This window comes from Rhizobium aethiopicum, assembly GCF_014197535.1.
Classification (GTDB): domain Bacteria; phylum Pseudomonadota; class Alphaproteobacteria; order Rhizobiales; family Rhizobiaceae; genus Rhizobium; species Rhizobium aethiopicum_A.
Genome location: NZ_JACIFV010000021.1, coordinates 1 through 57333, shown reverse-complemented (window position 1 = coordinate 57333; position 57333 = coordinate 1). Strand labels below are relative to the sequence as shown.

51 protein-coding genes and 1 pseudogene (1 of these 52 only partly in view) are annotated in these 57333 nt (G+C 61.2%); 25 read left to right on the top strand and 27 right to left on the bottom strand.

Annotated features, from left to right (window positions below; all coding sequences use genetic code 11):
* The 3 genes in view from fhuB to GGD53_RS23505 are tightly spaced (at most 32 nt apart) and all read right to left on the bottom strand, a layout consistent with a single transcriptional unit that may run on beyond the window.
* Positions 1–1219, bottom strand: the 5' portion of a protein-coding gene (fhuB, locus tag GGD53_RS23515; RefSeq protein ID WP_184459181.1) for a Fe(3+)-hydroxamate ABC transporter permease FhuB. Its footprint begins 746 nt before the window's first position; the window shows 1219 of its 1965 coding nt (coding positions 1–1219); the start codon lies at positions 1217–1219; the stop codon falls past the left edge of the window.
* The gene (locus GGD53_RS23510) at positions 1219–2049 is read right to left on the bottom strand and encodes an iron-siderophore ABC transporter substrate-binding protein (RefSeq protein WP_184459220.1); all 831 of its coding nucleotides are present in this window, start codon (positions 2047–2049) and stop codon (positions 1219–1221) included. The genes fhuB and GGD53_RS23510 overlap by 1 nt, the downstream gene beginning before the upstream one ends.
* Positions 2050–2081: 32 nt before the next feature.
* Positions 2082–2573, bottom strand: a complete 492-nt coding sequence (locus GGD53_RS23505; RefSeq protein WP_184459180.1) for a GNAT family N-acetyltransferase — start codon at positions 2571–2573, stop codon at positions 2082–2084.
* Positions 2574–2737: 164 nt separating this feature from the next.
* On the opposite strand from GGD53_RS23505, the gene GGD53_RS23500 reads away from it, so the two are divergent.
* Positions 2738–3394, top strand: coding sequence for a sigma-70 family RNA polymerase sigma factor (locus GGD53_RS23500; protein ID WP_184459179.1), 657 nt, complete (start codon positions 2738–2740; stop codon positions 3392–3394).
* Here GGD53_RS23500 and GGD53_RS23495 read toward each other — a convergent pair.
* From GGD53_RS23495 to GGD53_RS23485, 3 genes are read right to left on the bottom strand one after another with little or no spacing between them, the layout of a single operon-like run.
* On the bottom strand, positions 3285–4469 hold the full coding sequence (locus tag GGD53_RS23495) for a PLP-dependent transferase (RefSeq protein WP_184459178.1): 1185 nt from the start codon (positions 4467–4469) through the stop codon (positions 3285–3287). The two genes, GGD53_RS23500 and GGD53_RS23495, sit on opposite strands and share 110 nt — an antisense overlap.
* A gap of 10 nt (positions 4470–4479) precedes the next feature.
* Entirely contained in the window at positions 4480–5898 is a 1419-nt protein-coding gene (locus tag GGD53_RS23490) for an MATE family efflux transporter (RefSeq protein WP_184459177.1), read from the bottom strand.
* Positions 5895–6881: a GNAT family N-acetyltransferase gene (locus GGD53_RS23485; protein ID WP_184459176.1), complete on the bottom strand. Its 987-nt coding sequence runs from the start codon at positions 6879–6881 to the stop codon at positions 5895–5897. Before GGD53_RS23485 ends, GGD53_RS23490 begins: the two co-directional genes overlap by 4 nt.
* A gap of 192 nt (positions 6882–7073) precedes the next feature.
* Here GGD53_RS23485 and GGD53_RS23480 point away from each other — a divergent pair, with 192 nt between their 5' ends.
* From GGD53_RS23480 to GGD53_RS23470, 3 genes are read left to right on the top strand one after another with little or no spacing between them, the layout of a single operon-like run.
* Positions 7074–7292 carry an MbtH family protein gene (locus GGD53_RS23480; protein ID WP_085740585.1) on the top strand — a complete coding sequence of 73 codons (219 nt, stop codon included), beginning with the start codon at positions 7074–7076 and terminating at the stop codon, positions 7290–7292.
* Positions 7293–7310: 18 nt separating this feature from the next.
* Positions 7311–11300 carry a non-ribosomal peptide synthetase gene (locus GGD53_RS23475; protein ID WP_184459175.1) on the top strand — a complete coding sequence of 1330 codons (3990 nt, stop codon included), beginning with the start codon at positions 7311–7313 and terminating at the stop codon, positions 11298–11300.
* Positions 11297–12655: a lysine N(6)-hydroxylase/L-ornithine N(5)-oxygenase family protein gene (locus tag GGD53_RS23470; RefSeq protein ID WP_184459174.1), complete on the top strand. Its 1359-nt coding sequence runs from the start codon at positions 11297–11299 to the stop codon at positions 12653–12655. The genes GGD53_RS23475 and GGD53_RS23470 overlap by 4 nt, the downstream gene beginning before the upstream one ends.
* Here the strand turns inward: GGD53_RS23470 and GGD53_RS23465 are convergent.
* The 4 genes from GGD53_RS23465 to GGD53_RS23450 all read right to left on the bottom strand — a co-directional run bounded on the left by GGD53_RS23465 (position 12628) and on the right by GGD53_RS23450 (position 16490).
* Positions 12628–13347 carry a 4'-phosphopantetheinyl transferase family protein gene (locus GGD53_RS23465; protein ID WP_184459173.1) on the bottom strand — a complete coding sequence of 240 codons (720 nt, stop codon included), beginning with the start codon at positions 13345–13347 and terminating at the stop codon, positions 12628–12630. The two genes, GGD53_RS23470 and GGD53_RS23465, sit on opposite strands and share 28 nt — an antisense overlap.
* Positions 13348–13417: 70 nt before the next feature.
* Positions 13418–14215, bottom strand: coding sequence for an ABC transporter ATP-binding protein (locus tag GGD53_RS23460; RefSeq protein ID WP_184459172.1), 798 nt, complete (start codon positions 14213–14215; stop codon positions 13418–13420).
* Positions 14216–14225: 10 nt separating this feature from the next.
* Complete coding sequence (ntrB, locus tag GGD53_RS23455; protein ID WP_184459171.1) at positions 14226–15119, bottom strand: nitrate ABC transporter permease; 894 nt, start codon at positions 15117–15119, stop codon at positions 14226–14228.
* 57 nt (positions 15120–15176) lie between these two features.
* Positions 15177–16490 (bottom strand): CmpA/NrtA family ABC transporter substrate-binding protein, encoded by a 1314-nt coding sequence (locus tag GGD53_RS23450; protein ID WP_184459170.1) that lies wholly within the window; start codon positions 16488–16490, stop codon positions 15177–15179.
* Positions 16491–17193: 703 nt separating this feature from the next.
* Between GGD53_RS23450 and GGD53_RS23445 the strand changes: the two genes are divergently transcribed.
* Positions 17194–19071, top strand: a complete 1878-nt coding sequence (locus GGD53_RS23445) for a HAMP domain-containing methyl-accepting chemotaxis protein (protein ID WP_184459169.1) — start codon at positions 17194–17196, stop codon at positions 19069–19071.
* A 106-nt stretch (positions 19072–19177) separates the two neighbouring features.
* Positions 19178–20941 (top strand): EAL domain-containing protein, encoded by a 1764-nt coding sequence (locus GGD53_RS23440; protein WP_184459168.1) that lies wholly within the window; start codon positions 19178–19180, stop codon positions 20939–20941.
* A 115-nt stretch (positions 20942–21056) separates the two neighbouring features.
* On the opposite strand, the gene GGD53_RS23435 is transcribed toward GGD53_RS23440, so the two are convergent.
* The 9 genes from GGD53_RS23435 to GGD53_RS23395 form a co-directional block, all read right to left on the bottom strand.
* Complete coding sequence (locus GGD53_RS23435) at positions 21057–22712, bottom strand: alpha-keto acid decarboxylase family protein (RefSeq protein WP_184459167.1); 1656 nt, start codon at positions 22710–22712, stop codon at positions 21057–21059.
* 38 nt (positions 22713–22750) lie between these two features.
* Positions 22751–23575, bottom strand: coding sequence for an MBL fold metallo-hydrolase (locus GGD53_RS23430; protein WP_184459166.1), 825 nt, complete (start codon positions 23573–23575; stop codon positions 22751–22753).
* Between the two features lie 115 nt (positions 23576–23690).
* Positions 23691–24719 (bottom strand): sugar phosphate isomerase/epimerase family protein, encoded by a 1029-nt coding sequence (locus GGD53_RS23425; protein ID WP_184459165.1) that lies wholly within the window; start codon positions 24717–24719, stop codon positions 23691–23693.
* Positions 24720–24842: 123 nt separating this feature from the next.
* Positions 24843–25781, bottom strand: a complete 939-nt coding sequence (gene iolE / locus GGD53_RS23420; RefSeq protein WP_184459164.1) for a myo-inosose-2 dehydratase — start codon at positions 25779–25781, stop codon at positions 24843–24845.
* Entirely contained in the window at positions 25747–26304 is a 558-nt protein-coding gene (locus GGD53_RS23415; protein ID WP_184459163.1) for a hypothetical protein, read from the bottom strand. Before GGD53_RS23415 ends, iolE begins: the two co-directional genes overlap by 35 nt.
* Positions 26301–27419: a ferritin-like domain-containing protein gene (locus tag GGD53_RS23410; RefSeq protein ID WP_184459162.1), complete on the bottom strand. Its 1119-nt coding sequence runs from the start codon at positions 27417–27419 to the stop codon at positions 26301–26303. The genes GGD53_RS23415 and GGD53_RS23410 overlap by 4 nt, the downstream gene beginning before the upstream one ends.
* A 99-nt stretch (positions 27420–27518) precedes the next feature.
* Positions 27519–29390: a GMC oxidoreductase gene (locus GGD53_RS23405; protein WP_184459161.1), complete on the bottom strand. Its 1872-nt coding sequence runs from the start codon at positions 29388–29390 to the stop codon at positions 27519–27521.
* A 95-nt stretch (positions 29391–29485) separates the two neighbouring features.
* The gene (locus GGD53_RS23400) at positions 29486–30916 is read right to left on the bottom strand and encodes a glycoside hydrolase family 15 protein (RefSeq protein ID WP_184459160.1); all 1431 of its coding nucleotides are present in this window, start codon (positions 30914–30916) and stop codon (positions 29486–29488) included.
* Between the two features lie 225 nt (positions 30917–31141).
* Positions 31142–31486, bottom strand: a complete 345-nt coding sequence (locus GGD53_RS23395; RefSeq protein ID WP_184459159.1) for a helix-turn-helix domain-containing protein — start codon at positions 31484–31486, stop codon at positions 31142–31144.
* Between the two features lie 182 nt (positions 31487–31668).
* On the opposite strand from GGD53_RS23395, the gene GGD53_RS23390 reads away from it, so the two are divergent.
* Both GGD53_RS23390 and GGD53_RS23385 read left to right on the top strand, forming a co-directional pair.
* Positions 31669–32307 carry an acyl-homoserine-lactone synthase gene (locus GGD53_RS23390; RefSeq protein ID WP_184459158.1) on the top strand — a complete coding sequence of 213 codons (639 nt, stop codon included), beginning with the start codon at positions 31669–31671 and terminating at the stop codon, positions 32305–32307.
* A 155-nt stretch (positions 32308–32462) separates the two neighbouring features.
* Positions 32463–33188, top strand: a complete 726-nt coding sequence (locus tag GGD53_RS23385; RefSeq protein WP_184459157.1) for a helix-turn-helix transcriptional regulator — start codon at positions 32463–32465, stop codon at positions 33186–33188.
* A 17-nt stretch (positions 33189–33205) separates the two neighbouring features.
* Here the strand turns inward: GGD53_RS23385 and GGD53_RS23380 are convergent, their stop codons facing one another.
* A complete protein-coding gene (locus tag GGD53_RS23380) occupies positions 33206–33670 on the bottom strand; it encodes an Lrp/AsnC family transcriptional regulator (RefSeq protein ID WP_184459156.1) in 465 nt (154 codons plus the stop codon).
* 124 nt (positions 33671–33794) lie between these two features.
* Here GGD53_RS23380 and alr point away from each other — a divergent pair, with 124 nt between their 5' ends.
* The 3 genes from alr to GGD53_RS23365 all read left to right on the top strand — a co-directional run bounded on the left by alr (position 33795) and on the right by GGD53_RS23365 (position 37326).
* Positions 33795–34928: an alanine racemase gene (gene alr, locus GGD53_RS23375; protein WP_184459155.1), complete on the top strand. Its 1134-nt coding sequence runs from the start codon at positions 33795–33797 to the stop codon at positions 34926–34928.
* Between the two features lie 30 nt (positions 34929–34958).
* Entirely contained in the window at positions 34959–36227 is a 1269-nt protein-coding gene (locus GGD53_RS23370; protein WP_184459154.1) for a D-amino acid dehydrogenase, read from the top strand.
* Positions 36228–36306: 79 nt separating this feature from the next.
* A complete protein-coding gene (locus tag GGD53_RS23365; protein WP_184459153.1) occupies positions 36307–37326 on the top strand; it encodes an AraC family transcriptional regulator in 1020 nt (339 codons plus the stop codon).
* Between the two features lie 28 nt (positions 37327–37354).
* Here GGD53_RS23365 and GGD53_RS23360 read toward each other — a convergent pair.
* The 3 genes and pseudogenes from GGD53_RS23360 to GGD53_RS23350 form a co-directional block, all read right to left on the bottom strand.
* A pseudogene (locus tag GGD53_RS23360) lies at positions 37355–38513 on the bottom strand (M20 aminoacylase family protein).
* Positions 38510–39757 (bottom strand): Zn-dependent hydrolase, encoded by a 1248-nt coding sequence (locus GGD53_RS23355; protein WP_184459152.1) that lies wholly within the window; start codon positions 39755–39757, stop codon positions 38510–38512. Before GGD53_RS23355 ends, GGD53_RS23360 begins: the two are co-directional and overlap by 4 nt.
* On the bottom strand, positions 39754–40965 hold the full coding sequence (locus tag GGD53_RS23350) for a diaminopropionate ammonia-lyase (protein ID WP_184459151.1): 1212 nt from the start codon (positions 40963–40965) through the stop codon (positions 39754–39756). The genes GGD53_RS23355 and GGD53_RS23350 overlap by 4 nt, the downstream gene beginning before the upstream one ends.
* 106 nt (positions 40966–41071) lie before the next feature.
* Between GGD53_RS23350 and GGD53_RS23345 the strand changes: the two genes are divergently transcribed.
* Positions 41072–41554 (top strand): Lrp/AsnC family transcriptional regulator, encoded by a 483-nt coding sequence (locus GGD53_RS23345; RefSeq protein ID WP_210303323.1) that lies wholly within the window; start codon positions 41072–41074, stop codon positions 41552–41554.
* A 47-nt stretch (positions 41555–41601) separates the two neighbouring features.
* Here GGD53_RS23345 and GGD53_RS23340 read toward each other — a convergent pair whose 3' ends face one another.
* On the bottom strand, positions 41602–42936 hold the full coding sequence (locus GGD53_RS23340) for an aspartate aminotransferase family protein (RefSeq protein ID WP_184459149.1): 1335 nt from the start codon (positions 42934–42936) through the stop codon (positions 41602–41604).
* 141 nt (positions 42937–43077) lie between these two features.
* Here GGD53_RS23340 and GGD53_RS23335 point away from each other — a divergent pair, with 141 nt between their 5' ends.
* Positions 43078–43626 carry a cupin domain-containing protein gene (locus GGD53_RS23335; protein ID WP_184459148.1) on the top strand — a complete coding sequence of 183 codons (549 nt, stop codon included), beginning with the start codon at positions 43078–43080 and terminating at the stop codon, positions 43624–43626.
* Here GGD53_RS23335 and GGD53_RS23330 read toward each other — a convergent pair.
* Together GGD53_RS23330 and GGD53_RS23325 are read right to left on the bottom strand one after the other, a co-directional pair.
* The gene (locus GGD53_RS23330) at positions 43623–44405 is read right to left on the bottom strand and encodes a pyrroline-5-carboxylate reductase (RefSeq protein ID WP_184459147.1); all 783 of its coding nucleotides are present in this window, start codon (positions 44403–44405) and stop codon (positions 43623–43625) included. The two genes, GGD53_RS23335 and GGD53_RS23330, sit on opposite strands and share 4 nt — an antisense overlap.
* Before the next feature lie 4 nt (positions 44406–44409).
* Positions 44410–45129 carry an FCD domain-containing protein gene (locus tag GGD53_RS23325; protein WP_184459146.1) on the bottom strand — a complete coding sequence of 240 codons (720 nt, stop codon included), beginning with the start codon at positions 45127–45129 and terminating at the stop codon, positions 44410–44412.
* Positions 45130–45329: 200 nt separating this feature from the next.
* On the opposite strand from GGD53_RS23325, the gene GGD53_RS23320 reads away from it, so the two are divergent.
* The 11 genes from GGD53_RS23320 (at position 45330) to GGD53_RS23270 (ending at position 55413) form a co-directional block, all read left to right on the top strand.
* Complete coding sequence (locus GGD53_RS23320; protein WP_184459145.1) at positions 45330–46160, top strand: substrate-binding periplasmic protein; 831 nt, start codon at positions 45330–45332, stop codon at positions 46158–46160.
* Positions 46161–46219: 59 nt separating this feature from the next.
* Entirely contained in the window at positions 46220–47002 is a 783-nt protein-coding gene (locus GGD53_RS23315; RefSeq protein ID WP_184459144.1) for an amino acid ABC transporter ATP-binding protein, read from the top strand.
* Positions 47003–47014: 12 nt separating this feature from the next.
* Complete coding sequence (locus tag GGD53_RS23310; RefSeq protein WP_184459143.1) at positions 47015–47677, top strand: amino acid ABC transporter permease; 663 nt, start codon at positions 47015–47017, stop codon at positions 47675–47677.
* Positions 47678–47689: 12 nt separating this feature from the next.
* Positions 47690–48355 carry an amino acid ABC transporter permease gene (locus GGD53_RS23305; protein WP_432443139.1) on the top strand — a complete coding sequence of 222 codons (666 nt, stop codon included), beginning with the start codon at positions 47690–47692 and terminating at the stop codon, positions 48353–48355.
* A 31-nt stretch (positions 48356–48386) separates the two neighbouring features.
* The gene (locus GGD53_RS23300) at positions 48387–49265 is read left to right on the top strand and encodes a dihydrodipicolinate synthase family protein (RefSeq protein ID WP_184459141.1); all 879 of its coding nucleotides are present in this window, start codon (positions 48387–48389) and stop codon (positions 49263–49265) included.
* 61 nt (positions 49266–49326) lie between these two features.
* Entirely contained in the window at positions 49327–50565 is a 1239-nt protein-coding gene (locus GGD53_RS23295) for an FAD-dependent oxidoreductase (protein ID WP_184459140.1), read from the top strand.
* A 31-nt stretch (positions 50566–50596) separates the two neighbouring features.
* On the top strand, positions 50597–52087 hold the full coding sequence (locus GGD53_RS23290) for an aldehyde dehydrogenase family protein (RefSeq protein WP_184459139.1): 1491 nt from the start codon (positions 50597–50599) through the stop codon (positions 52085–52087).
* Positions 52084–53118 carry a proline racemase family protein gene (locus GGD53_RS23285; RefSeq protein WP_184459138.1) on the top strand — a complete coding sequence of 345 codons (1035 nt, stop codon included), beginning with the start codon at positions 52084–52086 and terminating at the stop codon, positions 53116–53118. The genes GGD53_RS23290 and GGD53_RS23285 overlap by 4 nt, the downstream gene beginning before the upstream one ends.
* Positions 53119–53126: 8 nt before the next feature.
* Positions 53127–53891, top strand: a complete 765-nt coding sequence (locus GGD53_RS23280) for an SDR family NAD(P)-dependent oxidoreductase (RefSeq protein ID WP_184459137.1) — start codon at positions 53127–53129, stop codon at positions 53889–53891.
* Between the two features lie 10 nt (positions 53892–53901).
* Positions 53902–54657, top strand: a complete 756-nt coding sequence (locus GGD53_RS23275) for an SDR family NAD(P)-dependent oxidoreductase (RefSeq protein ID WP_184459136.1) — start codon at positions 53902–53904, stop codon at positions 54655–54657.
* 78 nt (positions 54658–54735) lie between these two features.
* Positions 54736–55413: a GntR family transcriptional regulator gene (locus GGD53_RS23270; protein ID WP_184459135.1), complete on the top strand. Its 678-nt coding sequence runs from the start codon at positions 54736–54738 to the stop codon at positions 55411–55413.
* Here the strand turns inward: GGD53_RS23270 and GGD53_RS23265 are convergent.
* A complete protein-coding gene (locus GGD53_RS23265) occupies positions 55410–56411 on the bottom strand; it encodes an Ldh family oxidoreductase (RefSeq protein ID WP_184459134.1) in 1002 nt (333 codons plus the stop codon). The genes GGD53_RS23270 and GGD53_RS23265 overlap by 4 nt on opposite strands.
* Before the next feature lie 255 nt (positions 56412–56666).
* Between GGD53_RS23265 and GGD53_RS23260 the strand changes: the two genes are divergently transcribed.
* A complete protein-coding gene (locus tag GGD53_RS23260; protein WP_246717864.1) occupies positions 56667–57269 on the top strand; it encodes a proline racemase family protein in 603 nt (200 codons plus the stop codon).
* Positions 57270–57333: the final 64 nt, after the last annotated feature.

Here is a 57333-nt window from a genome sequence, read left to right as displayed (position 1 = left end):
GCAGGATCAGCCCTGTCACGCCAAGCACGGTTCCGGCGCCGAACGCCGCGGCGACCCGCGGCAGGCGAAGGGGGAGGATGTCGTCCCATGAGGCGGCCGGCAGCCAGGCCCAGGCGCCGTCGGGTGCGCGGCCGAAGAAGATCGCGGTTATTGCCAATGCGACGACCGAGGCGAGCAGCAGGACAAGCGATGCCGTTTTGCTGCTGACCGCGAGCCCTGGCGAGGCCATGGCGGGCAACGTGCGCGAGGCTGTCGCAAGGCGTGGCAGAAGCGCAATCAGAATCGGCCCGCCGAGCAGTGCCGTCACCGCGCCCGTCGGCACGAAATCGCCGGGAGCAAGAAGCTTGATGGCCTCGTCCGTCAGGAGGAGAAGGCCGGCGCCGGCGATGGGCGACCAGATCAATTGGCTGAGGATGCGCCTGGCGCCGGCCAGCCGGACGATCTGCGGGGCGACCAGCCCGATGAAGCCGATGACGCCGACGGCGCTGGTGACGAGGGCGCTCAGCGCAATCGCAATCGCTAGGATGAAGCCCCGCGCGCATTTGATCGGCAGGCCGAGGCTGGTTGCGCCGGCATCGCCGAGCTGGCTCAGCGCCAACGGCCGCGTGGCGAGAAGGGCAAGGGCGGCGAGCAGCGCCACCTTTGGCAGCAGCGAGAGCGGGATCGCCCAGCTTTGCTGCGAGAGCGAGCCGGCGCCCCAGATAAAGATCGCGGAGAGATATTGATCGTTCATCAGAATGAGGATAGCCGCCGCCGCTCCGCACCAGAGGCCGATGATCATGCCGGACAGGATGAGGGAGAAGGGCGAGAAGCCGTGCCGGGCGCTGATCGAGAAGATGGCGAAGGCGGCAGCAGCACTTCCCGCGAGTGCCACCGCGTCGCGGCCCCATCCCGCCAGTGAGGGAAAGGCGAGCATGACGGAAACCAGCGCCAGATTGGCGCCGGCCGAGACGCCGAGCGTCGTCGGCGAGGCCAGCGGATTGCGCAGTACCTGCTGCAGGATCGTTCCCGAAAGTGCGAGGGCGGCGCCCGTGATCAGCGCCGTCGCCATGCGCGGCAGCGTGGAATAGAGAAGCAGAAGGTGCTGAGCGTCGTAACCGCCGGTCGCCTCCAGATGCGGCAGCGCCGGCAGGAGATCGAGGACGGCGAGGCTCAGGCCTGAAAACAGCAGCAGCGCCGCAAGTGCCGGCGCGCCGAAGCGGGAATATTGAGGCTTCATCAGGCGGCAGTCTCCAGAACATCGACCATCAGGGTCGAAAAGCGCAGCGCCTCCTGGACCATTCCAAACATCAGGACGCCTGGAACGACCGAGATCCGCTGCCGCCGGACGAAGGGAAGGCTGGTCCAGAGCGGGCTTTCTGAAAGCCGGGTCAGGACATCGGGCGGAAGCAGCGGCGACACGACGACGAGGTGCGCCTCTTCATCGAGTTCGGCGAGCTGTTCCAAGCCGATCGTCTGAAATCCCCAGTAGCTGGCCTCGCCGTTCCAGGCATTCTCCAAGCCGATGCATCTCATCGCGCCGCCGTAAAGTCCGGGGCCGCCATAGATGCGCGCATGCCTCTGGTCGATGAAGTTGATGACGGAGACAGGAGGCGCGGACAGGCTCTTTGTCCGCTCGCGCAACCGCTCGAACGTGGCATCGGCGCTGGCGAGAAATGCCTCCGCTTGCTGTTGTCGCCCGATCATGGCGCCGAGACGCAGCGTTTCGGCATAGGAGCGGTCGAGCGCATCGCCGTTCTCGGCATAGACGGTGAAAGTCTCCACGGGCGCGATGCGGGACAGCTTTTCATCCAGCGCGGCCAGGAAGGGTGTGCTGAGGATGAGCGATGGCCGGAGGCTGGTGAGGACTTCGAGATTGATCTCCGACGTGGTGCCGACATCGACGACGCCTTGCGGCGTGGTCGGTTCGACAACCCATTCCGGCCAGTTCCTGAGCGAGGCGATCGCACGCGGCACGCTGCCGAGCGCCAGCATCGTCGATGCCAATCCGTAATCGAGCGAAACGATGCCGCCGTCGCCCGCGCGCGCAATTGTGGGCGCGCCCGCCATCGCCAGCGCGCCCAGAAGAAAGTCCCGTCGTCTCAAAGCGCGGTCTCGCTCGGCTGTTCCCCGGCGAGCGGCTTGACCATGAAGAGGCACGGATGATCCTCGTGCCAGAGCTTGGCAAACACCTCCGCCCTGACGAAGCCGTTCCGGTCGTAGAAGCGGCGCGTCGCCTCGAATTGCGGTTCGTCGCGGCCGCGCGGCGCCAGCGTCTTGACTGTCAGCAGCCGGGCGCCTGATTCATGCGCGAAGCGTTCGGCCGCATCGACGAGATGCCGTCCGGCGCCGTGGCCGTGATATTCGGGCCGGGTGGCGATCAGCGCGATCTCGACGGCGCCGGGCAGGTGCGGCTTCAGTGCGATCATGGCGGTGACGACATCCGCTTCGACATAGCCGAACACCGGCAGATCCTCGACCGCCTCTGCGCTTGCTTCGATGACCTCGGGTTCGGAAAACCAGTCGGGCAAGGCTCCCATGATCGATCGGCAGAGCTCCGCCTTGCTTGTCAGGATCTCAACTGTCCGTCCCATTTTTTTCTCGTCTCCGGTCGGCCGATTTAAACTTGACTATTGTTATCATCTTAAATTAGACACTGCAATCACATCGTGTACCTTTGTTCAAAAAGGAGCACCGAGGCCGAACCGACCAGCAACGACAGAGCCTGATTTTCCATTTGTAAAAAGGGTACAGGGCAATGCGAGCATCGCATCGTGATGTGAACGGAAATGCGGTTGTCAACGCGATGATCGAAAACAAGGACAAACTCCTGAAAACGATCGAAAGCGTTGTCAAATCAAGGTCATATTCTGAGGATATATTTCAGGATGGTGTCATCAAGGCTTACGGGGTGAACGTCGAAGGCATTCGTTGCCCGATCGGTTACGCCTTCCGGATGGTTTATAACCTCGCGCTTGACGAGAGCCGCCGGCGGCGTCAGCAGATGAACAACTATAGGTCGATAGATCAGGTGCAGGATATCACGGCCCCGATCCCCACGGTGCTCGACCAGCTCGTTGCTGCAGAAACCCTGCGCGACGTGCTCGCCTCACTGGAAGCGCTGCCAAAGCGGACCAACGACGCCTTCATCCGCCACCGCCTCAACGGCGTGCCGCAGAAGGATATTGCGGCCGAACTCGGCGTCTCAAGGACGCTCGTCAATTTCATGATCAAGGCGGCGGAGCAGCATTGCCATTCGGCGGTCACCGAACCCGCCAGCCCCGATCATGAATCTCGTCGGGATCCTACCGTCTCGCGGCGTGCAGCGCCTGCTGCAAATCGTTCCACAGCAGTTCCGGTTCTTCCAGCCCAACGGCGAAACGTATCGTCTGTTCGCTCACGCCGAACCGGATGAAGGTGGTCATCCGGTCGGGGATCTGCAGCGCGACCTTGGCGGGAACCACAAGGGTTTCCGGGCCTCCCCAGCTGACGCCGAGGCGGATCTCGCGCAGCGCGTTGACGAACCGCGCGACATCGATGTCGGGCGTGAGGTCGAAGGCGAAGAGCCCGGCATAACCCGACAGCGTCGCCCGGCCCGGATGGTCCTGAAAGGCCGGGTGGCGAACGCGGGCGATGTCGGGATGCTGTTTCAGCCGGTCGGCGAGCAGAAGCCCGCTGCGCTCGTGCTCCTTCAGCCGGACGCGCAGCGTGCGCATGCCGCGGAGCAGGAGCCACGCCTCGAACGGCGAGAGCTTGGCGCCGACATAGGGATAGGAGGTCGCGTTGATCTTGGCGATCGCCTCCTTCGTACCGACGACGACGCCGGCGACCGTATCGCTGTGGCCGCCAAGATATTTCGAGGCGGCGTGAATGACGATATCGACGCCGTGCTGGATCGGCTTCTGGAAGAGCGGCGTCGCCCAGGAATTATCGATGACGGTCGTCACACCGGCCTCCTTCGCCATGGCCGACAGGGCCACGATGTCCTGAAGCTCGAAGACGAAGGAAGAGGGGTTTTCGAGATAGAGCAGCTTGGCGCCCGGCAGCGCCTTGCGCACCTCGTCATGATCGGAGGGATCGACGAAATCCACGGTGACGCCGAGCCTGCCGAGCAGCTTCACGAGAAGGCGGTAGACGTCATTATAGAGGTGGCGGACGGCGACGACACGGTCGCCCGCTTCCACGAGGCTGAGAATGGTCGAGGTAATGGCGGCCGTTCCGCTCGAAAAGGCGCGTCCATCTTCGGCCCCCTCAAGACGGGCGACCAGCAGCTCGAATTCGCGGACGGTGGGATTGTCGCCGCGTGAATAGATGAAGTTGCGCACCCGGCCGGCGAAGACATCCTCCATCGCCTCGTAACTGTCATAGGTGAAGAGCGACGTCTGAAAGATCGGCGGCGACACGGCGTTGAAGGCGGCCGGATTAACGGGCGTGAAGAGATCGTCGGCCGCATGGGCGCCAAGGTCGCGGGGGCTGAAGGACTGGTTCATGATGATCCTCTCATGGGCAAAAACGGGGATGGGGACGGATTGATGTCAGAGGTTCGGCCGAGCGCTGCCGGAGCGCGCCGAGCGATCGGGCGAGGCAGAAGCATGACAGCAGGCCGGTGAGCGCCGAGGCCAGGAACATGGCCCAGAGCAGGCCCGAAAAACCGAAGAAGGGCGGCAGGAGCGCAAGCAGCGGAAAGAGAAGATATCCGTTCTGCGCCAAGCCGACGGCAAGGGCGGCCTTCGGCCTGCCCTGTGCCTGGAATAGGATCAACACGGTCTGCCGGAGGCCGAACAGCAGGAAGGGGAGATGGGTTACGATGATCACCTGTCCTGCGACCGACACCACGGATGCATCGTCGGTGAAGAACGAGGCGAGATGTTCGGAAAAGATCATTGCCGTCAGTCCATAGGCGCCGCCGACCGCGCTTGTCACTGCGGTTAGCACGCGGGCTGCCGATAGCACGCGGCCGATATCGCCACGGCCCCAGGCGAAGCTCAGGATTGACTGCGCCCCGAGCGAAATGCCGATGACGGGCAGTGCGCCGACCGCAAGCAGCCGCAAGGCGATCCCCATGCCGGCAATGCCGTCCTCACCGTGATAGGTGCCGGCGACCGACAGCATCGCGGCGATTGCGCCCGCCGTCGCGAGGCTTGTCAGCGTCGTCGGCGCGCCTACGGCAAGAACCGGCCTAAGACGCCTGAGATCGTCGAACCGCCAGCCGAACGTCAGCCGGACCGTCCCGAGCCGTCTCGCATGATAGGCACCGTAGATTGAGAGCGCCACGACCTGGGAGAAGATGGTCGCAAGCGCCACTCCCTGCAGGCCGAGGCCGAAGCCGAAGATCATGATCGGATCGAGGATGATGTTCAGCGCGAAGCACGCGACCAGCGTCCACATGCTGAATCGGGCATTGCCTTCGGCGATCGCCAGGAAATCGAGAATGATCTGCGCCATGGTCAGCGGGATCGAGACCGCGATGATGAGGAGATAGTGTTGCGCAAGCGGCTCGATCGCGGGTGTGGCCCCGAACAGCAGGAAAGATGGGAATGCGACGATTGCGATGGCGCTTGCCGCGCCGAAGGTGATGCCGGCGGCAAGGCTGACCGAGGCAAGGGTGCTCGCCCGTGACCGGTTGCCGGCGCCGAGCGCCCGCCCGACCTCGGTCGCCACACCGACGCCGATGCCTTCTCCGAAAGCGGCGACGAGCATGAGGATCGGCAGCACGATCATGATCGCGGCGATCTGGTCTTCGCCGATCATGCCGACGAAGACCATGTTGATCGTGTGATGCGCGGCATTGATCGACAGGCCGAACATTGCGGGCAACCCGAGCCGCAGCAACAGCCGGAAAAGCTGCGGGCTGGCAAGATCTTCCGGTGCGAGCCGCCGTTTCCGCAGGCTGCCGCTCATCTCGCTCATATCGTTCATGATGCGGGGACCCAGAGATGATCGCCGAAAAAGCGCTCGCGGGTCAGCATCACCAGCAGCGCCCGCTTATGCGGAAAATCGAAATGCTTGATCTTGGCAAAGCCCGAGCGGTCGAGATTGCGGATCTGCTGCTCGTGGCTGGCGCGCGGTTCGCCGACGATGTGCTTGGTGCGGGGATCGTCAAGGAAGATGAAATGCATCAGCGAGGGAAGCCAGGCGCTGATCCATTTCTTGCCGCGATAATCCGGCTCGCCGATCGCCACATGCCATCCGCGATCGCAATCGTCGGCATCGTAGTAGGCACCGAGCCGGTTCTCCTTGGCCCAGTAGACTTCGAAATAGCCGAAGGGAATGTCGGCGAAACTGCCGATCAGCGGCAGGATATGCGGATCGGCGATCCTCTCTTCCAGGATCTCCCGGTGCCTGTCGATCGAGCCCGCATCCTCCCAGATCGTGTTGACCTGCTCGTCGTTCATCCAGCGGTGAAAGTCTGCAAGATCGGTCTCGGGATCGGCCACCCTGAAGCTGATGTCCCGCTCCAGCCAGGGGATGAAGCGCTGGTAGACCGTGCCCTTCGGCTTTGCCGGCCGGCGCGGATGATAACTGCCCGCAGTCATCTGCTGCACCGGCGGGAGCGGATAGGTTAGCTGCGGCAGCCACAGCGACGGCCATTGCCACAGAATTGCGGAATCGAGCTTTCCTGCGCTTAAAATATGTCTTGGAAGACTTGCCTGATGGCCTTCGAAAGCGACCGATTTGATCGACCGATCTTGCGCCGTCACCGCTTCGGCGGCCGCCATGAGAAGCTCCGCCGATTGCACGGGATTTCCCTCGTAGAAGGTCAGCGAGGCGATGCCGGCTTCGACTTCGATGGCGATTTCGTGATTCCCGTGCACGGTGTTGAGATGGACGATATTGGGAGCAAGCCTGACATAGCTGCGCGCCTGCAGAACCCGCCTTTGTTTGGCGGCGTCGAAATCCATGATGTTCTCCTTGATCGGCAGGGCTTGATGCTGCGAGCATGAAGTCTGCTCCTGCGCTGATTTGGTAGAATGACGATCCATCCCTGGGCGGATTTAGGGGTAAACGAAGAAAAAAATTCTCAGCAATTTTCTAAACTCCAGCAGGGGGGATCCGTCATTTGCGCATGACGTCAATCTCTGCAGGAGCTTCGAATGGACAATCTTGAGCCCCGCGACGATCTCTGGATCGTCGTCCACGACACCGAGCATCACTACTCGGTCTGGCCGCAGGACAAGCGGATTCCGGTGAGCTGGCAGGCGGCGGGTTTCGCCGGTTCGCGGCAGGAATGCCTCGCCCACATCCGTGACGTCTGGGCCGATCCGCGCCCGCTTTCCCTGCGCTCGGCCATGGCAGCCGATGCGCGTCTCTGAAAACGTCTGGACAGCAAGATGAACAAGCAGATCACCGATTTCGCCGATGCCCGCCCGGCCGATGCTGTGGACGCCGTCTTCAAGAGTTTTCCGCTGACGATCGCGCAGAAGCGCATCTGGTCGCTGGAGCAGATCGGCAATTACACCGTCTTTCCCGATCAGGTCATCGGGCTGCGGTTCGGTACCGCGATCGCTGTCGAGACGATTGCCGGCGCCTGCCGAACGCTCGTGGCTGAGAATTCGTCCCTTGCCACCTGCTTCCGCCGGCTGGCGGGCGGGCGCATCGAGCAATATCGCGGCGCATCGAACGCGGTGCCGATCGAAATCCTCGGCAAGGAAGGAGCTGCTCTTTCCGAGACTGACGCCTTGGCCGCACGAAAAGCCTTCCGCGACAGGCGCTTCGATCTCCTGGAAGGGCCGGGTGCGCGCATTCAAATCATCCAGCTTGCCGATGGACAATCAACGCTTACGATCGTGCTGCATCCAATCATCTCAGACGACCGCGAAAAGTCCGTGCTTGCCGCTTCGCTGGCGCGCAGTCTCGACGGCGCGCCAGCCGGCGACGTGCAGCCGGCGGAAATCTCGGCCGGAACGCGGGAGGAAGAATGGCTGGAGACGGATGCGGCGCGGGAAGCACTGGCCTATTGGCGCGAGACGATCGGTCTCGACTATGCCGCCTCGACCTTTCCCACTCGCTTCAATAGTGGTGGGCTTGCCGGCGTGGCGCGTGCTGAGCATCGGTTTGCGATCGAGCCCGATCTCTGGGGCAGGCTCGAACGGCATGCACAGGGCAAGGGATGCCAGGTCGAACGCGTGCTTCACGCCGCCTTCTGCGCGCTGCTGGCGCGCTATAGCGGCAACTATGCTCTGCTGACCGGCCTCCTCGTTGCGCGGCCCTGCAAGGAGCATTTCGCCAGCCGCGGCCGCGCCGAACAGGTTCTTTCTCTCGTTCTGCCGCTCGCCTCCCGGCACTCCCTCGACGACGTCGTCACGATGATCTCGTCGGTGACGGAGGAGGGACTTCGCCGGCTCGTGCCGCTGGAGCGCATCACGCAGGAACTGGTGGTCGACGAGGCGGCCGCCCAGGAAGCCGTGGTCAAGGCGCTGTTCGAATTCCGCGAACCCTATCCGGTCGCGAGAGATGCTGCGAATCTGGAACCGTCAGGCGCACGTGCCGACAGCGAGCTTTCCCTGGTGGTCGAGGCGCGTCTGGAAGGCGGCGCATTTGGGCTGATCGACTATGCTCAGGATCTCTACGACGGCGCCCTGATCGCCCGTGTCGCCAAGCATTTCCGCCTGGTGCTCGAACAGATCGTCGCGCAGCCGGATCTCAGGATTAGGGATATCGAACTCGTCGGCAGCGACGAGCTTGAATGGTTGTCTGCACCCTATGAGGACGACATCGTCAACGACGACAGGCCGGTTCACGAACTGATATCGGCCCATTCGCGCCGGACGCCTGACAAGACCGCGATCGTCTATGGCGACGAGGAGTGGAGCCATGGCTGGCTGGAGGCGAGCACCAACCGACTCGGGCATCGGCTGCGGCAGCTCGGCGTTCGCGCCGAGATGACGGTCGCTATCTTCATCAAGCGTTCGCCGGAAGCGATCGTCGGCATACTCGCGACGCTGAAGGCCGGCGGCGCCTATATCCCCGTCGAGCCAGATCATCCGCCGGTGCGCAACCACCACATCCTGCGCGATGGCGGCGTCAAGATCGTTCTCACGCACAGCTGGCTGCGCCATCGCCTGCCGGAGGAGCTCGACGCCACAATCCTCGAACTCGACAAGCTCGATCTCGAAGTCGAGCCGGATACGCCGCTCTATGTTCCCACGCACAAGGATCAGCTCGCCTACGTCATGTACACGTCGGGATCGACCGGACTGCCGAAGGGTGTCGCCGTCGAGCACGGGCCGCTGACGCATCATCTTCAGAATACTTCGCGCGTCTACGGCATGAGTTCGGAGTCTCGCGAACTGCCGTTCCTGCCCTTCAGCTCGGACGGAGGCCATGAGCGGTGGATGAACCCGCTGATGGAAGGCGGCAGCATCATTCTGCCCGACCAGCCGCTCTGGACACCGGAAGAGACCCTGACGGCGATGCGCAAGCACGGCGCCAACAATGCCAGCATTCCGACAACCTATCTGCAGCAGCTGGCGGAATGGGCCGACATTACGGACGGCGCGCCGCCGATGCGGCTCTATTCCTTCGGCGGCGAAGGGCTGGCGCAATCGACCTTCGACCTTCTGTCGCGGGCGCTGAAATCGGAATGGCTGATCAACGGCTACGGCCCGACAGAAACTATCATGACGCCGATGGTCTGGAAGGTGAGGGCCGGCACGAAATTCCAGGGCGTCTACGCCCCGCTCGGCCGAGCCGTCGGGCTCAGGCGCGTCTATGTGCTCGACCCGGACCTCAATCCTTGCCCGATCGGCGTGACCGGCGAGCTTTATATCGGCGGCGAGGGCATCGCCCGCGGTTATCTCGGCAAGCCCGATACGACGGCGGACCGCTTCATCCCCGATCCGTTCTCGAAAGAGGGCGGCCGGCTCTATCGCTCGGGTGATCTCACGCGCTGGCGTGAAGACGGAACCGTCGAATTCGTCGGTCGCGTCGACCATCAGGTGAAGCTGCGTGGATACCGCATCGAACTCGGCGAGATCGAAGCGGCGCTGCTTCAGCAACCCGGCGTCGGCGAAGCCCTGGTTGTGCTGCGCGACGAGGATGCCGGTGAGAAAGCGCTGGTTGCCTATGTCGTTCCTAAGAAGGACGAGAGGCTTGATGTCGAGACGGTCCGTTCCGGCCTCGAACGCAGCCTGCCGTCCTACATGGTGCCGGCGGCGGTGGTCGAACTGGAAAAAATGCCGACCAATCCGAACAGCAAGCTCGACCGCTTCGCGCTGCCCGCACCCCAGCCGGTCAAGCGCGAAATCGTCGAGCCGGCGACCGCGCTCGAAGAAGAGGTACTGGATGTCTGGCGCCAGGTTCTCAAGCTGGAGGCGATCAGCGTCGAGGACAATTTCTTCGCGATCGGCGGCAATTCGCTGGGCGCGATCCGCATCCTGTCGCAGTTCAGGCAGCGCCAGCCGAAGATCCCGCTGACTGTCGCCGATATCTTCAACAATCCGACCATCCGCGGCTTTGCCGGCGTGATGGAGCAGGGGGAGGAAAGGGATCTCTCCGAAGTGATCGTGCTGCGGGCATCAGGCGCCAAGCCGCGGCTCTATTGCTTCCCGGGACTTCTCGTCAGCACCCGCGAATATGTGAAGCTCGTCGATTATCTCGGCGCCGACCAGCCGGCGACCGGCTTCATTTGCCACTCGCTGTCCGAGAAGAAGGAGGTCGGCGCGCCGGTCGAAGAGATCATCGAGAGCTATGTCGATTATATCAGGAAACACAGCAGCGGCGCGCCCTGCACTTTCCTCGGCTGGTCCTGGGGCGGGCTTCTGGCTTACGAGGCTGCCCGCACGCTTGCCAACGAGGTCGACGTCCGGATGATGGCGATGGTCGATGTCTGCGATCTCGGATCGGAATTTGCGATCGGCGCCAAGCCGCGCTTCCGGCCGGGCGAGCGCGACGCGCTTCATCGGGACGTGCAGGCATGGCTGCAGAAAACGGCGATGCGCCCGGAATGGGACCGGCTGCTTTCGACGATGGACGCCGATACCTATGAGCAGTTCCTGCGCTTCGTCGGCGACGAGAAGGATCCGCTTCCGACCGATGGGCCCGATATTAGCAGCCGCGAACATACGTTCTGGGTGCTGATCGACAATGCCCTGATCTTCCGCAAGCATCGGCTCGTTCCTCACGACGTGCCGATCTATCCCTGGGCAGCCGATGACAGCCTCAACCGCGGCCTCAACCTGATCGATTGGCGCCGCCTGTCGCCGCGCGCGCATGCGGCCGAGATCATCACCGGCACCAACCACCTGCACATGATCGGGTCGCCTGCCTTCCACTCAAGGCTTGCCCTGCGTCTCAAGGAAACAGAGAAGGATAACGCATGACCGTCGCTTTTACCCGCAGGGACGCCCTCAACGAGCCGCTCGATCTTGCCGGCATCGGCATCGGTCCCTCCAATCTGAGCCTTGCCTGCCTGCTGGAATCCGTGCCCGAGGTCCGCAGCCGCTTCTTCGAGCGGCGCGGCGCCTTCGACTGGCATCCCGGCATGATGATGCCCGGGGTCGAGCTGCAATCGTCCTTCCTGAAGGATCTCGTCACCCCTGTGCTGCCGACCAGCCGCTGGTCCTTCATTTCCTATTTGGTGGCGCACAAGCGGCTCTACGCCTTCCTCAACGCCAATTATGACGCCGTGCCCCGGCAGGAGTTCGCACGTTATCTCGCCTGGGTCGCCAAGGGCGTGGAGGGCTTGCGTTTTTCGACTGACATCCGTGACGTCGAACACCGCGACGACCGCTTCATCCTGCGCTTCGACAACGGCCAGGAGGAAGCGCGCAATCTGGTGATCGGCACGGGGTCCTCGCCCTTCGTGCCTGACTGGGCAAAAGCCTTCCTGGGTGCGGATTGCTTCCACAACAGCAAGGCCAAGTCGCGCCTCAACGGTCTCCGCGCCGCCCGCATCGTCGTGGTTGGCGGCGGCCAGAGCGGCGGCGAGGTGGTGGAAGCGCTGCTTGGCGATCCCGGTTCGATGAAGGAACTGACCTGGATCAGCCGGCGCCATAATTTCGAGCCGATCAACGACACGCCGTTTTCGAACCAGGTCTTTTCGCCCGAATATGTGCAGGCCTATCTGAAGCTCAGCGGCGAGCAGAAGCAGGCGGCGCTGAAGAACTCGATCCTGACGAGCGACGGCCTGTCGATTTCGACGATCCATTCGATCTACCGCCGCCTCTATGCGCTGCGTTATCTCGAACCGGGCACGCTCACCGCATCTCTCTCGCCAAGCCGCGACGTGATCCAGATAGAGCGAAACGGCAATGCCTATCGGCTGATCGTCCGGAACCATTTCGACGGGGGCATAGAAGTGCTGCATGCCGACGCCGTGATTCTGGCGACCGGCTACAGGTTCCGACTGCCGGATGCGCTCGGCTCGCTCGGCGAAAGGATAAGCCTTGACAGGAACGGTTATCCCACCCTGAACGACGATTACACCATGCAGTGGACGGGCCCGAGGGCCAACCGGCTGTTTGCGCAGAATGCCGGCCGATACTCGCACGGCATCGCCGACTCTCAGCTCAGCCTCATGGCCTGGCGCAGTGCCGCCATCGTCAATACGCTTCTCGGCCGGCAGCATTTCGATGCCGAACCCGACAATGCGCAGCTGGTCTGGGCAACGGAAGCAGCTTCGGCGATGCCGCATCAGCTGCGCGCCGGCTATTCGGACGGCATGCTGTCGTCCTGAAACATGCGTGTATGAATGTCCGGGAGACCTGATCGGGAGCGGGCGGCCAGCGCGACGACGTGCCGGCTGCCGCTCTCGGTCAGGCGGTGAAACCATTGCCCGTCGCGCTCGCCGCCATAGGCTGCAACGGGCAAGCCGTCCTCCCAGGAAAAGGCAACGTTGCGGGGATCTTCACGCAGGCCCACGCCGAGCGCCTTCAGATGGCTCTCCTTGAGCGCCCAAAGTTGAACGGCTGCGCGCGGCCGTTCCTGCGCGGGCAATTCACCGAGCCAGCGTCGTTCGTCTGGGCTGCAATAGCTCTCCAAAGCCGCCTCTTCGATCCCGGTATCGGCGCGTTCACAATCTATTCCGATGCGTTCGCAGCCCGACGCAACCGCGACGGCCACCAGCCCATCGGCATTGGAGAGGCTGAATTGCAGCTCATGACGACCCTCGGCCTTCAGCTTGCCGTAGGCATCCGCCACCAACACGACCTTGTCATGCGGAGTTTCTGTATGCGCGCTCAGCAGTTGTCGCAGCAGATACCGGCCGGCAATGAACGAGGTCCGATCTCGTTCGAACCGGTAGGCCTCGGCGCGCTCCAGCTCATTCGATGAAAGCGACTGCCTCCAGCGCTTCCCGTCGTCTTCGTTCTGCGGATATTGCCAAAGCACGACATCGATGGCGGCCGGTTGATTGTCTGATTGCTGCATGAGGCCAGTATGCGTACCGCTGCCCGATTGGCAATCGGGCAGCGGTTTAGGTCGGCGATCGCCGCGGGGTCTATTCCGCAGCCTCGATGAAGCGATGGCGCTCGTAGAGGAACTTCAGCACGGCTTCGCGGCATTTCAGATATGTTCGGTCCGACGCGAGTTCGATGCGATTGCGAGGACGTGGCATGGTCACGTCGAGCACTTCGCCGATGCGGGCCGCCGGACCGTTAGTCATCATCACGATGCGGTCGGACAGCAGCACCGCTTCATCGACATCATGGGTGATCATCACCATCGTGTTGCCGAGCCGGCTATGGATCTCCATCACTGCATCTTGAAGATGAGCACGGGTCAAGGCGTCGAGGGCGCCGAACGGCTCGTCGAGCAGCAGGATCTTCGGCTCCATTGAAAGCGCACGCGCAATGCCGACTCGCTGCTTCATGCCCCCTGATATTTCCGAAGGCCGCTTATCCCTCGCATGCGCCATCTGCACGAGGTCGAGATTGGCCATGACCCAGTCATGACGCTCCGTTTTGGTCTTCGTTCTGTTGAAGACCTTGGAGACAGCGAGATTGACGTTCTCGTAGACCGTCAGCCACGGCAGCAGCGAGTGGTTCTGGAAGACGACGGCGCGTTCCGGACCCGGTTCGTTGACCTCGCGATTTTCAAGGAGCACGGCGCCTGCGGAAACCGGTGTCAGGCCGGCAATGAGATTGAGCAGGGTGGACTTGCCGCAGCCCGAATGGCCGATGATCGAGACGAATTCGCCCTCTGACATCGTCAGGTTGATGTCCTTCAAGACCTCGGCGCGTACGCCGCCACGGTCGAAATGCTTGTCGATACGATCGAGCTTCAAATAGGCGTCCATAACGTGCTCCTCAATTGGCCATAGCGCCACGGGTGATGAGTTTGCCGAGCGCGGCCACCAGCTTGTCGAGGGCAAATCCGACGATGCCGATATAGGCCAGCGCGACGATGATGTCTGGAAGGCGCGAGGAGTTCCAGGCATCCCAGATGAAGAAGCCGATACCGACCCCACCCGTCAGCATCTCGGCCGCGACGATGGCGAGCCAGGACAGGCCGACGCCGATCCTGAGGCCGGTGAAGATGTAAGGGGCTGCCGACGGCAACATGATCTTCCAGAAAAACTCGAGCTGGTTGAGCCGCAGCACTTCCGCCACGTTGCGGTAATCCTGTGGGATGTTGCGGACGCCGACGGCGGTGTTGATGATGATCGGCCAGATCGAGGTGATGAAGATGACGAAGATCGCCGACGGATTGGAATCCTGGAAGGCGGCAAGCGACAGCGGCAGCCAGGCGAGCGGCGGGACTGTCCGCAGCACCTGAAAGATCGGATCGAGGCCGCGCATCGCCCAGACCGACTGTCCGATGATTGCACCGACAATGATGCCGGCCACCGCGGCAAGCCCGAAGCCGTAAGCGACCCGCTGCAGCGAGACAAGCACGCGCCAGCCGAGCCCGATATCCTGGGAGCCGTAGTTGAAGAAGGGATAGGCGATCAGATCATAGCTCTCCTGCCAGACCTGATGCGGCGAGGGTAGAGACGCGTCGCTCGAGGAGCACAGTACCTGCCAGACGAGCAGGATGAGCGCCAGCACGACGGTTGGCGGAACGACGTTGCGCAGCGCGGTCAGGCCCACATGACGAAAGTCGATCCGCGGTGCATGTTTTCTGGAAAACGGCAGGACCCTTGCCGCCGATTTGATGGGGGCGGTGGTGGAGGGATTGTGTTGATTTGCCAGGGCGGACATCGGCGCGTTCCTCACGGGAAAAAGGGGCCGGCGCGCTCGCGGCGCGCCGGGGCGGGGTCAGGAAACGGCTTTGATCGACAGGCTGTCGAGATAAGCGGCGGGATTTTCGGGATCGAAGATCTTGCCGTCGAAGAAGGTCTCCTTGCCGCGGGAGGACGAGGCGGGAATGTCGGTGGCAGCGACGCCCAGATCCTTGGCGGCTTCCCGCCAGATGTCCTCGCGGTTCACCTGGTTGACCAGCGCCTTGATGTCGGTTGTACCAGGCAGATTTCCCCAACGGATGTTTTCGGTCATGAACCAGGTGTCGTGGCTCTTGAACGGATAGGAGGCGCCGTCTTTCCAGAATTTCATGTAGAGGTCGGTGGCCTTGGCCTCGCGGCCGTTGCCATAATTGATATCGCCCTTGAGGCGGCCGAGCACATCCTTCGTCGGAACATTGAACCATTGGCGCTTGCCGAGGATGTCGGCCATCTCTGCCTTGTTGTCCATGCTGTCGCACCATTGCTGGGCTTCCATGACGGCCATCAGCAGGGCCTTTGCGGCATTGGGATTCTTTTCGATCCAGTCGGCGCGCAAACCGAGCGCTTTCTCAGGATGGCCTTTCCAGAGCTCGCCGGTGGTGGCTGCGGTGAAGCCGATGCCCTGGTTGACGAGCTGCTCGTTCCACGGTTCGCCCACACAGAAGACGTCCATATTGCCGACCTTCATATTGGCCACCATCTGCGGCGGTGGAACGACGATGGTCGAAACGTCCTTGTTCGGGTCGATGCCGCCGGCGGCAAGCCAGTAGCGGATCCAGAGGTCGTGGGTTCCGCCCGGGAAGGTCATCGCGGCCTTGATCTCCTTGCCTTCGGCCTTCTTTTTCTCGAAGGCGGCTTTCAGCTTCGAGGCATCGATCTGCACGCCGGTCTCGGCATATTCCTTGGCAACCGAAATGCCCTGGCTGTCGAGATTGAGCCGCGCAAGGACCGCCATCGGCACTGGCTTGTTGTTCTGCGTAACCTTGCCGGTATGCATGAGGTAGGGGAGCGGCGAGAGGATATGAGCGCCGTCGATGCCGTTGGCCGCGCCACCCAGCACCAGATTGTCTCTGGTCGCACCCCAGGACGCCTGTTTAGCGACATCGGTTTCCGGAAGCCCATGCTTTTCGAACAGGCCTTTTTCCTTGGCGATAATCAACGGCGCTGAATCCGTGAGCGCGATAAAGCCCAGCTTGATTCCCTTCACTTCAGGGCCGGCCCCGGCTGCAAAAGCGCCGGATGGAAAGGCAGTCTTGACAGCGCCGATGAGGGCGGCCGCCGCAGTCGTCTTGAGCATGCTCCGGCGGGTGATGCCGGTCGTCGAAATCCCAGCCGTCGAAATCTTTTTCATTTGCAGGTTCCCCTCTGCTTGTTGAATTCGGACGCAAAAAAACGCCGCCGGCACTTGCGTTCGCAGGATGGGAGATCCCGGACAGCAAAGACCTTGCGACGTCGGTGTCGAAATTAAGCGCCTATGTCGCGCCTATGTGCCTCAATCGCCGTTGATCGGGCGGTTAGGAACGTGCAACCGGCGTGCCAACTCCGGGGAGAGCTGCTAACGGCATCATATAAAACAAGAAATCGAAAATAACGGCGGTGATTAATTATTGTGCACCTATGGAATGTGGTTACGATTTGTGCGATTGCGAATGCCGGCGCATTCCCGGAGCATTATAATTGTGCAGCGCACACAATGCCGCGACGCAAATTTGAACTTCAAGCCTAGGGAAGCTCCGCGATCGGGGCTCATCCGCGAAGCGATCGCATAACGATCTCTTGCGTTCAAACATTCTGGGTCTCATGCGTCGCAATGCAGTGCGAGCTGAACACGCCCCGTTGCATCAGCCTCCGATCTCGCCAGATCGAATTTTCCTACATATTTCAATAACTTTGAGTAGAGGCGGCTCCAGATTGATCGTGTAGGTAATCGCTTGGGCCGGGTATTTCGAAAACGGAACGAATCTCCTTCTTTAGTTAATACTAAATTATCGAATCGGGGGGAGATTTCGCACTAACCGGCAGCGACCGTCCCAAAATTTCTTGAGGAGATCCGCATGAAACGTCCGAGCATCAAGCAAGCCCTCATCTTAAAGCTCTCCATCATCAGCATGTTCATACTCGGCTTATCCTACGCCTCGCTCGAGACCATTTCCTCGCTTCGCGCAAACGCTGAACAGGTCGGTGCGTTCTGGGTGCATCGGCTTGTGACAGCGCGTGAAATCAAGGCCAACTTTCTTGATCTGAAACTTGCCCACGCCCGGTATCTCCTCGAAGACACGATGGAAAACGACGGATCCGAAAAGCAGGCGATTGCGGCTGCAGCCGCTGGGCTCGATGCGGTTGTTGCCGAATACGAGAACGGCGTGCGCACGGAGCGCGGGCGCCAGCTGATCAACCAGATAAAGCCCGAACTCGACAAATATCGCGCGCTTGCGGAGCAAATGATAGCGCTCGAAGATAGCGGCAAGACGGCTGAGGCAGTTCAGTGTTTTAAGGAGAAGATGGAGCCGCAGGCCGAGCTGGTGAACAAAGGAGTGGCGGATCTCGTCGCATTCATTCTCAGCCAGACCGAGGGCTTCGTGGCTGCGAGCGATGCTTCCGCGAAGTCGGCTTTCGTGTTGACCGCAGCGATCGCCTCGCTCGCCTTGCTGATTGCCGCAGCGGGTATCGTTTTTGCGATTGCCGGCATTGCCAATCCGATCCGCAATACGGCGGCCGCCATGAAGCGGTTATCGACTGGCGATCTCGACAGCGATATTCCCTATGCCGGCCGCGCCGACGAAATCGGCGAAATGGCCGGCGCGGTCGAAGTGTTTCGTCAGAATGCTCTCAACGTTGTCAGGCTTGAGAAGGAGGCTGCCGAATCCCGTAGTGAGAGCGAGGCGGCGCGCGCCGCAGCCCAGCAGCGCGCTGAACGCGAAGCAGAGCAATTGCGCTTTGCGACCACGACGTTGGGCGGAGGTCTCCAGCGCCTTGCCGCGGGTGACATATCGTTCCAGCTCTCGGAGCGATTTGCCGCCGAATACGAAACACTCCGCGACGACTTCAATATTTCACTCCGGCAATTAGGCGCGACCATTGGCGCAGTACTGCAGACGGTCCACAGCATAGACAATGGCACCGCCGAAATAGCATCCGGTGCCCAGGACCTGTCAAAGCGCACGGAGCAACAGGCGGCTTCGCTAGAGGAGACCGCCGCCGCGTTGGACGAAATTACGTCGAACGTCGCAATGGCGACGAAGCGCACCGAGGAGGCGCGCAACATCTCCGCAGAAGCCAATGTCAGCGCCCAGCGCTCGGCAACGGTCGTATCGGAGGCGGAGCAGGCTATGCGACGCATCGAGGGCAGCTCACAGCAGATTTCAAACATCATTGGCGTGATCGACGAAATTGCTTTCCAGACGAACCTTCTGGCGCTTAATGCCGGTGTCGAGGCAGCGCGCGCAGGTGAGGCAGGAAAGGGCTTCGCGGTGGTCGCACAAGAAGTTCGCGAACTCGCTCAGCGTGCTGCGCAAGCGGCCAAGGAAATCAAAGGTCTTATTCAGAAGTCGTCGACCGAAGTGGAACACGGGGTCAGGCTTGTTCTCGAAACCGGGACGTCACTGAAATCGATCGGCGAACGCGTTGCCGAGATCAATCGAGCCATGGACGCGATCGCCACCTCGGCGCGCGAGCAGGCCACCGGACTTTCCGAAATCAATACCGCCATCAATCACATGGATCAGGCAACCCAGCAAAATGCGGCAATGGTCGAACAGTCCACCGCCGCCGCCTCTTCGCTGTCTTCCGAGGCAAGCCGTCTGCGGGAGCTGGTCAACCAGTTCCAGTTGGACGGTGACAGCAGCCCGGCGCATGGCAGGAACAATACGCGGTCCCTGGAAAGTAGCATGCCGTCGCAGGTGGTCGCTCTGCGGCCCGCGATGCAGAGGTGATTTACGGCGCCGTCAGTGCCGCCGACGAGACGAATTTGCAGCTTCGGTTTAAGAGAGGGAGCGGAACGGCGCAGCTTGCTTCGATTAGCACTCTTTCAAATATTCAGTGCGACATTCGGGCGAACGAAACAGCGAGAGCGCCTTGAGCAGCAAACGATCCAGAACGAATGTCGAGCTTGAGAACCTGCTTCGCCAGCTTGGTCTGGCGCTTGAGGCATCCGGCATCGGAATCTGGCAGCACAACATCGCAAAAAAACAGACGCGCTGGGACGAGCAGCTCAAGCTGATTTATGGCGTTCCGAAAGCGCCGCTCGATGTCGTCTGGCTCGACAGCATCCATCCCGACGACCTGGCGCCGACTAATGAAATATTTCTGCGCGCAATCGAAACCAAGTCGGATTATGCATCGGAATTTCGCATTGTTCGACCGGACGGAGCGATCCGCTATCTGCGGTCGCGGGCTCGCTATTTCGTCGATGCGGCCGGCGATCCTTGCTTTGTCGGCGCCGAATGGGATGTGACGGACGACGTCCTCCTCAACAAGGAGTTGGAGAGGAGCCGGGCGGAAGCTCGGTTTGCCGCCGATCACGATCACCTCACCGGTCTCTTGAACCGGCGCAGTTTCGATTTCGCCCTGTCCGAGCTTGCCAGGCAGGAGAGCGTCAAGGTCACGCTTCTCCATATAGACGTGGACCATTTCAAGGAGATCAATGACCGGTTCGGGCACGCGGTCGGCGACCTCGTTCTCTGTCATGTCAGCAAGATTCTGTTGGATGCCATTTCCGCGGGTGACGTCGCGGCACGACTCGGCGGCGATGAGTTCGCTGTCGTCATCACCGAGGGCGAGTCCGACAAGACCAAGGCCGTGCTCGATCATATTCAGCGACGTCTGGAGAGCCCGCTTCCTGGTGGCGACCAGATGCTGAGCGTGCAGTGCTCCATTGGCGTGGCCAGCGCCATGAGCGCAGACTTCGCCAAGCTGCTGTCCCAGTCCGACCTGGCTTTGTACCACGCCAAGCGGAATGGCCGGAATCGCGCCGAGATATTTTCCGACGAGATGGCTTCGACCCTGGCGAATGAAAGGCAGCTTGCCCAGGATCTGCGATCCGGACTGGCGCTTGGCCATATCCGTCCATTTTACCAGGTGCAGGTCGACGCCAAGTCATTGCGGGTAAACGGTGTCGAAGCGCTGGCGAGGTGGGACCACCCGACGAAAGGAATTCTTGCTCCGGCGCATTTCCTGTCCCTCGCCTTATCGAATGGATTGGTCGCAGAGCTTGACGACGTGGTTCTGAAGGCTGTTCTGTCGGATATACAATCCTCGGCGTCCCTGCCGGAGGACATCCGTGTATCGGTCAACCTTTCCGCCGACCGTCTCGATGATCCTGATTTGGCAACGAAGCTCGGCGGCTATGACATCCCGCCCGGCCGGTTGAGCTTTGAGCTGATAGAGACGATATTCCTGGACAGCCTGAGCGATCGGGTGCGCCAGAACATCCGGGCCATCAAATCCCTCGGTGTCGACATCGAGATCGACGATCTCGGATCGGGACATGCCTCCTTGCTGGGCCTGCTCGAGTTGAGACCAGACCGCGTCAAGATCGATCGCCAGCTTGTGATGCCGATCCTGCAATCCGTGCCCAGCCGCCGGCTGGTGAGCTCACTGGTCGACATTGCGCGGGCGCTTGACATGGAAGTGATTGCGGAAGGGGTGGAAACGCTCGACCATGCCAAAGTGCTCGCCGATCTCGGCGTCCACACTCTCCAGGGTTATGCTTTTGGACGGCCGCAGTCGTTTGCCGATCTGGCGGCGCGACTGGAGCAGGAGGCACTGGAGTTCGGGCAACCGGATGTCGTGCGCGCGCGTTGATGAAGAGAACTCGGCGGCATCACCATTTTCTCCCCGCCAACCTACTGTTTCCGTCCGGAATTGCGTAAAATACAAAGGCTAGAGCGGTTCTGCGCGTCGTTAAAGCTGAATCGCTCTAGCTTGCTTTCCAGTTCGCATTGTCGGGGATCGACCGCTGAGGCACGACGACTTGGATAATGGACGGGCTGTTCAGGTTTTCTTTGGCGCCGTTTATGGCGTCCTGCAGCTCGCCATAGGTATCCACTTTCCAGCCTTGGCAGCCAAAGACCTCTGCCAACTTGCTGTAATTCCATCGGTGCAGAATGCATGAATTGTAGAACGGCTTGTTGCCGTGGAAAACCGATGCATCGGCAAGCCACTGCTCCACGCCATAGATGCCGTTGTCCATCACGAAGACGATCGGGTTGAGATTGAAACGGGTTTGTGTCGAGAGGCATTGAGCGGTCATCTGAAACCCGCCATCCCCCGCAAAGACCAGCAGCCTCTGTTTATCCTGCTTCGCCAGCGAAACCCCGGTCGCGGCCGGGCCGATATAACCGATCGCCGAATAGGATGATTGGACGATGAAACCGCGGCGAGCACCCACTTCAAGAAGCAGGCTCCCAAAATAATTCAAACTGGCGTCGGCACCAACGATCGTATTTCCGTCGATCTGCTGCTGAATGAAATCGTAGAAGCCCTGATAGGTGATTTCGGCTGCCGGGTTCACGACCGGCGCTTGCCGGGCCGTTTTCGCCGGAAGAGTTTGGGCTTTGCACGTCAGCCTTTTGTCGATCAAGCCGTTGACGAGATCCGCCAGCGAAACCTGTGCGTTGAAAATCGTGCCGTATTTTACCGTATCCCAAGAGGCGAATGCGGTTTTATCAAGATCGATAGGCCAGCTCAAATCGTTGATATCAGTCAACCAGACGCCCAGCGCTAGTACGAAGTCGGCGTCTTTGACCAAAGACTGGACATAGGGTGACGACGATTTGCCATCGAACACCCCGGCAAATTGGACGTCGTCTTCCGACAGGATGGCCTTGCTCAGGAGCTCGGTCACGTAGGGAATTTTGAGGCCACGAATGAGCCGCTCCGCCTGGTCGTGAAGGCTAAACCGGTCGATCTCGACACCGATCCAGATCAGGGGTTTGGTGGCATTCTCCAATCTCTCGCCGATTTGCGCGATCGACTGAGTGAGACTGTCCTCATCGGATATGATAGGCGCCGCCGTCAATGCATTCGCCGGGCGCACGCATTCCAGGTCGACCATATCCTCCAGCAATTCGATATAGACCGGACGTCTTTCCGTGATGCACTGTGTCAGCGCATAATCTATGAGCATTGGCGCAAGATGAGGGCTGTCGATGCGGACGGTAGCGGCGGTTATGTATTCGAACACCTGAAGATCCGTTTCCCGTCCGCTGATGAAGTGATGCGAACTGTAGCCGGTTTGTTCGAATGTCAGCGTTTTCTGGATGCTTGGCGCACCGTTGATCAGAACGACCGGCACTTTCTCGACGTAAGATCCGGCGATCGCATTTGTCGCGCAAAGCGAGCCTGCGGAATAGGTGACGCACAGCGCGCCAATTCCTTTCAGTCTCGCATAGCCATCGGCCGCATAACCGGCATTCAGTTCGTTCACCTCTTCGATGACCTGAATACGGCTTTTCTCGACATAGCTGTTTACCCATTCGATCGAATAATCGCCCGCTACGGAAAACAGGTGTCCGAGGCCCAGTTCGCCAAGTCTATCGACCAGATATTGTCCAACCGTGTATGTATCGCCCATGGTCCAACGGCTCCCCTGTTGACGGCAATGGATCTATATTAGAACTCGCTCGCGTTATCGAATAAGCGCGGTATGTATATATCGAATATTCCGGGGCATTTTCGTTCGGGAAATCTTTCCAGCAGGAAGCGCTTGAAAGCATCATTGGTGAGTCCGGTGCCGACGGCCTCCATGGCGACGGACAAATACTCTATATTTTTGGCAACTTCGTTTTTGTTGGCCGGAAAGCCGTGACCGGGAAGGAACAGGTCATAGTCGGACAGCAGCATGCCTTGCAAAATCCCAATCCAATGCTCCATGTATTTCGTCAGGTAAAGGTGCGTTCCGCTGTAGATCAGGTCTTGCGCAATAAAAACGCCCACCTCCGGAAGACCTATGGTGAGGAGAAAATCGATCTCCGTATCAACGACTTTATCAAATACGTATTTGACTCCGTCGATGATCTCGTGGCCGGCGCGGACGGTGTTTTCAGGAATTACCAGGCTCTTCGGAGCGAGGTTGCCCAGTTTCCAATGGTCGTTCAGGGAATCCTGCCCATGCTGCCTCAGGAACTCCTTCGTTTCCGGCAATGTATGAATCGGAATGTCGCTGAATGCGGCTCCCAGGCCGAACCAATGGTCGGGGTGCCTGTGCGACAGGTAAATCCGGTCGATTTCCTTGCCGATACTGTCGGCATACGCCCTGAATTGCAGCGCATAGGGAACGAGGAATTGCCCATCGACAAGAACAAGCTTGTTCCTGCTTTCGATGATGTGCGTTGCATTGGCGATATTGTCGTCCGTGAAAGCTGAAATGAAAGTATGAATACGGACATCGCCTGCTCGCCTGACGATTTTGATGGGATCCGGCAATTGCGCCACCATAGGTATCTCCCTGATTGAAAGGTCGTTTGCTGAGGTTTGATGTTCGCCCGGGCATGGCGGAGACGTGGTTCCCCAGCATTCCCAGGTTTGTTTCCAACATGTGCGCAGAGCGCCATCACGGATGAGATCGACGACCGTGGGACGCGATCTTTTCCTCCAATGTCCTCAGGGCGGCGCGCGCAACGTCGTAGGCGCTGTCGACGCCCGCCTCCGGCGCGTCCTCGCCGGGCCGCCAGAAGCGTCTGCGCGTCATTCGCATCGAGCTCTCGAAGGGGGGAATCGCGTTAAAGACTTCGACGAGATAAGGGCCGGAATAGACCGGCTCGATTTCGTCCAGCATGATCTCCCAGGGAATCCAGCTATCTCCGACAGCGCCCCGGTCCGGTGCTGAGATATGAACGTAATTCAGCCGGCTTTGCTGTGCTGCCCGGGCGACATTTTTCCTGAAGATCGCCGGCCCCTGGCTTTCCATCACGACCTGAGCCGTATCGATCGTGACGCCACAGACCGGGATGTCGGCGCTTTCGAGAAAATCCAGCACTTCCGAGACCATGGTCGCCCCGGGCGTTTCCCAATTCTTGACGGGTTCGATGGCGAGCTTCACCCTCTTCTCGGCAGAATATTGCGCCAATTCCCGGAAGATGGAGGCTGCCGCCGCATATCGTGGCTTCATCCAATCCTGAAGCGCGTCGCTCCAGATCCCTTCACCGTCATCCGTCAGCGGAAAGATACCATAGGGGTACAGGAACGGCCCCGACATGATCGTATTCTCTCCGCCCAGCACCGAGGTAATGTCGACGCGGGATTTGAGATAGGACAAAGCCTGCTTGCGCTGTTCTTCGTAGGGCGAGGTCGGATCGAAGGTTCGCGTGGTCCCCACATTGGTTGTGAATTTCACGTCCCGGAAGCCGGCCTGATCGAACGCCCTTTTGAGGCTGATATAGCTTTCGATCTCAGCATGATGACCGATATGGGCCGGTCCTGGGGCGATATGCACATCGAAGCCGGTGTAGCCGATCTCGGTAAGAGCTTTCAGATGTCTGACGAGAACCTGGGTGTAGCCCGCGTCATTCGGCCTCAAATCGGCTGTAAACATAAAGAAGCTGAAATATATATCTCGCCTGCGTGCCTCTTCCATCTTCATCGCTCCAGCTGTGGCTATCCAGGAATGCGTGGTTCAGGATGACGTCTCGCCCGGCATTGCTATGAGGCGAGATCCGTCCCGCCTCCCTCACATTGCGAGGTGAAACAAACGGTCCGCGCCGGGCTACCATCCAAGCAGCTTGCGCAGATATTCGCGGCCCATTTTCGCGTATTGCAGCGGATTGGCCTTGGCCGGGTCCTGCTCTGCCTCGACGCAGATCCACCCGGCGAAATCCGCCTCGGCCAACGCATCGAGAATTTCCGGAAAGGTCTCTATCGAGCCGTCACCCGGCACGGTGAAGATCCCCGCCTCGATCCCTTGTTGGAAGGACAATTCCCTGTGGTGAATCCTCGTAACCACCTCGGCGCGAATGTCTTTCAGGTGAACATGCTTGATGCGGTGGGCGTATTTTCTGGCCAGCGCCAGCGGATCGACACCGGCAGCCGCCTGGTGTGCGGTGTCGAGAAGCATGTTGACCAGGCGAGGATCCGTCTCGTCCATGAGCCGGTGGATCGCTTCCGTCTTCATCACCCCTGTTCCGAGATGCGGGTGATAGCAGAGCCGGCGGTTACGGGCCCTGGCTTTCTCTCCCGCTGCGTGAAGGCCTTCGATCAGCTGTTTCCACTGGTCCTCGGAGAATTCGGGGCAATTGGGAAACAGGGCGACCGGAAGCGGATTGACCGCTCCGCCAAACTCGGCGACGACGAGATCGGCCCTGCGCGGATCGTCGCTGCCGCCTTCCATGGCTTCGAGGAAGTCGAGCTGAGCATCGACGCTTTCAAGCGTGTGACGATTCATCGCCTTGATGGTGAAGTAAGTGCTCACCCAAGGCTCGGAAATCCGCAATCCCCTGAGTTCGAGGACGGGGCGCAAGATTTTCGGATCCGTCGGATATTTATGGCCGACGCCGCACCCGACATAGCCGGCGAGCGCCATTTCACTCAGAGCCTGCTCGTAGGGGATGCCGATGTCGATGTTGATGAAATCGTCATTCCACCAGAGCGTGGGGATGACGCCGAGCCAGACCTTAGCGGGCGTCAGTCGATGCAGATATTTCGTCATGGCGTTGATCCAGTTCTTTGAAGACAAGCGGAAGTGGCGTCAGGTCAGGTTTTGGAACGGGGGCCGGAGCCGGAATTTTCGGTGGAAAGGCCCAGGAGCCGAAACCCTGCCCCTTGGCGCCCGCAGGGTGAGCTCCGATTGCCTTCCAGAGCAGACCCTCGATATAGGCATCGGGAGAAACGACGAAGGTGGTATTCGCAGGCCTGGGGCCAAAGCGCTCCGTCCAGGCGGAGGGCAGCTCGAACCAGGTGCCGGAATACCAGAGCTTGATCAGCGCGCGGGCCACGTCTCCGAGCAATTCATTGCCGAGGATGGTCGTGCGCACGGCGTGGATACGGACCTCGCTTTCCGGCGGTGGCAAGGCCGTGAAAGCGGCCAGCAGCGCGTCGGTGATCTCGCTGCCGACCACCGTATCGAGCGTGGCGAGATAGCGTTCTGCCAGGCCGGTTCCTAGAAGATCGAAGTAGGAGAAGGCCGTCAATTCGACGGAAAGACCCAGAAAGGGCTCGAAACGGCTGGTCATGCGTTCACCTCCGCCTGCCGGGTGACGGCTGGCTGTTTGATACCGCCGGGGATCTCATAGGTGGGGCTGCCGTTCTTACCGGGATGCTTCGGCAGGGGATTGCGGATGAGTTCGAGGATCATGTTGCGGAATTCGAACATCATCGGAACGGCTTCCAGCAGCAGGCTGGGCTGGCCGTTATAGGCACGCGTCAAAAGCTGGAGAAATTCGCCATAGCGCGTGTTGAAGGCGATCGCCGCCTCACGCAGTTCCGAACCTTCGAGTATGTCCCCCACTTTCAGGTTCTCTTTTATGGGATAGGCGCCCTCCCAATCGACCTGCAGGTGCGGACCTGTGGGTTGGCCGGGCTGGTCGCCCTTCTGGTAGTAGCGGCCTTTGACCAGTTCCTCGAAACGATAGTAATGGGCCAGTTCGTGGTCGTCATCGTCGTAGATACCGCCACCGTCGCCCTCGCCCTGTTCGATGATGAGGTCGATGGCTTCCAAGGCACTTTTCAGATCGGTCACCGGAAACAGCTCGCCGCCGCCGGAGTAATAATATTCCGAGGTGATCTGGCGCGACCTGTCGCCGGTAAAGATGGTTGTGCCCGCCTCATGCGCTTCGGCTTCCAGGTATTTGATGCCTTCCGCGATGGCCGAGTAGAACTCGCCGATACTGTAGAAATGGAAGTCCTCATGCCTCGGATGGCTGGCAAGCGCGGTGATGTCAGGCGGGGTTTTGCGGTATATCAGACCCTTGCCGACGAGATGTTCAGGACGCTGGGCCGGCCGCTCGATTTTCAGGAAAGTCGCTAGCGCCTCACGGCCGAAAGCCTGGATGCCGACCTTGAAATCGGTCTCACCGTCCGGCAGGGCAGCGGGATAGCTGGCTACGAAGTCCGGCCTGACAAGATCCGGCTTGCCGCCGATGGCATTGAGAATATTGGCCGCGATCGTCAGATGCAGCATTTCTTCCACGACGATCACGCGCAGAACCTGGGTTGCATCCTGGTTGACGCCGGGCTTGATCGAGTAAAGCGCCGTCAGATACGGCGGAATCGTCGCATGCTCGAGCTGCATCGCCCGGTAGAGAAACTCTTTCAGCTCATCGAGCGTCTTGATACTGTAGGAATCCATGCTCATGCTCCATGAAAGATAAATTGGGTGCACCGGCCGGCTTCGTGTCGCTTGCATCGAACCCATCGGTTCGTTCCCGCAATGGATGCCGGCCTTCGTTCAATGCAGAGACTTCAGAATGTTGCGACCGCTTCGGAAGCACATGGCAGCCAGCGTCAAGGTGACATTGGCCGTGCCGATCGTCGGCATGCTGCCGCCGCCCACGAGATAGAGATTTTCGTGGTCCCAGCTGCGCTGGTTCTTGTCCACGACGGAATTGGTCCTCGTCGTTCCCATGATATGGGTGCCGGCCAGATGATTGCCGCCGCGGATCGCATAGCCTTGTCCCTCATAGGCCACATAGCCGTAGTCGCTGCGGTCGTAATGGGTATGGTCCTGCGCGCCCAGGCGCGTAAAGACGGTGCGCGCAAACTGGCGGCCATAGGCGGCACCCTTCATGGTATATTCCGGAACCGTGAAGGAAAGGATGGGCCGCATGTTGCCCAGAGCATCGGTATATTGCGGATCCACCGTGATGCGGTTGCTTTCGACGGGCATCACCTCGATCATGAACGCCAGCAGCAACTGCCGCGAAATCTGGTCGACCATGCCGCGCCGAAGATCCGCGCCGTAGAGGTTGCGATCATCCACCAGTTCCAGAAGGTCGGAGGTCGGCGCACCTGTGGCCCAACCCCAGCCGTCGTTATGGATATCGATGGCGAAGGCGGCCTGCTTTTCCCGGAAAGGGCCGTCCCGCAGGTCGACGATACCGCCCGTCGAACTGGTTCCGCGCATCGTGCCGCAGATCTCAGGCATCAGCGCCCAGTTCAGCAGATAGGCGTGGTCCATCAGATTGCGTCCGACAAGACCGCTGGTGCTGCGCAGGCCGGAGGCCAGCATAAGACGCGCCGTTTCGATGGCGCCTGCCGCAAGCACGAAAATCTTGCCCTTCACGGTGATGGTCTCGTGGGCCGGTGAGGCCGGGTCCTTGTAAATCTTGACCTCGAGAGAGCGGACTTTCCCGCTATCCGGATCGATGTTGACCTTCGATGCGACCGCCTGCGGCAGCAGTTCGACAAGCCGCTCGCCGCCTTTCCCATTTACCGCGAACGCCTTGGCAAGCGTTTTGCCAGAGTGGTAGCGCGCTTGCACGGGACAGAGCGGTACGCAGTTGGTGTTGCCCTGGCAGCGACCGCCCTCTTCGACCTGATGCGTATCGACGGCGCCGATTGGACGGTAGCCCTTCCCACCGTCATAGGCCGAGTTGGGTATGCCATTGCGCCCCTGCGGATAGGGCCTGACCTTCAGAGGATAGGTCTTGTCGTAAAGTTCGACACTGGTGCCCTCGATGCCTTTATTGACCTGCTGATCCAGATAGGAGAGCGGCAGGCCGCGCATAGGAAAGACATAGTCGTCCGGGAAGGTCTGCCCGAGATATTGCTGATCCTCGACATTCGCCGATACGCCGATTTCCCGCTCGGCCAGGCGGTAATCCTCCTCGACTTCCTCAAAGCTCAGCGGCCAGTCCAACCCCTGGCCGAAGAGCGTGCGCGTCTTGAAGTCGGAGCGAAGCAGGCGGGGCGTTTTCGCCTCCCAGTGCATGGTCGTTCCGCCGAAAATACGGGTATATACCGTATCACTGACATAAGGGCCGGATTGAACGATATAGTTCGAGCTATCGGTTTCCCCCGCCTGCAGCTTGCGAAGCTGCGGGCTGCGGGGTATGGCCGCGTTCGCATTTAGCGGAAAGGGCGACTGGTTGTCCTTGGAGGCTGCCGAATAAAAAGTCGTCAGCAGATTGTCATAGCCTGCCAGAGTGACATTGGAACCGGTTCCGGCTTCAAGGATAAGGACACGTTTGCCCGCTTCCGCAGCCTGCTTGGCAATGATTGCTCCGGAAATTCCGCTGCCGACGATCACGATATCGTAGTCGCCAGACTCTGCGACGGTCTTGGCATCGGCTCTTATTGCCGATTCGAGGGGAAAAAGCACTTTGGTCCTCCATTATTCCCGGAAGCCGCATCAGGCTTTGCGGATCATGCGTTCTGGAACTCAATCGAGATTTCAGGCTGGGCGGCCTGAAATCGTCATGATCTCGGGCCGCGGGAGTTTCGGGGTTTGGACTTGGCGGCCGCGGCGCCGGCAGAGCGGGCTCTGACTGCGGAGAGAAAGGAAGCATAGCTCCAGGTCAGATTCCGGACGCTTTTCTCGTAGCCGACGGTACCATCGAACTGTTCGCTCAGCTCGTAGTGATCGCTGTGATAGACGATGGCGCGCAGCATGACGTCAGACGAAGCCCGCAGGGCAGCCGACGCTTCGGCGGCGCTGCTGGATGCGCCAAGTCCCAGTTCCGCGAAGAAGGGTTCGGAGAACTGATCGAGGGGGATGGCGCCGCTGGCATCGATGGCATTGGCAAGCCGATATTGAAACTCGGCGAAGTTGGCGGTGCACAGGGCCCAGGGATGCCCGCCGACCACTGGAGCCGCCACATCGCCATCGTAATGGTCGCCTGGATAGCGCCCGAAGAGTGGTCCGAGCCCTTTGGCGGCGTCGGCGCCATTGATCGGGTAATAGTTCGAAGACGAAGGATCGGCCCACTGGCGCCGCAAGATGGCCGCCGTTGCCAGAAGCTTGGTATCGGTCGGCTCGATCCCGCCATAGCAGACCGAAGAGACGATATCGATGTTCGCGTCATAACCGGCTTGCTCCGCAGCATCCAGAATGCTCACATAGAGCTGCCCGTTCCAATGGGTGGCCAGCTGGCTTTCCAGCCAGGAGATGGCATCGGCCACCCCGGCAGGCACCGCAATGCCGATCGTGTTTGTGGAAATTTCCCGGAAAAAGCGGAGCTGTACGGCTCTTGCGAAAAACGAATAGCCCTCATATTCCTCCCAGAGATTTGTGGTCTTGTTCTGGTAGACTTCGAGAAGATAAGCGAGGTTGGTCTCGACCAATTGTTTGGCGATCGTCTGCGTGGCGCCATCCAGCTGATCGAACAGGGTCAGGATCGCAATCGACTGAATGGCCGGCCCGTCATTCTGCTCCGACCACGGACGAACCTCGCCGGTGATGGTGAAGCAGGCGTGGCCAAGTGTGACGGCGTCGGAATTCTTCGCATTCGCCTGGCAGAGCGCGGCGAAGTTCACATAGTCGACCAGGCTCGGCAAAACTCCGCCCGGAACGGGCAGCAAGCCGGCAAGCGCGATTTCGATGGCCGTAATGGCCCCGTCGCGGACCCAGTTGAAAACGTAGTCCTGGTCGACCCCCGGCGTATTCGCTGGGTAGGAGGGGGCGGCAATGATGCAGCCGGGGGCCGAAAAGACGCCGGGCGATGTGGGATCCTCAATGACATATCCATCGCTTGTGATGTTGCGCATCATCAGAAGAGCAAAATAGCGCGACAATGCGACCAGATCGGTCTGCGCGAAGGCAGGCCGCGGTTTGACGGCAGGCGCATTGGCGCCGATATGGGCCGGGTTCGCACCCGTCATTGACTGACTCCAAAGCGCAACTGTCATTGACTGACTCCAAATCGTTGAGACCTGCCGTGATCAGATCGAGGGAATATTGCGGCCAAATGGGCGTTGAGAGTGAATACAAGGTCTCTGCGGAGGGCAGGGTGGCTGGCCGTCTGCCCTCGGTGCAACTGAACCTTTAACGTGAAAGATCGTCGACGATCTTCTTTTTATCAACCTAAACGTGTTGAGCTCAGGTCAAAAAATCTCAGAGAATTGCGCTTGGCTTTACGGGTGCTCCGGCGGGATGGATTCGACCAGCCCAACGAGGTTGGACCGTGTTGCCGCAGACCGGTTGCGCAACGCTAGAACCATTTGCAATTCCGTGGGAGAGATCGCGCTGTTCCTATGCCAGTCCATCGTGCCGCGCCCGAGCAGCAGCCAGTCGAGGGAGACATCCAGCAGATCGGCGAGCGCGCAGGCGCTTTCCAGCGAGGTATGACCGCCATTCTGCCAGCGTGAGACGGCGGCGACGGACACGTCTAGTTCGGCCGCCAGGGCGTGAACTTTCCGGAACTTGCCCCGGGATATCGCCTCTCGAATACGTCTGCCGCGTGCCATGTCGTAGGTCATCAAGAATCCCCCCTTTGGTTGCTTTAAACTTGGCAATAACCAAGAGCTTCCGATCGGCGAACATCAGGAACTTCTTATGGAAGGGGAAGACAAAACCAAGCACCGGTCAACCTGGTGAAATATCCAGATTGATCCCGCTCGGCCTCCTGTTGTGAAACGTCAGCACATCAGGAGGGACCGATATGTTGCGGATACTCACCAAAGACATGCTCGATACCGATCGACGTGCTTTCGATGAAATGTTTCGGGCTCGCGCCGCCGTCTTTCGCGATCGGCTGGGATGGCAGGTCGATGTTAGGGATGGGTGGGAAAGGGACCGATACGACGAGGCTGAGGATCCCGTCTATCTCGTCACGCACCAACCTTCCGGCACGCTGACAGGTTCGCTGCGCCTGCTGCCGACCACCGGAGCGACGATGCTCAAAAGCGAGTTCCGGCATTTCTTCGACCAGCCCATCGACGTCGATAGCCCGACGACCTGGGAATGTACCCGCTTTTGCCTTCATCCGCATGCCGGGCAAATGGAGCAATCGCGCGCAGTCGCCACGGAGCTGCTCTCAGGGCTTTGCGATCTTGCGCTCGAGACCGGGATCGAGAGCATTGTCGGCGTCTATGACGTCGCGATGATTGCTGTGTACCGCAGGATCGGTTGGAGACCGACGGCGCTTGCCCGATCCCGGCCGGAGATCGGCAAGCTGTATGTTGGCCTATGGGATGTGACGGCGGAGAATTGTCGGACACTTAGGGCCAATCTGTCCCAACTTCAGGAGCAAGCCTCTCCCAATCCTGCCGGAGCCCTTGTCGATGCCGGCATGCGGTAATCGGAGTCGCTGTCCCGCCGCTTTGTAGTGGGATCGTCAGTTTTTAACCTGTTCTTCATGTCGCGCCACGGCTGTTGAAAAATATGCTGTTCTCGGCATTCGCGAGATGTTACTAATGCGAGCAGTTAGGAAATTTCACAACCACGAGTCCACTCATGCTGAGCAGTTCTCGTTTTTTCTACTGTCTGGAGCGGATCTCCGCATCGCCGACACTGCAGGATCTGGAAACAGCGCTGGACGAAGTCCGCCATATCTATGCGATCTCGCACATGGTTCTGCATGTGACCCGTTTCGCAGGGGCGGCGGCGGGCAATCCATTGCTGATGCTGACCTATCCGCCCGAATGGGTGAAACAATATCTTGAGCGGGACTACTTCAGCATCGATCCCGTCGTGCGTCTCGGCCGGCGCGGCTTCCTGCCGGTGGAGTGGTCGGCGTCGAAATGGGATACAGGCCGGGCGCACGGCTTCTTCAAGGAGGCGATGGCCTTCGGCGTCGGCCGGCAGGGCGTGACCCTGCCGGTGCGGGGACCTCAGGGCGAGCGATCGCTGTTTACGGTCACCTCCAATCATCCCGATGCCTACTGGCGGCAGTTCCGCGTGGACAGCATGCGCGACCTCCAGTTTCTCGCCCATCATCTTCACGACCGGGCAATGGTCTTGTCGGGCATGCGCGCGGTTGCGGATTTTGCACAACTGTCGCGCCGCGAGGTGCAATGCCTTGAGATGACGGCCAATGGCCTTCTGGCAAAGCAGATCGGCGCCCGATTGTCCATTTCGGTCAGCGCGGTGCAGCTCTATCTCGCCTCGGCGCGCCGGAAACTGACCGTCGCGACGACGAGCGAAGCGGTCGCCAAGGCGACGGCGCTCGAACTGATATAAGTCTGCCCGGTTCCTGCTCAGCGTTTGCCCCTGCTGCGCGTCGCCAGAACGTTTCGGATCGAGAAGCTGGAGTTAATCCTGAGGACGCCTGGCAAGGCCGACAATATTTCCTTGTGGATCCGTTCGAACTCGCCGGCATTGGCGACTTCCACGCGCAGCAGATAGTCGGAACCACCCGTCATCAGGAAACATTCGCGGATTTCCGGATGGCGGCGGACGGCCGCCTCGAAACGGTCGAGATAGTCCTCCGTCTGCCGTTCGAGAGTGATATTGATGATGACGGCAATCATCGCATCCGCATTGCTCGTATCGAGAAGCGCGGTATAGCCGCGGATCACGCCCGTCTTTTCCATGATTTTGATGCGTCTGAGGCAGGCCGATGGCGAGAGGCCGACCTCGGCGGCCAGCTTGGCATTGCTCATGCGGGCGTCGAGGCGCAGCAGCCTCAGGATGTTGCGATCTGTCGTGTCAAGAGCGGGCATGATAGATTGTTCCGAACTTTCGCGGATCATGCGCATAATATGCAAATCCTGCAATAATCGACGACAAAATAACCGGTAATATCGCTTATTCTTTCATACACTGCAGTGACATAAGAGGGTGAACATGGACAGCGATATTTTGGTTTCCTATGCACGTACTGCCGCGATCACGCAGGGAGCCACAGGCTATCTCGGAATCGATCTTGCTGCACTCGGCCGCAATTATCTCAAGCTCGTGTCGATGCTGGCCCCGGTTCGCGCGGGCGCTGTCGTCAAAGCAGATGCCTATGGCCTCGGCGCGGAACAGGTGGCAAAAGCGCTCTACGGCCAAGGTTGCCGGCATTTCTTCGTTGCTCAATTCGTCGAGGCGGCGAGGCTCCGGCCGGTGCTTGCGCAGGACGCCCAGATTTTCGTGCTGAACGGCCTACAGCCGGGCAATGAAATTGCCTGCGCCGAAATGAATATTGTTCCGGTTCTCAATTCGCTCGCCCAATGGCAGCAATGGTCGGCGGCGGCGCGCGCGCTGAAGCGCTGCCTGCCGGCTGTCCTGCAATTCGACACCGGCATGTCGCGGCTGGGCTTTCCCCCGGAGGAAAGGGCGGATCTGGCAACATCCTTTCGCAATGGCACCAATATCGAAGTCCTGTTCATCATGAGCCATTTGGCTTCGGCCGATGAGACCGATGGCGAGCAGAATAGCGACCAGCTGGCAGAAATGTCCTGCATCGCCGACGAATTTCCAGGGCTCGACGTTTCCTTCGCCAATTCCGGCGGCGTCTTCCTCGGCGAGGCCTATCACGGCGTGCTCGCCCGGCCGGGCATCGCGCTTTATGGCGGCGCTCCGTGCGCCGGCACGACGAACCCAATGGAGCAGGTCGTCAGCCTCGATGTCGCCGTCGTACAGACGCGGACCGTATCACAGGGCACGAAGGTTGGTTACGGCGGCGCGCATATCGCGCAACGGGAAATGCGTCTCGCCACCATTGCCGCCGGCTATGCCGACGGTCTGCCGCGCTGCCTCAGCGACCGCGGCGCCGTCTATTACAGGGGCACGCGCCTGCCGATCGTCGGCCGCGTTTCAATGGACAGCATCACGGTCGATATGTCGGCGCTGCCCGAAGGCGCGCTGACGCTCGGCAGTCTCGTCGAAGTGCTCGGTCCGCATCAGACGCTTGAGGATATTGCGCGCGATGCCGACACCATATCTTATGAAATCCTGACCGGTCTCGGCGATCGGTATCACAGGCAATATCGCTGAGAGCCGGCTGGCTTCATTCTTGGGGACATCATGAAAGTCATCGTTCTGGGTGCCGGCATCGTCGGTGTCACTTCCGCTTATCAGCTGGCCAAGGCGGGCCATGAGGTTACCGTCGTCGAGCGGCAATCGGGGCCGGCGCTGGAGACGAGCTTTGCCAATGCCGGCGAAGTCTCCTTCGGCTATTGCTCGCCATGGGCGGCACCCGGCATTCCGATGAAAGCCATGAAATGGCTGTTCATGAAACACGCGCCGCTCATCCTGCGCCCGAAATTGGACATGGCCATGCTCTCCTGGATGGCGAGGATGCTGTCGAACTGCACCTCCGAGCGCTACGCGATCAACAAAAGCCGCATGCTGCGCCTTGCCGATTACAGCCGCATCGCGCTCGCCGAGCTTCGCGCCGAAACCGGCATCGCCTATGACGAACGCATGCAGGGAACTCTGCAGCTGTTCCGCACGCAGCAGCAGCTTGATGCTTCGGCCAAGGACGTCAAGGCGCTCGCCGCCGACGGCATTCCCTATGAGGTGCTGGACCGGGATGGCTGCATCCGCGTCGAGCCGGCGCTGAAGCATGTGCGCGAGAAGATCGTCGGCGGCCTGCTGACGCCGAAGGACGAAACCGGCGACTGCTTCAAGTTCACCAATGCGCTGGCCGCCAAAGCCGAGGCTCTCGGCGTCCGCTTCGCCTACGGCACGACGATCAAGGGGCTCGATGTCGAGGCCGGCCTTGTGCGCGGGGTCGTCACCGCTCGCGATCCCGATCGCGACCACGAACGGATGAGCGCGGAGGCTGTGGTGGTCGCGCTCGGCAGCTACTCGCCGCTGCTGCTGAAGCCGCTCGGCATCCGCCTGCCGGTCTATCCGGTCAAGGGCTATTCGCTCACCATCCCGATTACCGATGCGTCACGCGCGCCGGAATCGACCGTCATGGACGAGACTTTCAAGGTTGCGATCACCCGGCTCGGCAACCGGATCCGCGTCGGCGGCATGGCCGAAATTTCTGGCTATACCAACGATCTCGGCCTGGCGCGCCGCAGCACGCTCGAACATTCCGTCACCGATCTCTTCCCCGGCGGCGATGTTTCCAAGGCTTCCTTCTGGTCCGGCCTGCGCCCGATGACGCCCGATGGCACGCCGGTCATCGGTCCGACGAAGATCAAGGGCCTCTTTCTCAATACCGGTCACGGCACGCTCGGCTGGACCATGAGCACCGGTTCGGCCCGGCTGATCGGCGACCTCGTCGGCGGCCGTACGCCCGATATCGACGCCAGGGATCTTGCCGTTAGCCGATACGGCTGACGCGAAATGGACGACAGGCGGATAAACGATATGGTACAAATCGCTTTTTATTCGCGGGCATCACTGTAGGAGGTCACGAATGTCCGTTAGCCCCGATCGGCATGCCCCAGGCAGCGTGGTCCAATCATCGGCCGTGGCGAATATGTCGTTTCGGGCAACGGTGCAGAACGGAACCGACGCGGATCAACTCGCGGAAGCACTGTCGACGCCGAGATCCACCATAAGGGTTTCGACCGAAGGCACGATGCCGATTGCATACCGCTGCAATTTCATCTCGATGGAAGATGTCAGCGTTGCCGATTGCTCTTATGAAGGCAGGATTTTCTGCAAGCGGGAAGGGGTCGCCGATAAACTGGCTATGTTTCTGCCAAAGCAGGGGATGATGTGGTTCGGCGGCAAGCAAGAGCCGACATATTCGGTGCCCGGTCGCGGCGTGATCCTGGAACAGGGCAGCGTCAGTGGAACGGGTATTGTTGGCCCCCGCAGTCATTTCTGTCTTTTCATCGACCGTGCCAAGATCGCCGCGCAGCTCTCCCATATGTGCGAGCGGACGATCAGCGGCGATGTCGGCTTCCATACCGACATTGATCTGACGGTCGGTCCGGGATTCCTCCTGCAACAACTCGTCTCAAACCTCCACAGCGGCCTCAGCGGCAACGGCTTGCTACAACGCTCACCTCTGGCCGTCAGATCGCTCTGCGACGCGGCGGTGTACCTGCTTCTGGAGACATGTCCGCATCACTATTCAGAGGAGCTGGCGCGTGCCGCTCCGCTCCCGGCCCCCCGCCATGTGAAATGGGCCATGGATTTCATGCAGGAGCACATCGCCGAACCAATCTCGCTCAGCGAGATCGCCATGGCGGCCAAGGTAAGCGTTCGGACTTTGCAGCAGGGTTTCCGGCAGTTCAGGAACACCACTCCGATCGCCTACCTGCATGAAATCCGGATGGTTGCCGCCCATCGCGAGCTGCTGCAATTAGACGGAACGCAGCCCATCGGTGATATCGCGCTGAGATGGGGCTTCACCCATCTCGGACGCTTTGCCGCCGAATACAAGAAGCGCTTCGGTCAGCTGCCCTCACAGACCGTGAAGCGCTAGAGCCCCGACGCGGTTCCCGCTCTAGGATTCAGCTTGGCCGGAGCCGCCGGCGTGCAATTCCCGCATAGAATTCTGCGCCGTGCAGGAGGCCATCGTCGTTGAAGTCATAGGTCGGGTTATGGAGCGGCGGCGAGTGTTCGCCATTACCCAGGAAGACGAAGCAGCCCGCCACCTTTGACAGGAACTGCGCGAAATCTTCCGATCCCGTCATCAGCTTGCTTTCGATGGCGACATTCGGCTCGCCGTAGAGATCGCGCGCGACGGCAAGCGCTTCCTCCGTCAAGGCAGGGTCGTTCAGCAGAGGACGAATTCCCTAGTATAGACGACATCGGCCTTGACGTTATAGGTCGCGGCCGTGCCTTCGGCGATCACCCGCATCTGCTTTTCGATCGTCTCGCTGATCTCGGAGCTGAAGCTGCGGGCATCGCCGAGAATGCGGGCGAGGCCGGGAAGCGCATTGCGCGTGCCGTCGGTGATCAGTTCGGTGACCGAGACGACGCCGATATCGGCCGGATCGAGCCGCCTGGAGACAATGGTCTGCAGGTTGGTGACCAGCGCGCAGGCGGCGACGAGCACCTCATTGCCCCAGTGCGGCCGCGCGGCATGGCCGCCGATGCCGGTCAAGGTGATCTCGAAATTGTCCTCAGCCGACATGATCGCTTCCGGGCGCGTGCGGAAATTGCCGACGCCGAGCCCCGGCATGTTATGGATTCCGTAGATCTCGTCGAAGGGGAACCGTTCGAAGAGCCCGTCGGCCATCATCGCGAGCGCCCCTTTGCCCCATTCTTCGGCCGGCTGGAAGATGAAGCGCACGGCGCCATCGAAGCGCCTTCCTCAGCCAGTATTTTTGCCGCGCCGAGCAGCATCGTGGTGTGGCCGTCGTGGCCGCAGGCATGCATGACGCCGGGGTTTTTCGAGCGGTGCGGCAGGTCCGACTGTTCGTTGATCCTCAGCGCGTCCATGTCGGCGCGCAGAGCAATGGCGCGGTTGCCGCTGCCGCGCTTCAGTGTTCCCACGACACCGGTGCCGCCGACGCCTTCGGCGATCTCGTCGAAGCCGAATTCCCGCAGCTTGGCCGCCACGAAGGAGGATGTCCGCCGTTCCTCGAAGCCGAATTCGGGATGTTCGTGGAGATCGTGTCGCCACGCCGTCATCTCGGCATGAAGCGTGTTCCTGTCGATGCTCATTTCGGCGTTCCTTCCGTAGCGAGACGACGAACGACGTCGAGCAGGACGTTGGCGCCTGCGACGAGATCCTCGTCGGCCGTAAATTCCTTCGGATTATGGCTGATGCCGCCGGCGCTCGGGACGAAGATCATCGCCGACGGGGCAATCCTTGCGATCATCTGCGCATCGTGGCCGGCGCCCGATGTCATTCGCCGGCAGGCAAGACCCCGTTCCCGCGCAGCCTTTTCTACGAGCCGCACGATGCTCTGGTCGAATTTCACGGGCTCGAAGCGCGCAAGCCTTTCCGCGGATATGCCGACCTGCTCCTCGGTCGATAGGCTTTCCAGGAAATTAGCGAGCGCGGCCTCTTCTTCCCTGAGGCGATCCTCGTCGGGATCGCGCAGATCGACCGTGAAGATCGCCCGCGACGGGATCACATTGATCGCGTTCGGTTCGAAACTCATGCAGCCGACCGTGGCGACGGTCGGCGTGTTGGACGCTTTCGCTCGCTCCCGCAGGAAGGTGACGACCCGAGCTGCGGCATGGCCCGCATCGCGGCGCATGGAGATCGGTGTCGTCCCCGCGTGGTTGGCGTCGCCGGTGATGGTCACCCGCTGCCAGGAAATGCCTTGAAGATCTTCGACGACGCCGACCGGAATGCCCTCGCGTTCGAGGACTGGTCCCTGCTCGATATGCAGCTCGATATAGGCATGCGGCTTGAGGAAACCCGGTCGATGCTCTCCGGCATAACCGATCCGCTCGAGTTCGCGGCCTAGGATCGTTCCATCGGTGCCGATTGTGGCGAGCGCTGAATCGATATCAAGGCCGCCCACATAGACCAGCGATCCCATCATATCGGGCGCGTAGCGCACGCCTTCCTCGTTGGTGAAGGCCGCGACGGCGATCGGCCGGGATGGCGTCAGGCCCTCCGCCTTCAGTGTCTCGATGACTTCGAGCCCCGAAAGCGTGCCGTAGCAGCCGTCATAGATGCCGGCGCCGATGACGGTGTCGATGTGCGAGCCGATGAGAATAGGGGCTTCGTCTGCTACGCCACCAGCTTTCCAGATGCCGAAGATGTTGCCGATGCGATCGACGGCGACCTCGAGCCCCGCATCCCTGATCCATGCCACGAATTGGTCGCGGCCGAGCTTTTCCGTATCGGAAGCCGCCAGCCGCACGAGCCGGCCGTCGCTATCCCGGCCGATTTCGCCGAGCGTTCTGATGCGTCCGAGGAGACGCGCCGCGTCGATCGATGGGCCGGTCATGTCAAGGCTCCTTCCACGTTCTTCGCGGTGACTGCGGCGGGCGGCAGCCCGGTGATCTCTTCATATTTGCCGGGGTCCGTCGCGCCTTCCGTGTTGACGACGAAGATGCGGGAGCGGCCGTCGATCGAGAGCGCTGCCTTGATCGACGGGTCGGCTACGGCCTTGATGGCGGCTGCGAGGCCGACGCCGCCGCTTTCGCCGGCGACGATGGCGGGATCACCGGCAGCGGGACCGGCAAGGCGGTTCATGATCCCGGTCGCATCCGTCTCTTCCACCGTCATGAAGGCGTCGGCGGTGCGGGAAAGAATTCGCCACGCGACGAGGGAGGGCTCGTAGCATTCGAGCATCGCCATGACGGTCGGCTCGCCATGGGCGATCGTCACGGGATGTCCGGCACGGGCCGTCTCGAAGAGGCATGCCGCGCGGGCGGGATCGACGACGGTGAAGACGGGACGCCGCTCCCCGAGCGCGATCGCCAAATGGCCGGCGATCGCCGCGGCAATGCCGCCGACGCCGGATTGAATGAACACATGCGTCGGCGGCTCCGGCATCTGCCGGAGCGCTTCCCGGACGAGCGCGGTATAACCCTGCATCACTAGGCCGGGGATGCATTCATAGCCCGGCCAGGATGTGTCGGAAACAATAGTCCAGCCCTTCGCCTCGGCCACGCGGGCCGCCTCGCGCACGGAGTCGTCATAGGTTCCCGCAACCCGGATCATCTCGGCGTCGAAGCGGGCGATGGCGGCGACCCGCTCGTCGCTGACGCCGGAATGAACGAAGATTGCGGCCCGCGCCCCGACGAGCTGCGCTCCTTGCGCAACGGAGCGGCCATGATTGCCGTCGGTGGCGCAGGCAACGGTCATTCCGCGCGCAATGGCGCGGACTTCTTCCGAATGCAGCTCGGCCATATCGACTGCGCGTGCAAGTCGCCGCTCCGCCTCTTCGAGAACGAGGCGGATCACCGCATAGGCGCCGCCGAGCGCCTTGAAGCTTCCGAGACCGAGACGATGGCCTTCATCCTTGACGTGGATGGTGGCAACGCCGATGTCGCGCGCCAACCCCGGCAGGGCGACGAGCGGTGTTATCGCATGGTCTTCACGGAAGCCGAGGTAGTACTCCACGTCCTCGGCGGCGGCAATGCCGAGCGTGTTCTGATCGCGCGGATCAAGCGGCAGACGATAGTCGGCGGCTGTGTTCAACAGAAACATGGCAAACCTCAATTTCGTAAAGTTGCTGAACTCTATTGCATCGCCCACGGAAAAAGCGCTGATATCTGGGCGTCTGTTTGCAATTTTGTTTCGTCGGGGTCCCCATTTGAGCAAGCGCGTTCAGCCATCGCCGCTCGATGCCTTTGATCGCAAGATCCTCGCCATTCTCCAGCGGGACAATATGACCCCGCAGCGCACGATCGGCGATGCAGTGAACCTGTCCGCGCCGGCCGTTCAGCGCCGGATCAAGCGGATGCGGGAGGAAGGGGTGATCCTGGCGGACGTCTCGGTCGTCGCGCCGGAGGCAGTCGGGCAGTCCATCACGATCTTCGTCGAGGTGGAGGTGATCAGCGAAACCGCCGATCAGATCGAGCGGGCGAAGACGGAGTTCGCAGCCGCGCCGGAAATCCAGCAATGCTATTACGTCACCGGCGAAGCCGATTTCATTCTTGTGATCGTCGTGCCGTCGATGGCTGATTACGAGGCACTCACCCGGCGGCTCTTCTTCGGCAACAACAACGTCAAGCGCTTCCGCACCTTTGTTGCGATGGACCGGGTCAAAGTCGGGCTTGGCGTTCCTCTGGAGTAAGCCGCTGCGGCGGCTGGTTCGCCACCGCAGCGGTTGGTATCGGCAGATTATGCCGCGCGCTTCAGCGCATCGCCGATCGTCGAGACGATCGTGTCGATCTGGTCTTTCTCGACGATCAAAGGCGGAGAAAGCGCGATGATATCGCCGGTCACGCGGATCAGCAGGCCCTTCTTGAAGCAATCGACGAAGACGTCGTAGGCACGGGTTCCCGGTGCCCCGTCACGCGGAGCGAGTTCGATTGCGCCGACCAGTCCGAGATTGCGGATGTCGACCACACCAGGCTGGCCCTTCAGCGAATGGAGGGCGTCCTGCCAATACTCGGCCAGCTCGGATGCACGCGTCAGCAGCCCATCTTCCTCGTAGATTTCGAGGGTCGCGAGCCCCGCGGCGCAGGCGACCGGATGGCCGGAATAGGTATAGCCGTGGAAGAGTTCGATCGCATTGTCAGGTCCGACCATAAGTCCGTCATGGACCTTACGGCTGGCAAAGACCGCGCCCATGGGGATAGCGCCGTTGGTCAGGCCCTTCGCCGTTGTGACCAGATCAGGCACGACGCCAAAATAATCCACTGCGAAAGGCGTGCCGAGACGGCCGAAGCCGGTGATGACTTCATCGAAGATTAGCAGGATGCCGTGCTTGTCGGCCGTCGCGCGCAGCTTCTCCAAATATCCCTTCGGCGGCAGGATAACGCCCGCCGATCCCGCCATCGGCTCGACGATGACGGCGGCGATGGTTTCGGCGCCGTGCAACTGCACCAGGCGTTCGAGATCATCGGCCAGTTCCACGCCATGGGCGGGAAGGCCCTTGGAGAAGGCGTTGCGCTCGACGTCGAGCGTGTGGCGCATGTGGTCGGCCGGGATTTGCGGGAAGACTCGCCGATTATTGACGAGACCGCCAACGGAAATGCCGCCGAAGCCGACGCCGTGATAGCCCTTCTCGCGGCCGATGATGCGGGTGCGGGTGCCCTGACCGATCGCGCGCTGATAGGCGATGGCGATTTTCAGCGCTGTATCGACCGATTCCGAACCGGAGCCGGTGAAGAAGACCCGGTCGAGCTTGGCGTCAGCACCGCCCGGCGCATTCGCAGCCAGCTTCGCGGCGAAGTCGAAGGCGATCGGATGCCCCATCTGGAAGGTCGGGGCATAATCGAGGGTGGCAAGCTGCCGCTCGACCGCCTGGGCGATCTTCTTGCGGCCGTGGCCGACGTTGCAGCACCAGAGTCCGGCCGTGCCGTCCAGCACCCGGTTTCCATCGACGTCGGTGTAGTACATTCCTTCCGCAGCGGCCAAAAGCCGCGGCGTGGCCTTGAACTGCCGGTTCGCCGTGAATGGCATCCAGAAATTTTCGAGTACGGGCGCGTTCGTCTTGTTCAACTGATCCATTCTGGCCTCCTTAGGGATGGGTCGAGAATGGTGATTTCTCCTTTGCAAACAAGTCCTTTTCTTCGCCAGCGCAAGCTGTTGAAATATATCGGTTCAGCTGACATGTTTTAGATATTTTGAACAACGCAAACGGACCGCATCATGTCAATCGACATCGGCAGCCGCCTTCGCCATCTTCGCCTCGCCCACAAGCTTTCCCAGCGTGAGCTCGCCAAACGCACCGGCGTGCCGAACTCGACGATCTCGCTGATCGAATCGAACGCCTCCAATCCCTCGGTTGGAGCCTTGAAGCGAATTCTCGACGGCATTCCGATCGGGCTGGCGGAATTCTTCGCCTTCCAACCCGAACGTCCGAAAAAGGCTTTCTACGCGGCCGAGGAACTGGTGGAGATCGGCAAGGGTGCCATTTCCTACAAGCAGGTTGGCGAAACCCTGTTCGGGCGCAGCCTGCAGATGCTCAAGGAGTGCTACCAACCGGGCGCCGACACCGGAAAAATTCCTCTTGTCCACGAGGGAGAGGAGGGCGGGATCGTGCTCTCGGGAAGGCTCGAGGTCACGGTCGACGACGAACGGCGCGTGCTGGGCCCTGGTGACGCTTATTATTTCGAAAGCCGGCGCCCGCACCGGTTCCGCTGCGTCGGGCCGGTGGCCTGCGAGGTCATCAGCGCCTGCACGCCGCCTACCTTTTAGTTCCTGCCCTCTATGCGGGCAAGCACGCCGTCGAGCGCTCCGGTCAGCGCCGCGATGCCGCCCTTTTTCTCGAAGTCGGACAGAACCTGCTCGTTCAGCCCGCCCCTGGTCGCGAATTCGCGGCTCAGCGTGCTGAAGGGCTCAGCGCCCGGGCCGCTCGCCTTCTGCGCCAGGCTTGCGAAGAGCGGGGCAATGTAGGCATGGCCTTTCGCCCTTTCTAGGCCGCTCCTTTCCAGCCAGCCGGCAACCGTTTCCATGATCCCGAAATAGGTCGACATCATCGAACTCGCGGCCGCGAGTAGATCGTATTCCTTCCTCGACTGGCATTGGACGGCGGCACCGAGCGTGTCGAACAGCACTGCGACCGTATCGTCAGGCGGGTAGATGGCGGTGACGCCTTGGCGAGATGCGACGAAGGGCAGGGGGATCGCCTGCACGAGACGCACGTCGGCGCCGATCCAGTCGATGAGAGCCTGGCGTTCCGTCGCCGCGATGACGCTGACGACCGTCTGCCCGTCTCTGAACGACAGTTCCCGCACGACCTCCTCGGCAATCTGCGGCCGTATAGCCAGGAACACGGTGTCGCTGCGCGCGACGACATCCTGGTTATCCTCGGCAATTCTCACGGCTGCGAATTCGGCTGCCAGCGTTTCCGCAATGTGGGCGCTTCGCGGGGAGACATGAATCTCGGTGGCATAGGCCGGCCCAGCGAGAAGCCCGCGAACCATCGCCTCGGTGATCACGCCGGTTCCGACGAATCCGATGCTTTTGTCGTTCACTTGATCACTCCGCAGCTCTGAGCGGCCCTAGCGCGACATCCGTCGTGTAGTTCTCGCGCATGAAGTTGATGAAATTGTCCTGAAACTGCCGCGTATGGGCGTGGGCGAGTTCGTCGGCCAGATCCACGTTCTTGTCCCGGATGGCATTGAGCATCAGTGCATGTTCGTCAGTTAGGAGATACCCCTCATGGGTCCGCTCCAGATATTCGAAATGCAGGTGGAGCATGCGTTGGCCCTGCGACAGCAGCTTCTCGTAGAACGAGGCGAGATACTGGTTTTTTCCGGCATGGGCGATCGCCATGTGGAATTCCTTGTTGGCCTCCGACATGGCGAGGTGATTGCCTGTCTTCACCGCCGCTTCGAAGATTTTCAGCCGCTTGGCGATGATCTTCAGGTCGGCTTCGGTTCTGAGCGCGGCGGCAAGCCGCGTATTCATGCGCTGCGCGATGTCGAGTGCTTCGACATATTTGGGAAAGGTCGCGACCTCGATGGGGGCGACGATGGTGCTTCGGTTCGACAGCGTCACGACCAGTTCGTCGGCGCCGAGGCGGATCAGCGCTTCGCGCACCGGCGAACGCGACATGTCGAAACGTTCGGCCAGCGTCGTCTCGTCGAGAAGCTGACCGGGCGGCAAAGCGAGCGACAGGATCTCGTTGCGGAGCGTTTCATAGACGTTCTTCCAGCCGGTGCCGCGGATCCGTTTCACTTCCGATTCTTCAGACACTTAAGTCCCTTTCTCCAGACGCCGATCCATTGGGCCAGAAAAACAGCGTGTCGGCAATGTAATTTTTCCACTTGACTTTGTCGACACGCTGTTGACATATTTTCGTCAGTCGACACGCAGCCGACAGAAAATAATAGAAACGGCCAGAGCCGACGAGTGGAACCGCGCCTTTCTGCGCACAACAAAAAGAGGAATGCCCGATGCTTTCTTTGATAACGTCCGCCTTGCGGACGCTGCCTGCGCTCGCCTTGATGGGAGCTCTTTCCGCAACCGCCGCTGAGGCTCAGACTGCCGAGGGATATTGGCAGGGCGTGCAGAAGGCGGGTGTCCTGCGTTGCGGCGCGGCCGTCGCGCCGCCCTATGTCATGCGCGACCCGGCGACAGGCGAATATTCCGGCTTCTTTGCCGATCTCTGCAAGGAATTCGCCGACGTGCTGAAGGTGAAGCCCGAATTCGTCGATACCACCTGGGACAACATCGTCGCCGGCCTGCAGGCGGGCAAATGGGACATGTCGCTGGCGCTGAACCGCACGCCGGCGCGCGCCATGGCCGTGCAGTTCTCGGTTCCAGCGATGGAGTACCAGATCTCGCTCGCCTACAACAAAAACAACCCGAAGATTGCGCCGGGCGCCGCTTCGGTGGCCGATATCGACAAGGCGGGCGTGACGCTTGCCGTCATGTCCGGCACGGCGCAGGACAAGGCGATTTCCGCAGCGGTGAAGAACGCCACGATCATGCGTCTTCCCGGCAATGACGAGACCCGCCTGGCGGTCACCTCGAAGCGTGCCGACATCCTGGTCGACGCCTCCGACACCAATCAGCTCTTCACCCAGTCGAACCCGGACTGGGCGGTGGCGCTCAACCCGACGCCGGCGCTTGCCAAGCAGGGCGTGGCCTTCGGCCTGCCGCATCAGCTTTCGGCGGCCGATGTCGAAGTCGTCGATATCTTCCTCGAAGAGAAGGTCGCGACCGGCCATGTCGATGAGCTGATCCGCAAGGCCGTCGACGAAGTGCTCAAGGGCGCGAAGTAACCTCGCCGGGCCGGTGCGAGGAGCGCCGGCCCTCCCAGCTTCGATCAGCGGAGATTGGCATGACCACGTCCTTCAGCCTTCCCCTCGTGAAAATGCAGGCGCTCCACAAAAGCTACGGCAACGGGGCAATCCAGGTGCTGAAAGGCATCGACATCGAAATGAAGCCCGGCGAACGCGTCGTCGTCATCGGCCCCAGCGGCGGCGGCAAGAGCACGCTGCTGAGGGTGATGATGGGCCTGGAGCAAATCGACAGCGGGTCGATCAATTTCGACGGGAAGCCCTATATTTCTTCCGCCGGTGCGGCCAAGAAGACTGAGATCGACACCAATGTCCGCCGCTCGATCGGCATGGTCTTTCAGCATTACACGCTGTTTCCGCATCTGAACGTCACCCAGAATCTGATCCTCGCCCCCTGCAAGGTGCGCGGAGAAGCCAAGACAAAGGCGACGGATCGCGCCCAGGCGCTGCTCGAGCGCTTCGGGCTCGGCGCCAAGTCCAAGGCCTATCCGGCGCAGCTTTCCGGCGGCCAAAAGCAGCGCGTGGCCATTGCCCGCGCATTGATGCTCGACCCGAAGCTGATGCTGTTCGACGAAGTCACCTCGGCTCTCGACCCCGAGCTCGTCAGCGAGGTGGAGCAGGTCATCCTGCAGCTCGCCGCCCAGGACATGCCGATGATGATCGTGACCCATGACATGTGGTTCGCCAAGAACATCGCCTCCCGGGTGATCTTCTGCGCCGGCGGCGTGGTGGTCGAGGACGGGCCTCCCGAACAGGTGCTCGCCGCGCCGCGCGAGGAGCGCACCAAGGAATTCATCGACCGCGTCTTCCACATCAAGCAGTAGGGAGGGCATGCCGTGAACTACACGTTCGACTTCAACGCAGTCACCCTTGCTCCGCTTCTTCAGGGCCTGTGGGTTTCACTGCAGCTGACGGCGGCGGCGAATGTCATCGGCATCGTCTTCGGCTTCGCGCTCGCTCTGCTGATCATGAGTCCCTATCGGGTCCTGCGGCTGCCCTTCATGCTGTTCGTCGAATTCTTCCGCTGCACGCCTGCCATCGTCCAGATCGTCTGGATCTTCTACTGCGTGCCGATGCTGTTCGACGTCTTCCTCGATCCGATGACGATGGGCATCATGGCGCTCGGGCTCAATCTCATGGCGTTCAACGCCGAGGCCTACCGCGCCTCGATCCAGGCGGTGCCGCGCGAACAGCTCGATGCCGGCATCGCGCTCGGCCTCAACCCGCTCCAGCGCGTGCTCTACATCATCTTCCCGACGGCCTTCCGCGCCTCGATCCCGGTGCTCCTGACCAACGGCATCGTCATCTTCCAGCAGAGCGCGCTCGTTGCGATCGTGGCGATCCAGGACTTGATGTATCAGGGCAAGACGCTCGCCACCGAGACCTACAGGCCGATCGAGACCTTTACGGTCGTGGCTCTCATCTATTTCGCCGTGTCCTTCCCGATAACCCAGATCGTCGGCCTGCTCGAACGCCGCCGCCAGATCCTCGTCAGCTAGGAGGCCAGGATGATGACGCTCGACTTCTCGATCCTGCTGCGTTTCGAAAATGCGCTTCTGCTCGGCCTCTGGATGACGATCAAGCTGACGGTCATCTGCATCGTGCTCGGATGTTCCCTCGGCTTCCTCGTCGGCCTGGCCAGAACGTCGCGCAACCCAGCGCTTCGCGCGATCTCCGGCATCTATGTCGAATTCTTCCGCGGCACGCCGGTTCTCATCCAGCTTTTCTGGATCTTCTTCTGCCTGCCGCTGCTGCTCGGCGTCGAGCTCTCGAATTTTGCGTCCGGCGTGATCGCGCTGACGCTTTACATGGGCGCGATCACCAGCGAGACCTTCCGGGCAAGCCTCAAGTCGATCGGCCGGGAGCAGCTGGACGCCTGCGTTGCGCTTGGCCTGCCGAACAGGGTCCAGGTCGTCAACGTCGTGCTGCCGCAGGCGGTGCTGCGGGCCATTCCGACGCTCTTGTCGAACTGCGTCAGCCTCTTCAAGGAGAGTGCCCTGGTCTCGGCCGTCGGCATGGCGGACCTGATGTTCGTCGGCCAGAACATCTCCAACAACACGGCCCGTCCCGTCGAAGTGCTGACGGTCGTCGCCCTCATCTACTTCATCATCGCTTTCCCCCTCACGCGGGCCGTTTCCCTCATCGAGGGACGTATCCTCAAGAAGCTCGCAATCTAGAAACAGCCGTTCCCAGGACAGGAGACATCCCATGAAACTTTCCGGCGTCATGCCCGCGCTCATCACTCCCTTCGATGTCAACAATAGGATCGACTTCAAGGCGTTCGAAAGACTTCTGATCCATCTGCGCGAGGCAGGCGTGACCGGCTGGGTTCCGAACGGATCGACCGGAGAATATTTCAGCCAATCCAGGGAAGAGCGCCGTGATGTGCTGCAGTTCGTCAAGGACTTTGCCAGGCCGGGCGAGATTCTGATCGCAGGCACCAATGCGCCCGCCACCCGCGAGGTGATCGAGCAGACGGCGCTGGCGAGAGACATCGGCTATGACACTGTCCTGCTGGCGCCGCCATTCTACACCCGCCCGACACAAGCCGAGCTCATCAAGCACTATGAAGCCGTCCTCGGCGCCGTCGATGTGAACCTCGTCCTCTATTCCTATCCGGCCAAGGATGGTGCCGACATCAGCTTCGAGCTTTTGGATCACTTTGCCGACAATCGGCGCGTCATCGGGATCAAGGAAAGCTCGGGCGTGTTGCAGCGGGCGATCGAAATCGCCAGGCGTTATGAGGGCAAGATTCAGCTCGTCAGCGGTTCCGACGACATCGCGCTCGACTTCATGTTCTGGGGCGCTGCAAGCTGGATCTGCGGGCCGTCGAACTGCATGGCCAAGGCCTGCTGTGATCTCGACCGCACATTCAAGGCAGGCGATCTGAACAAGGCGCGCGAACAGATGAAAACGCTCTACCGGGCGATGAACATCCTCGAAAGCGGTAAGTTCGTGCAGAAGATCAAGTATGGCTGCGAACTTCAGGGCCTGCCGGTCGGGCAGTGCCGTGCGCCGCTCGGCGAGTTGACGGCCGAGGAAAAGGCCGAGTTCCGGGCGGCTATGGAGCCGATCCTCAACTGGTAACGAATAACCGGTCCGGGGCGAGCAAACCGCCTCGGCCCCACCTGAAATTGCGAGGTTCTTCGTGTCATCCATCGTAGTCGTCGGCGCCGGCATCATCGGCGTCACCATCGCTTATGAACTCCAGCGCCGCGGCCTTGCCGTGACGCTCGTCGACCGCGATGCGCCGGGCAAGGGCGCCTCCTACGGCAATATGGCAAGCATCGCCGTCACCGAATTCATGCCGGCTTCGCGTCCGGGCATCTGGGCGCGGATGCCGAAATGGCTGCTCGATCCGGAGGGACCGGTGCGTGTCCGGCCCGGTTACATGCCGAAACTGGTGCCGTGGTTTCTGAGGTTCCTGGCGGCGAGCCGCCCCTCGAAGCTGCGGGAGCTGGAGGCCGCCGGCGCCGTTCTCTGCCGGCGCGTCTGTGAAGACCTCGACGCACTGCTGAAGCAGACCGGCCTGACGCACATGCTGACGGCCGAGGGATGCCTCAGCCTCTATGCCGATGAGGCCGAGTTCAAGGCGGATCGGGAACATATCGAAATCCTGGAGCGCTTTGGCTTCCGGCACGAAATCCTCGGCGGCAACGCCATTCGCGATCTCGAGCCCGCTCTGACGACGAAGATCGGCAAGGCGGTGCTCTTTCCCGACAACCGGTCGATATCCGATCCCTACAAACTCGTCATAGCTCTCTTCGAAAGGTTCGAGGCGTTTGGCGGCAGGATCGTGCGAGGTAACGTCGTCGGCTTCGAGCAGAGCGAGGCCGGTGTCTCCGCCCTTCGCCTGGAGGACGGGCGAAGGGTCGCGGCGGGGAAGGTCGTGCTCGCGGCCGGTGCCTTCACCGCCCGGCTTTCCGCCCTGCTGCGCGAGCATATTCCGCTCGAAACCGAGCGCGGTTACCACACGCAGATCATGGAGCCCGGCATTTCGATGCGCCATTCGATCATCTGGCCGGCGCGCGCCTTCATGGTGACGCCGACCGCGGGCGGCATCCGCGTCGGCGGCACGGTCGAGATGGCCGGCCTCGATGAGCCTGCGGATTATCGGCGCGCGAAGATCCTGGTGAAGCGAGCGCGGGAGGCATTGCCGGAGCTGAAGACCGGAGGAGCGACGGAGTGGATGGGGCATCGCCCGGCGCTGCCCGACACCGTGCCGGTCATGGGGCCGTCCGCCAAGCGCCGCAACGTCTGGTACGCGACGGGCCATGGACATCTCGGCCTCACCTATGCGGCCACAACAGGCCGGCTGATGGCCGATCTCATCACGGGCGTAGAGCCGCCCGTGGCCATGAAACCCTATCGCGTCGACCGCTTCTGAGCGGATCGGCGCAAGGCGAAAGGAAGTGAACATGCGAAGCGAACTTTATATCGACGGACAATGGGTGAAGCCGGTCAAGGGCGGCACCTGCACGGTGACCAATCCGGCGACGGAAGAAGTGATCCAGACGATCGGCGCAGCGACCGCTGAAGATGTTGATCTCGCCGTCAAGGCGGCACGCCGCGCCTTCGACAAGGACGGGTGGCCGAAGCTGACAGGCGCCCAGCGCGCGCGATATCTCCGCGCCATCGCGGACGGCATCCGCGCCCGCCAGGCTGAGATCGCTCGCCTCGAAGTTCTCGACAACGGCAAGCCGTTCCCCGAGGCGGACTGGGACGTTGCCGACGCGGCGGGCTGCTTCGATTTCTATGCGGGCCTTGCCGAACAGCTCGACAACAATCTCGAGGAGAAGATCGCGCTTCCCGATCAGCGGTTCACCTCCAAAGCGGTGCGCGAGCCGCTTGGCGTCGCCGGCGCGATCATTCCCTGGAATTATCCGCTGCTGATGGCTGCCTGGAAGGTTGCCCCGGCGCTCGCCGCCGGCTGCACCGTCGTGCTGAAGCCTGCCGAACTGACATCGCTGACGGCGCTCGAACTTGCGGCGATTGCCGACGAAGCTGGGCTCCCACCCGGCGTGCTCAACATTCTGACGGGCGCCGGATCGGTCGCCGGGCAGGCAATCATAGATCATAAAGAAGTCGACAAGCTCGCCTTTACCGGCTCCGGACCGGTCGGCTCTAAAATCATGGCTGCCGCCGCTCGCGACATCAAGCGTGTCAGCCTGGAACTCGGCGGCAAGTCGCCCTTCGTCGTCTTCGAGGACGCCGATGTCGACGCGGCGGTCGAATGGATCATGTTCGGCATCTTCTGGAACCAGGGCCAAGTCTGCTCGGCGACGTCAAGGGTCCTCGTGCAGGACAGCATCTACGAACGGCTGCTTGCGCGCCTTGTCGAGGAAACGAAAAAGATCAAGATCGGCAACGGTCTGGACGAGGGCGTGCTCCTCGGGCCGCTGGTTTCAAAACGTCAGCATGAGCAGGTCGTTGCAGCAATCGAAGCGGCAAGGCAGGCAGGTGCCACAATTGCTTGCGGCGGAGCGCGCCCTGAAGGGTTCGTGAAGGGCTATTACCTCCAGCCGACCATTCTGACTGACGTTCCGCTCGACAGCGCCGCCTGGGTGGAGGAGATTTTTGGGCCTGTCGTCTGCATCCGACCGTTCAAGACCGAAGAGGAGGCGATCGAGCTCGCCAATGATTCCCGCTTCGGCCTTGCTGCCGCCGTCATGTCGAAGGATGACGTCAAGGCCGAGCGCGTTGCGGCCGCCTTCCGCGCCGGCATCGTCTGGATCAACTGCTCGCAGCCGACTTTCACCGAAGCGCCCTGGGGCGGCTACAAGGAATCCGGTATCGGCCGCGAACTCGGCCGCTGGGGCCTCGACAATTATCTCGAGACGAAGCAGATCACCCGCTTCGTCGGCGAAGATCCGTGGGGCTGGTACATCAAACCGGAGGTGGCCGAATGAATTGGGACCGCAGCCTCGAACTGCTACAGGTCCACTGCCAAGGCGAGATCGGCAAGGTCATCCTGTCAGGAGCGCCTGAGATACCCGGCGCGACCATGCTCGACAAGATGAACCACATTAACAGGGTCGACGACAGCCTGCGCCGCTTCGTGACCTTCGAGCCGCGCGCCAATGTCGCCATGTCGGTGAACCTGCTGGTGGTGCCGACGCGCGTCGATGCCGATGCCGGCTTCATCGTCCTTCAGGCCGACCGCGCTCATCCGATGTCCGGCAGCAACTGCATCTGCGTCGTCACCGCGCTTCTCGAAAGCGGCCGGGTGGCGATGTCGGAGCCGGAAACGTTGGTGCGTCTCGACACACCCGCCGGCCTCATCGTCGCGCGCGCCGCCTGTCGCGATGGGCGCTGCCTGTCCGTCAGCCTCGACAACGTGCCGAGTTTTGCCGAAGTGCTGGACCGGGAGGTGGAGACGCCGAAATGGGGGCGCATCAAGATCGACGTCGCCTTCGGTGGCGTCTATTATGCGCTCGTCGACATCGATCAGCTCGGCCTCGACATAACGCCGGCCAATGCCCGGCAGCTGGCGGAAGCCGGGATCGAGCTCAAGTCGCTGCTCGCAGGTCAGGTTTCGGTTGCCCATCCGGTGCTGAGCGGCGTCGATGAGATCGCTTACGTGATGTTCCGCAGTCGCGAAGCCGATGGCGCGGTAAGGACCTGCACGACGCTGCAGCCCGGCCGCGTCGACCGCTCGCCCTGCGGAACCGGCAGTTCGGCAAATCTTGCGACGCTCTACGCCCGCGGCGAGGTCGCGGTCGGCGACCGCAGGACGTCGCGATCGATCATCGGCGGCGAGTTTCTCGCCGAGGCGATCGGCGAGGCCGAGGTCGGCGGTCGCCGCGCCGTGCTGCCGAGAATATCAGGCCGGGCCTTCGTCTATGGCCGTGAACAGCTTCGCATCTCCGACGACGACCCCTTCGCCTCGGGATTCGCCCTGTCCGACACCTGGGGTCCCCAGGTCGGTTTACTCGGTTAGGAGCCGGCATGTCTCATGCTCAACCACTCGCCGGCCAAACAGTGCTCGTGACGGGCTCATCGGGCGGGATCGGCGCCTCCATCGCCGAGCGCCTGTCTGCCGAAGGGGCACGGCCGATCATCCATTACGGGCGCGATGGCCGAGGGGCGGAAGCCCTGTTGGGCAAGCTCGGTGGGAACGGCTTGATCGTTCAGGCCGACCTTTCCAGTCCCGACGGCGCCTTCACGCTATGGCGCGATGCGCTCGCGGCGGCGGGGCGCATTGATGCCGTTGCCAACAATGCCGGCATCCGCACAGAAATTTCGGTTGACGCCGATCCCGCCGATTGGCGGGCCGCCTGGCAGAAGGAGTTTCAGGTGAATTTCTTCGCCGCGGCCGATCTCTGCAAGGAAGCCCTCGTGCATTTCCGGCAGAATGGCGGCGGGCGGATTATCAACATGGCCAGCCGAGCCGGCCAGCGCGGTTATACCGCCGACGCCATGCCCTATGGCGCGACCAAGGCGGCGCTAATCAATCTGACCAAGTCGATCGCGAGGAGCTTCGGGCGCGACGGCGTCATCGCCGTCGCCATCGCGCCAGGATGGGTGCGCACTGACATGGCCGAGGATTTCGTGGCCAAGTACGGAAAGGAAGCGGCGGTCGGTGACATCCCGATCGGCGAAATGGCCGAGACGGAGGAGATCGCCGAGCTGGTGGCCTTCCTGCTTCGCCCGTCGCAGGCCTCGGTCAACGGGGCGACATTCGACGTCAATGGCGGCAGCTACATTAGATAGGAGATCTGGTATGAAAAGATTCCATGGCAAGGTCGCGGTCGTCACGGGCGGAGGCGGGGGCATAGGCTCGGCCATATCGAGAAGGCTCGCCGATGAGGGCGCCTTGGTGGTGGTGACGGATGCCAACGCGCAAGCAGCGGCCGAAGTCGCCTCGCTGATCGAGGACGCAGGCGGATCGGCGGCCGCCATCTTGGCCGACATCTCCCGGAAGTCCGACTGCTTCGAGCTGATCGAGAAGACCTTTGCGATCAAGGGACGGCTTGATGTGCTGGTCAACAATGCCGGCATCAACCGGCGCGGAAACCTGCTGTCGCTCTCGGACGAGGATTGGCAGGCGAGCTTCGCCGTCAATCTCGATTCGATGTTCCATCTCTGCCGGGCGGCGTTGCCGCATATGATTGAGGCAGGCGGCGGCGCGATCGTCAACACGGCCTCGCAATGGGGTCTCTATCCCGCGCCGAACCATATCGCCTACAATACGACGAAGGCGGCCGTCGCCGCCTTCACTCAGAACCTCGCCCGCGACTATGCGCCCGACAAGATCCGCGTCAATGCCGTCTGCCCCGGCGAAATCCACACGCCGATGCTGGAGGCCGGCGTCAAGCGCTCCGGCCGGACGATTGCCGATCTCGACATGCTCGTCCCCTTCGGCCGCATCGGCAAGCCGGAGGAGGTGGCCGCACTCGTCGCCTTTCTGGCATCGGATGAAGCGGCATTTATGTGCGGATCGCTCGTGGAAATCACCGGCGCACAAGCGGTGGCATAAAATCGGGCGGCCTTGAGGAAAGAGATCGTCTACGATATCCCAAGCAGAATCTCCGTCTCGGAAACAAGGAGCTGGGAAATGCCTTTCAGTACCGAACAGGTGACCGATCTCGGGAAGGCGCCCACGGCCTCGGATGTGATCCTGAAATTCCTCCGCGATTCGATCGCGGATGGCTCGCTTAATGAAGGCGAACCGATCCGGCAGGACGATGTCGCCCGGCTGTTCAATGTCAGCAAGATCCCCGTCCGCGAGGCGCTCAAACGGCTCGAAGCCGAAGGCCTGGTAGAGTTCCATCGCAACAAGGGCGCGGTCGTCACCAGCCTTTCCGAACCCGAGATTGCTCAAATCTTCGAGGTGCGCGCGATCCTGGAAACGAATGCCATCAAGCTCTCGGTTCCACACATGACGCAGGAGACTTTCAGCGAGGCGCTTGCCTATTGCGATGCTTTCGCTGGGGAAACCGACGTCGCCCGCTGGTCGGAACTGAACTGGCGGTTTCATAGCCGCCTTTACGAGGATGCTCGCCGGCCCTTCCTCGTCAGCACGATCCGTTCGGTGAACGACCGGCTGGAACGATATCTCCGGGTGCAATTGACCCTATCGCACGGCCAGCAGACGGCGGACCGCGAACATCGGCAAATCGTCGAAGCCTGCCGGGAGCGGGATGAGGACAAGGCAGCAGAGCTGGTCTATGGTCACATCATGAGCGCGTGCCAATCGCTGCTCGAACATCTGCCCGGGAAAAGGTCCGTTTAGCCGTCAGCCTCCGCTATCTTCGTGATGGCTTCAAACACGGCGCGGGATATTTTCAGCCCTTCCGATGCAGGCCTCGGATATTCGATGCCGCTGACGCCGGGTACGAAGACGCCGTGGCGTTGCAGGCGGTCGGCCTGCTGGTGCGCGCGTTCGACAAGGCCGTCGTGACCCGGCATTATCGCGACAATCGTCAACCCGACAGCGGGGCTGGCGCTCCCCGATCGGAAAGACGGCGTATCCAATGACCAGGGGCCGCCGGACAGGCCAGCCGACAGCATTTCCACCATCAGCGCCACATTGGCGCCCTTGCGCCCGCCGAAGGGAAGGAGGGCTCCGCCGAGCGCCCTTGCGGCATCTTGGGTTTCCTGTCCCGCTTCATCGACGGCCCATCCCGCCGGGATGCTGCGTCCCTCGGCCGCCGCCGCGACGACGTTGACATAGGCGGTCGCACTCGACGCCTGGTCGATGAGGAGCGGCGGCGATCCTTCGCCGAGCGGAAAGCCGAAGGCCATCGGGTTGGTGCTGTAGACGGCCGGGCCGCCCGCTTTGGCGACCACCATGGCATTGGCATTGGTCGCGGCGATGCCGACGATCCCTTCGCCGGCAAGACGGCGAACGTAATAGCCGAGTTCTCCCGTGGTATAGCTGTTCGTTTGCGTGAAGACCGCGGCCCCGAGCGAACGCACCGCTTCGACCAGATCCTCGAAGGCAAGATCGAAACCGAGCTGTGCTATCCCCCGATCGGCGTCCGCGGCGAAGAAGGCGGGATAAGGACGCTCGCAGGTAGGAGCGGGATCGCGATTGATGCGGCCCTCACGGAAGCTGTCGAGGTAATCGACGAAATGCGGGAACCCGACGGCCGGAGGTCCATAAAGCGCGGCGGACAAGGTGGCGTCCACGAGGGAACGGGCGGTGGCTTGGCTGGCGCCTGCCGCGAGGCAAGCGCGCATCGCCAAGCTCTCGGCTTCCGCCAGATCGAATACGACCTCATCCGACATTTTGTATCTTCTCCTGTGTCTCTCCTGGCCAAGCGGCCGTTCTGAGGCTTCTTTAGCAAACGTGGTGGCGCGCTGACAGACAAAATGTACAGCTATGTCTATTTTTCGCCTTTCCCGGTTGACGGGCCTGTGTTTTCAGATATCGTATACGATATTACAAAGCAATACCGTATCCGGCGCGTTACAGAAAAAGCGGAAGGCCAGGCATTGCTCCCATGAAAACGAACACGCAACTCACCAGAGGAGGAAGCAGAAATGGGATTCAAGAGAACGATTCATGCGGTCGAAACCCACGCCGGCACGCCGATGCGCGTGATAACGGGAGGCGTTCCGCACATTCCCGGAAACTCCGTCTATGAGAAGATGAAATGGCTGGAGAGCAATGACGATCAGCTGCGCAAGCTAATGCTGCGCGAACCGCGCGGCTATCCTGCCCATTGCTGCAACATCATCGTGCCACCCTCTCATCCCGAAGCCGATGCCGGCTATGTGATCATGGAGCAGGTCGAATATCCGATGATGTCCGGCGGCAACACCATCTCCGTGGTGACGGTCCTCTTGGAAATGGGCATGCTTTCGATGAAGGAGCCCGCCACCGAACTGGTCCTCGAGGCGCCTGCCGGCCTTATTCGCATCAAGGCCGAATGCAAGGACGGCAAGGTCAAAAGCGTGACCTTCAAGAACGTGCCGGCATTCGCCGCCCATCTCGATGCCGTCATCGACGTGCCGCATCTTGGAAAGGTCACCGTCGATGTCGGCTGGGGCGGCATGTTCTATGTCATCGCCGATGTCAGGCAGTTCAAGGGCCTTGAACTGATCCCGGCACATGCAGGGCTGTCCGGGGAAAGTTCTGGGTGAATCGAAATGCCGCAGGCGCATGCCCCGTCAGACGGAGGTTTTCCGTCTATTTTCTGGTTGTCGA

Coding starts and splice junctions, on each gene's coding strand:
- GGD53_RS23465 (WP_184459173.1), bottom strand. CDS start 13,347: ATGCAGCAATCAGACAATCAACCGGCCGCCATCGATGTCGTGCTTTGG.
- GGD53_RS23480 (WP_085740585.1), top strand. CDS start 7,074: ATGGACAATCTTGAGCCCCGCGACGATCTCTGGATCGTCGTCCACGAC.
- GGD53_RS23320 (WP_184459145.1), top strand. CDS start 45,330: ATGCTTTCTTTGATAACGTCCGCCTTGCGGACGCTGCCTGCGCTCGCC.
- GGD53_RS23340 (WP_184459149.1), bottom strand. CDS start 42,936: ATGGATCAGTTGAACAAGACGAACGCGCCCGTACTCGAAAATTTCTGG.
- GGD53_RS23315 (WP_184459144.1), top strand. CDS start 46,220: ATGACCACGTCCTTCAGCCTTCCCCTCGTGAAAATGCAGGCGCTCCAC.
- GGD53_RS23445 (WP_184459169.1), top strand. CDS start 17,194: ATGAAACGTCCGAGCATCAAGCAAGCCCTCATCTTAAAGCTCTCCATC.
- GGD53_RS23485 (WP_184459176.1), bottom strand. CDS start 6,881: ATGGATTTCGACGCCGCCAAACAAAGGCGGGTTCTGCAGGCGCGCAGC.
- GGD53_RS23495 (WP_184459178.1), bottom strand. CDS start 4,469: ATGAACCAGTCCTTCAGCCCCCGCGACCTTGGCGCCCATGCGGCCGAC.
- GGD53_RS23335 (WP_184459148.1), top strand. CDS start 43,078: ATGTCAATCGACATCGGCAGCCGCCTTCGCCATCTTCGCCTCGCCCAC.
- GGD53_RS23275 (WP_184459136.1), top strand. CDS start 53,902: ATGAAAAGATTCCATGGCAAGGTCGCGGTCGTCACGGGCGGAGGCGGG.
- GGD53_RS23400 (WP_184459160.1), bottom strand. CDS start 30,916: ATGACAGTTGCGCTTTGGAGTCAGTCAATGACGGGTGCGAACCCGGCC.
- GGD53_RS23450 (WP_184459170.1), bottom strand. CDS start 16,490: ATGAAAAAGATTTCGACGGCTGGGATTTCGACGACCGGCATCACCCGC.
- GGD53_RS23355 (WP_184459152.1), bottom strand. CDS start 39,757: ATGACCGGCCCATCGATCGACGCGGCGCGTCTCCTCGGACGCATCAGA.
- GGD53_RS23350 (WP_184459151.1), bottom strand. CDS start 40,965: ATGTTTCTGTTGAACACAGCCGCCGACTATCGTCTGCCGCTTGATCCG.
- GGD53_RS23435 (WP_184459167.1), bottom strand. CDS start 22,712: ATGGGCGATACATACACGGTTGGACAATATCTGGTCGATAGACTTGGC.
- GGD53_RS23285 (WP_184459138.1), top strand. CDS start 52,084: ATGAATTGGGACCGCAGCCTCGAACTGCTACAGGTCCACTGCCAAGGC.
- GGD53_RS23470 (WP_184459174.1), top strand. CDS start 11,297: ATGACCGTCGCTTTTACCCGCAGGGACGCCCTCAACGAGCCGCTCGAT.
- GGD53_RS23475 (WP_184459175.1), top strand. CDS start 7,311: ATGAACAAGCAGATCACCGATTTCGCCGATGCCCGCCCGGCCGATGCT.
- GGD53_RS23265 (WP_184459134.1), bottom strand. CDS start 56,411: ATGTCGGATGAGGTCGTATTCGATCTGGCGGAAGCCGAGAGCTTGGCG.
- GGD53_RS23390 (WP_184459158.1), top strand. CDS start 31,669: ATGTTGCGGATACTCACCAAAGACATGCTCGATACCGATCGACGTGCT.
- GGD53_RS23380 (WP_184459156.1), bottom strand. CDS start 33,670: ATGCCCGCTCTTGACACGACAGATCGCAACATCCTGAGGCTGCTGCGC.
- GGD53_RS23370 (WP_184459154.1), top strand. CDS start 34,959: ATGAAAGTCATCGTTCTGGGTGCCGGCATCGTCGGTGTCACTTCCGCT.
- GGD53_RS23490 (WP_184459177.1), bottom strand. CDS start 5,898: ATGAACGATATGAGCGAGATGAGCGGCAGCCTGCGGAAACGGCGGCTC.
- iolE (WP_184459164.1), bottom strand. CDS start 25,781: ATGACGAAATATCTGCATCGACTGACGCCCGCTAAGGTCTGGCTCGGC.
- GGD53_RS23260 (WP_246717864.1), top strand. CDS start 56,667: ATGGGATTCAAGAGAACGATTCATGCGGTCGAAACCCACGCCGGCACG.
- GGD53_RS23290 (WP_184459139.1), top strand. CDS start 50,597: ATGCGAAGCGAACTTTATATCGACGGACAATGGGTGAAGCCGGTCAAG.
- alr (WP_184459155.1), top strand. CDS start 33,795: ATGGACAGCGATATTTTGGTTTCCTATGCACGTACTGCCGCGATCACG.
- GGD53_RS23280 (WP_184459137.1), top strand. CDS start 53,127: ATGTCTCATGCTCAACCACTCGCCGGCCAAACAGTGCTCGTGACGGGC.
- GGD53_RS23460 (WP_184459172.1), bottom strand. CDS start 14,215: ATGGACGCCTATTTGAAGCTCGATCGTATCGACAAGCATTTCGACCGT.
- ntrB (WP_184459171.1), bottom strand. CDS start 15,119: ATGTCCGCCCTGGCAAATCAACACAATCCCTCCACCACCGCCCCCATC.
- GGD53_RS23300 (WP_184459141.1), top strand. CDS start 48,387: ATGAAACTTTCCGGCGTCATGCCCGCGCTCATCACTCCCTTCGATGTC.
- GGD53_RS23270 (WP_184459135.1), top strand. CDS start 54,736: ATGCCTTTCAGTACCGAACAGGTGACCGATCTCGGGAAGGCGCCCACG.
- GGD53_RS23395 (WP_184459159.1), bottom strand. CDS start 31,486: ATGACCTACGACATGGCACGCGGCAGACGTATTCGAGAGGCGATATCC.
- GGD53_RS23430 (WP_184459166.1), bottom strand. CDS start 23,575: ATGGTGGCGCAATTGCCGGATCCCATCAAAATCGTCAGGCGAGCAGGC.
- GGD53_RS23425 (WP_184459165.1), bottom strand. CDS start 24,719: ATGAAGATGGAAGAGGCACGCAGGCGAGATATATATTTCAGCTTCTTT.
- GGD53_RS23415 (WP_184459163.1), bottom strand. CDS start 26,304: ATGACCAGCCGTTTCGAGCCCTTTCTGGGTCTTTCCGTCGAATTGACG.
- GGD53_RS23410 (WP_184459162.1), bottom strand. CDS start 27,419: ATGGATTCCTACAGTATCAAGACGCTCGATGAGCTGAAAGAGTTTCTC.
- GGD53_RS23305 (WP_432443139.1), top strand. CDS start 47,690: ATGACGCTCGACTTCTCGATCCTGCTGCGTTTCGAAAATGCGCTTCTG.
- GGD53_RS23385 (WP_184459157.1), top strand. CDS start 32,463: ATGCTGAGCAGTTCTCGTTTTTTCTACTGTCTGGAGCGGATCTCCGCA.
- GGD53_RS23510 (WP_184459220.1), bottom strand. CDS start 2,049: ATGGCGGGCGCGCCCACAATTGCGCGCGCGGGCGACGGCGGCATCGTT.
- GGD53_RS23500 (WP_184459179.1), top strand. CDS start 2,738: ATGCGAGCATCGCATCGTGATGTGAACGGAAATGCGGTTGTCAACGCG.
- GGD53_RS23505 (WP_184459180.1), bottom strand. CDS start 2,573: ATGGGACGGACAGTTGAGATCCTGACAAGCAAGGCGGAGCTCTGCCGA.
- GGD53_RS23365 (WP_184459153.1), top strand. CDS start 36,307: ATGTCCGTTAGCCCCGATCGGCATGCCCCAGGCAGCGTGGTCCAATCA.